This window comes from Dysgonomonas sp. 25 (assembly GCF_010501075.1).
Taxonomy (GTDB): Bacteria; Bacteroidota; Bacteroidia; order Bacteroidales; family Dysgonomonadaceae; genus Dysgonomonas.
The window spans coordinates 1-57671 of the sequence record NZ_QVMN01000009.1 but is presented as its reverse complement, the minus strand read 5'-3'; the positions used below and the strand labels follow the sequence as shown (position 1 = coordinate 57671).

Sequence of the window (57671 nt, the reverse complement as noted above, 5' to 3'; positions counted from 1 at the left end):
GATAGATAAAAGGAACGTAAGGTTGTTCACAGACTTCGAAGCCGCAATCATCCAATCCTTCCAGATGGGCTTCGTGGTAATAGTCTCCATGTCTGGTGGTCAAACGGATAATATCCCCGTTCCTGGGATGCTTGCTCGAACGGCTACCTTCAATAAGACTGACATATCGATTGGCTTTATCCACATCGTATTGCCTTACACCATGCTTTAAATGATAAGAGCCATTCAAGGGGATAAGGTTCGCTATATTATATTTGTCCTGATGGATATTATTATTACCTATAAAATTTTTATTCTTCGGATAAGGTCTTTTAAAACCATGCGGATAATCTCCATGCTGGCATTCATTCCGATAAGCAATTCGTTGACGTTTTTTGACTTTAGGTAAGTCTTTTATACGTAACACTACCCGGCTATTAAAATCCTTTTCGCAATTATAGCACCGGAATGGGTTCTTTTTTTGCATCGATTTGCATACCGGACGCCCGCACATAGGGCAAAATCGTCGTGTTTTCATTTTTATAGGGATTTTGATTGGGTTGTTTCTAAATAGTGCATGAAATCCATTGAATGGCAGATATGATGTTTTTCTTGATTCCGGTAGCTTAAATCCCCGGCACTGATCAGGTAACCATGAGCATTCAGGTATAGATAATCGGAAACTTCATCCTCATATAAGGATATATCATTCTTTATCGGTTCATATCCTATCTGGCTGCGCCCCTGCTTTATTAATGGAACTCCTTCCGGGTTGTTTACCCTATACCTGTTGGAAAAAAAAGGGTATCTGGATAGTTTATCATAAACTGTTTTTCGATGGGTATCATCATGGTAACAATCATTGCTCATTTCCAACATACAGTCCAATTCTGCCGGATTCGAGTCTTCGTCCTGATAGTCATATAGCTTTGAACATATTGCTATGAAATCATCACTCATAGATGTCTTTGAACCGTTAGTTATAATCTGAAATTCCCGCACAGGGATTTTTCTGCGTTTTAATTGCAACAGGATAAATTTGATAGTTTCTATATTCATAGACGGTTCTCCGCCGGTCAGGTTCAGATAGCCGATTTCTTTAACATACCGAAGAATATTAATGATATATTCCGGTTTTATGTCGATATTTTGAGCCGCACCTCTCATACAATGGCGACAGCTCATATTGCACCGGCGTGTGATCTCTATCGACATCCGGGGTATTTTTACATTTTTCATAGCTTAATATTGTATTTAGCGAATACGCTTAATATCTGCTTCTTTGTGGAATTCTTCTTTAACTTGGAGAGATCTTCATAAAGGTTCAATGCATCTTGCATTTTCTGCACATTCTTATTTCCAAATATTGTTGCAATTTCATCATTCCAGGGTTTATCAGGACATGTGTCCCTGATTATGCCAAATCCGGAAGTATTATGTCCCGGTTTCTGCTTTTCTTCATAGATATAGCGTTGTCCCATAATTATTATATTTGTTATCTGTTTATAAAAGCTTGTCTCCAATCGTCATCCGAAAGGTTATCTTCATAGCCGAAGGATTCCACATCGGTACAGCCTTCTTTAAGCATCTTGATTTCCTTGTCTGTAATAATAGTAGCCTGATGGTCTACCCAAACAAAGGATTCTATGGTAGCATGAGGCTCATCATCGGAACTTCTGATATCATAGGTATAAAGATTTCCAGGGATACTTTGCCTGTCGACTCGCATCGGTGTATATAATGCTTTTAAACCATTGATTGTAACAGCTTCGAAATCTTCTACTTCATCAAATTTTATTGGTTTCATAATGTTCTTTTTTTAAAGAAAAATCCGGACTATAAAGCCCGGATAAATGATTTTTTGGTCTATACTAATTAAAGACCGTAGATTTTACTAATCAATTCGTGTATTTCTAAATCTACAGTCTTTTCCCATGAGAATGGATAGCGCTTCTCACTTCGGTACTCTCCGTCTATTTTTTCTTGTTGTTCGGTTATAATAACTTTCCCATTTTCATCGACAACCTGAATAAGCATATCTGTACGTAAAGGACAATTTGGTTCTTCCCAATCAGGGGTTACTGTAAGCCATTCTACTCTATCGTCACTCCTCGATTCCATACGGCAGTACTTATGTTCACCATTAATAGCTTTATAAATATCCCGGCAATAGCCGGAATTGTCGTAAATAAAGCGGACTCTCACTGTTAAAGTAAGTTGCTCTTTGGGAATCATAATTTTATTTCTAATAGCATCTGCTTTCAGCTCTTTACTCTGATCCGGATATTTTTCATCTATCCAATCATATTCCGACAAGGGGAAGTATGCAAACTCATGGTCTCCGGCTACCTTGTAGTCGACAGCTGTTCCTTTAGGAACTTCCAATATACCATAATGTATGAATTCAAACTTGTAATCTTCTTTTAATACTCTGTATAACATAATGTGTATTTTAAAATAGTTATCACTTTATTAATCACTTAGCTCCAGAAAAGGAATTCTCCGCCTAACTCCTCTATGCGGTTATTTATCTCTTCAATTTCCTTCATTAGCAGGCGGCAGTCAAATTCTTTTTTTTCTCTGTTGTATTCATTGATGAGCCGGATGACAGTTTCATCTTCACAAGGGATGACAAATGAATATTGGAAATTGTAGATAAGCTGGCCCTCATATTCTACCAGCTTAATATCCGGATTTCGTCTGTCAATATCATAATGATTTATATTCCCTAAATAGCATTTTCCGTTTACTTCCTTAAATTTCTCGATCTTTGCCCTCGAAATATCATTTATGGAAGTGTCGAACTCTGAACTTCCCCCTAAATCACGATGACGCTTGATGTATTCAATTGTGAGAGAATCTAATTCCTCCAGTGTCTTTTCTTTATAGTTCATATCTTTGATTTTTAGAATTCTAATAGTAGGTTTATATTAGAAAATACGTTCCTTTATTCATCTTTTATCACTTTGTTTGCAATTTCCAATAATACTTCATTAACTGCTGATTGATAGGCCTGTTTGATTTCATTCCTGCCCCAGCCGGTCTTGTCTTCCAATTTTTGATGGAAAGTCTCCTCTATTTTCTTTAATAAATCTGATGTTTTCATTGCTTTATATTTTGTTATAATTAATAATTTGTATTTCCTCTGTCATACATGATAAATACCCAACGGTAAATTAGTCTTTTACTTTCTGTATGCATATACCTGTAATATTGCTGTAAAAAATGACATGCTTCTTCTGTCGTGAAGACTACGACTCTTTCGTCTTTGGAATAAGCGGCAACTTCAATCTTAAGATTTTCAAACCGATTAGTTAATTTCGTTTCAAATAATTTTTTAAGCTCGGTTACATCCATCTTTGAAAATAAAACAGGCTTCAGTACAGGGTAAGATTGGGTGACGGAAGCGGATGAATTCTCATATTTGGCATAGTATTCTATACTATGGATTGCATCCTGCGATAGTTTTTTATCATAATAAGTTATCTTTCTATTGTAACCTATATGCGCCACCATCATATAATCGTTATGTTCCTCGCGGTTTCTGTCAGCAACACTGATACCATTACCCAAACCGCAAAACATTAAATCTTCTTTCATAGTCCTTGATATTATATTATAATGGTGGTTAATACGATTACAAACAGTATTATTTTTAAAGAAAGCGACAGTACATCAAGTGCCAGTCTGATGGCTTTTTTAATAATACCCAAACCGAGTATAGCTAGCACAATATATACCGGTATTCCTTGCAACTGTCCTTGTATAATAAAATACACGAGAGCAATCAATCCTAATGGGATCATCCCTGATAATAAGAATCTTTTCATAATGCTGTCATTTTATAATTTCAGTAGCCGGAAAATGATGTGTCGCGGAAAAACAAGGTTTTTGGGTAAAATACAACCCTTTAGGGTGGAGATTTTATCCAAAACAATGCCTGACCTTGTTGCATCCGTCAAGGACACATCATAGTTTCGCTAAATGAAATAAAATGACGGGATTATGAATCTTTCTTATAAAGTATTTTATAAGTTATCCATGAAATGTTTGTGTGAATAGAGTATGTATCACCGGTGGATTAAGCGATACATTTTATAAAAAAAGATGATTTGCCCTGTTATTTTTTGTCTATAGTAAAAGCTTTCGATGCTTTGAAAGCAGGGATATCGTGGGCAGGGATAATAATAGTCGTATTTTTACTAATATTACGCGCAGGCTTTTCAGCTCTATGCTTGACGACAAAGCTTCCGAAACCTCTAAGGTACACATTCTTATTGCGAGCAAGAGAATCTTTAATTGTCAACATAAGTGTTTCTACAATTTTTGTCACTGCATTTTTATCTATTCCTGTATTCCCGGAGATTTTACTAATAATATCAGCTTTTGTCATATGTACTTATATATTTTCAGACAAAAATAGCAGATTTCTTTATCATTGAATCTTCTTTTATTGATTTTCTAAATTCTTCTTCCAAATCAAAAAGAGATTTTCCAGATTGCCGACGATATGGACGGTTAGTTTTTGATTGTAGTTCTTTCAGCTGCTGCCAATAGGTTGGCAGATACCGATAGATATTAAATAACTCTTTGAGATTTTTGTTCCCACAGCACCAACAACTCACTCTATCCAATATATCGTACAACCGGATTCCGTTTTCCTCCCAGAAAAATCCCTTATTATAACAATATTGGAGAGCCTCGGCTTCGGATATTCCCCACTCGACAAGCGGAAGTATACGATTGGCTCGCGTCTCTTTCCCGAAACGATGGGTTTCATCGGCTGCAATACCAACATAATCCCAATTATGACCGATATGCTTCTTTAATGCTCTGAGTTTCTCTCCAGTTCCCCATCGGCATGGACCTCCACACCATGAATATCCATATTTATGAATAAGGCCTGTATCCCTGCTTCTTATTGGCTTCTCCAGCATTAGCCACAGAAAAGGTTTATCTGGATGTAGCTCTGTAAACTTGATTCCTCTTTCTTTAAAAAAAGGTATTAACCTGTCCCGGGTGGAATAGATAGCTTCAAAATCCATCCCCGTATTATAAAATACCACCTCATCCAATGGATAGCCTTTCTCAATCAGCATAAATAACATGCATAAGCTATCTTTTCCGAATGAAATGCTGGCACAGAAGCGTTTTGAAGCTATCACAACTGAAAGATTTATTCACATTGCTTCAATTCCAACTCTATTGATTTTATCACCTCCTCGGGTATATTCGTGTTATAGATTGTTTGATTATTTGACAACGCTTCTTTTATAACTTCTGCCAAAAGCTTTTTACCCTCATCATTTTGCAGCATTTCTGTAATCGGGATCTTCTTTTTTGTACCTGAAAAATACCAATATCGCAGCATGGGATTAGTCTTATCCGAGCCCAAAACAACACATCTATTTTGGTATTTCTTTAGAACTTTATTTTCAAACAGGTAATCATTCATCAGCTGTCCGATCAGAAGTTCTAAATCCATTTCTAACTTAAAATGTTGATCTATAACAGGAGGCAATGATTTAGCGTATTCTTCTATTTGACGCAGCTCTTCTTCACACCCTTTATAGGGTGATATCCTGGTCATTCCTCCATGTCCGCCATCAGAACAGGATGCTATTTTTTTACCGTCTGCAAATAAATCCGCAGAAAAACAATGGCTATCTTCCGATAACCTCTCATTGTAGCTTACATTTCTTAATTCAATTTTCATAATACTCTTTTTATAGTTAATACTAAATGATTTCAATCGAAAACTTTCTTCTATAAAAGCCTTCAAATGCTTTTACCAGAGGCTTGCAATCCAATCTATATTCTATCGAATCATCTTTTACAATATGTGATATAATCTTTTCGACCGTCCACTCTTTATTTATGAAATAAGACCATATCCAATAGCGTTTAATCGGATTCTTTATCTTCATCTCATGCCATTCTAAATCTGTAGCCGGACGTTTATATATTATTGTATACCAGTGTGACTCTGCCATCCTTGCTCTCTCCTGCCAGGGCATTGTATCAATTATTACTGCAATTTCATTTTTCTTAATCCATTTATGTTTTTTTCGAATCCCATACATCACTATCGGACGATCCCAGTCAGGATGACTACAACGATATTCGATTGTTTTTTTGGCTTTCAGTAGAATTTCAGGAAGATTCATCTTCTCCAAAAATTCCTCCAGTAGCCTCTCTTTGCTCTTGTAGTAATAATTATTACTGTGGGATGTTGTCATAATGCCCCTCGATGAAAAACTGCCAATATCTTTTGAAATATTGACAGTATTGAATTTAATTTCTTAATTGCCCTGTTATTCAAAGCAATATATATTCGTAACAATAAATCTCTCACGGCTTTTTCCGCAAAGCTTTTTCAAAGCATTGACATTCTCACAGAAAGGGAAATAATTTTTATGGCCGTTTTCATCTGCTGAAATTTTTATCAAAACTTCTTCTGTTCCGTTTCTAGGACTACAATAGGTTATTTCACAACGTGCAGCATAAGGTTCTTTTTTTGATAGTTTTTTGTAGGCATAATATTCTTTGTCTATCCGCTCCCTTATTTTATCACAATCTGTAAGGATTGCAGAGTCATCACAACACATACAATAACCATAGTTGAAACTATCATCCGAAAAATGATCGAATGCTTTTTCTGTCTCCCTCTCGTTCGGGTTAATCCATGCTTCACACAAGACCTGCATGCTTCCACATTTGGTACATATTACTTTCATAGTCATTACCTTTTAATTATTAGAAACTGTTTCTTTCATTATTATCCAATTATTGACATTATCAACCAAAAGGTTATCGTTAATATCTTTCATAAAATTGGGAAGGGTATATTTAATAATTTCATCATCTACCCATAGCTTTTCCAGTTCCTCAAATGAAAGGTTCATTGATTCTTCAAAGGAAAAATTACTGACAGGTAAGATGAAAATGAATATATTGTTTGATATCATAAAGTCTTTTTTTAATTACAATTCATCGAAAAACTCTATTTGATGCTGTGGTGAATCATAACACCAAACATTATCACTCATCTCATCATTTTCAAGTGACCACAACCATGTTTTCATGTCTTCAAAGCCGTTGAAATACATATAAATTTTATCATCTTCTCCCTCTTTTATATCTAAAGAAAGCTTAAGCGTTTCTCTCCATGGCTGATTATCATAACTCTTATTCTCTAAGCATACAGAAACGTAAAGAGGGGGGCGACCATATTGTTTTACAAAGTCATTATACCGGCTCTCGATTTCTAAACGAAGTTTCGGCAATTCAAAATACTCCTCCGACACACGGTCTACCGCTTCCCAAAGCGAATCGATAGTAATTATCTCTGTCACTTTTCCGGCAAACTCACGCATCTGCTCCGTAGTCAGAGTATGTGGACTAAAACCCTGATTGCGGATATCATCTTTACCGATTGTCTGAACACTATATAATCCTGTCAGTGTTTCATAATAGTCTGCTATTTCTCTTAATGCGACAATAAGAATTTCATCCGGCTCATTTACATGATATAATGCTTTTGCCAATTTTTCGGCAATATCTTTTCTCTCCTCTCTTATCGGATCAGAGGACTCCAATTTATATTGTTTCATAATTCTTTTTTGTTTTTTCTTGTTATTCCACTTAGATAGGTAAGATCTCCAGTGTGCTGATTAATTCGTCAAAGTCTTCCGATTCGCCTATTATCTCAGCCAAAGAGAAAATTACATAGACGTTTACACCATAATCATCGGCTAATGATTGCAGATAGTCATTGCGGTCTTCAAAACCGTTTTGCCGGTATATTGTTTGTTTCACCATAATAATCTATTGGGAATATTCTGTTATAAACGTGCAAATACATTCACCGTCTACAGGATTGGATATCTCAACTAATGAGAGCAAGTGTTCTTCATTAATTATCTCACATACACTTTCTATATCCTGGTGGCTATATCCATCTCCGCCGTCAGAATAAAAAAGCGAGATAAATAATCCCGCTTGCCACTGAGGTACCCTCAACTTCTTAGTTTTGACTTTTCTTTTTTTCATTTCATCCTATAAATTTAGAATCACTCATAATGAAAGAATTAAGTGTGAATTTGCCATCCCCTCGTCGAATCGAACGTAACTGCATGGGATTGGTCGGGGGTGCCATGATAGAGTACACCTCCGTTCATTACACGGTTATTGTTCCGGTCGTACATCTCAAAGTAGAATGAGAATGGGGCGAAATCTTTACATAGAAATATTTCACAATCTTGGTTTGTTTCCCACTGTTTAAGGCGTTCAATACAATCATGTAATGTTTTATCTCCTGTCTTTGCAGCATGTTCTAACGCTTCTCTATATCTTTCTTCGCATTTGATTATCATAGTTCCAATTTTTATTCGATGATTGACATTTCACTATATCTACTAGGGGTTGACATTTATTTTCTTCAATAGTCTCCAAAAGAGATGTATACAAGCCATTTTTGTATTTTCATAAAATATAGCTGTAAAATCGTCTTCATATCCGAAACGTTTGAATGTAATTTCTAAATAGAAGTTATCTCCATAAGAATTCTTATCACAATCGATTTGCGAAATATCAATAACTTCCCCATCATCTGCTAATGTTTTTAAATCTATATTTACAATATCCTTTTTAGTTATATATATTCCATTTTCAAGATTACATACAGGGTCGCTTGTCTGATATTTTTCTAATTCTTTCTTACTCATCTTTCGAACATATTTTGTCGAATCATATGTGAACCAACCGTATCCCGAAGCATGACGGTTATTATTCTCACTTCTTTGGTTGATACGTTCCAGCGATACATCATCAGGATACAAACCGACTACAACATATTCTATATCCGGATTATTTCCGAATGTGAATACCATTCCTAACTCTATTTCTTCTTTTTTCATTTGAAATCCCTCATTTTAAATATTAATCTCACATAATCACCCACAGTCCCTTTTATCGGTTGGAAATAATCAGACATTTTGAGGGCTGTTTTCATGTTAAATACTGTTTTCATTTCACTCATTAGTAATTTTTGAACTTCCGGACTTATTTCTCGTTGAATCTCAATGCGTATACCATCAGAATTAATTTCCGGCTGGGCGTATCTTTCCAATCGTTTCAGAGCATTATAAACTCTCTGGGACGATACGCCGTCTGTATAACTAATTAAAATACAGGTATAATTACCTTCTTTCTTCGTTTCAGTTCGAAATGAAGTTTGGGGAAAATAAACATTCAGGATACTGTTTGCTTCACCCAATTCCCTGCTTACAGTGCTTTTTCTTGTCGTTATTTCCATTTCTTTTAGATTAATTAATTACTAAGGACACCAACATAGTATCCCGTTATTTACAGGCTACACACGTGTAGTGTCCTGTGGATGCAAGGTTTTAAGAAGAAATACAACCCGATGTGACAACGATGGGTGGAGATTTCTTCTTAAATGTCCGTCAGGCGTACCTTGCAATCACGAAAAGACACTACATATCTTTGCCGGGGAAATAACCGGATATTAAACAACTTCAATGATTTCTTCTTCGATTTTACTGCTAATTGTTTCAGAATTACCTATTTCCCCCAAATCATTTTTTATTTTTCGTTCCAAAGCGGCTAATTGAATTTTCATATCCTTCAACTGAGATTCTTTGCGCCATGGAGTATCTATGATCTCTTGCATTTTTGCAATATCTACTTCTTTCTCCCTGTTATCAGTCTCGTATTTTTCTATCAGCCGCGGTATACGTCCAAGTGCCCGAATAAAGTTGGATGCAGCCAATCCGGGAGTATCGGCCAAATGTCCGCTGTTGTAAGAGTATTTACATGCCCCCTCAATAAAGAAGCGGTTGAATGAATAATTATCCAACTTTTCAGTCTTGACCAATATTTCGAAATGGAGCAATGAACCGATAGTCTCGTAATATCCATGCGTATTTTTATATTTGTTTATTTCAATAAGTCGTTCTCCAATTGCTTGCAAATCATCATTATAATTGAAGTTATTCAATCTGATCGGATTAGGACGGATACCTTCATCATTCATAGGTAACTTCTCTTCAATAATCCGCCAGTCTTCCTTAATCCCAACCAAACGCTCTTTATCTCTGTTTAGCTCTCTCGTAATGTAATTCAACCTTGAAGCTGTCATATCAAGTTGCTTATTATAGCTCCGATGCTCACTTTCCAATGCCATTACCTTTCTTTCTAACTTAGCTTTTTCCAGTAAATCATTATTTCCTGACAGGATAGCAACAAATTCGGAATAGTTCATATTTCCATCCGAATCCATTGCTCCTTCATCAATGATACGTGTACCCAATGAGTTGGTCTTAAGCTGTGTAATAAATGTTTGCTTATTCTGTAAAAGATTAAACATATAGGTATCCAGACTGCCTTCTGCCGCATACATAAAGTTATCGACCACATTATTCGCATATAAACGAGCTATTTCATTACCTTTCCGCGCTCCTCGACCTCCTCGCTGATCCAGGTCTTTGGGTGTCCATGGCATGCTTATATTATGTATGGCAACACATTTGTGAGGAGCATCGACTCCTGTACCTAAACTCTCCGTATGACCTATCAACACCCGTATCTTACCGATGCGAAAATCTGCAATCATTTTCTCCCGCTGTCTTGTAGTGACTGCTTCCTGAATAAAACGGATTTCATTGGCCGGCAGGTGGTATTCTTCTACCAGTATCTTCTTGAGTTCACTGTACACATTCCATTTATCAGGTTTATATGTGCCGATATCCGAGAATACGAATTGGGTTCCCTTATACTCGTCATACTTATAATAGTATTCAGTGATTTTTTTCGCGGCTTCCGGTATTTTACTACCTCTATAGTCTTTATATTTTTCAGGATCGATAAGCCGCATATCAATGGCAGCCTTACGTGCCAGATCGGTAACGACAAGCATTTTTCCGGAACGGGCCTTGGAATAATCCATTCCCGGTCGTCCGATTAATTCTCCGTCACCTGTCTTGGCAAACTCAATCAGATCCTGCTGAAATAGGGCTTGCTCGGGTGTTTGCTTTACGGCATGGAGAATAATATTATTCTTTGGGCGGACAATATTCACATCTTCTGCCCTGCGGTAATCGGTGATTTCATTATAAAACTTGGCAAGTTCAGGTACATTCTTAAAAAAGCGGAAACGTTCTTTGGATTTGATTTCTCCGGTTACCGTAAATTCATAATCGGAGGTCTTCTTAGCATATACAGCTGCCCAGGCATCGAAAGTACGGATACCTTGCGCCTCCATCGCTCTTGGACGCAGGTATTTGAATATCAGGTAAAGTTCTACAAGTGAATTACTGATGGTGGTTCCACTTAAGAACGTTGTACATAAATCTCGGTCAAACTTATCCTGTATTGTCCGAATGGCATAGAGCAGATTTAACGCACGTTGGCTGCCTTTAGGGTCACCCAATCCGGCTACATTCCTATAGCGGGTATCAAAACGAAGATTCTTAAAGACATGGCTCTCATCGATAAAGATATGGTCTATACCCATTGTCTTAAAATCGACTACTTCATCACGACGTGCCTCCATCTTTTCAAATAGCAGGCTCAAGGCTGCTTTCAGATTTTCTTGCCTTTTTTGCAGACCTTTCAACATAGCCGTAGATGCATTTTTTCCGGAAAGTCTTTCGGCGACCTTCAGATTCTCTTCTACGGAATCCAATTCTTTTTGCAGAATTTGAAATTGCATATCCAACGATTGCGGGATCTTAAAGAACTGGTCGTGTGTCATAATGATGACATCCCAATTATTGTTCTTGATTTTGGTAAATAACTGTTTCCGGTTTTTCTTCTCAAAATCTTTTTCCGACGGATATAGAATCCTGTCATTGGGATAAACGGTTGCATAGGTCTTGGCTATCTCAAAAATGTTTCCTTTCTTACCGATTATAAGCGGCTTATCAACCATTTTTAAACGTTTCATCTCATGGGCAGCCATACAGATAGTCAGCGTTTTACCGCTTCCCACCTCGTGATCTACGATTCCTCCCATATTCGATTTGAGCATCCAGACTGTATCATATTGGCTGTCATATGGTTTGGGTATTTTCAATGACTCCAACTGCAAACCGGGAAATGTCTGAAACTTTCCATCGTATTTAGGAATAACACGGGAGTTAAACTTACGGTTATATAGCGCAGCTAATTCTTCCTTTTTATTAACCGGTAAGTCGAGTAACCAATCGACAAAGCAAGCACGTATTTCATCGATCTTGGTATTAGCCTGCTGGATGGCTTCGGTATCGGCGACACGTATCTCCTTACCATTAATATCGGACTGGCCTGTTCCTTTAGTTATTTTGGGAATTGTATTCAACAAGGCATGTGACAGTAATTTCAGGCCGTCCAATTTATCGCTGTCTACCGGTGTGACTGCATATTTTTCGGTAACTTCAATGGTATCCCGGTTATCGGAGATAATATTGAAATTATCCAGATCGACGAAATAGTTTATTTGTATTTTCGTGGCCAACAATCCGGAGCAGAAATCATTATAATATTTTTCAGGTATCCACCGCTCCCCGAAGTTAAAATCCAAATCGGCAAAAGGGATAGCTTCGGGAATAGCGTCTTTCAATACCTGTAATGACTCCCTGCTTTCTTCTATATCCGGTGCATCGGGATTTTCATTGATATATTCATCTATTGCTTCGGACTTCACTAATACATTTCCCGATATTAAATGAGTGGATAGCTCATATCGGAATAGAAGAGGATTGTAATACAAGACACCTTTCAGTTCACTTAATAACTCTTCCTGCGTTTTTTCCGAAACAGATATCATATGTTGAAAATGCGGATAACCATACAGGTTTAACGAAGATGCTAATGCTTCGTCTGCCCTTAGAGCTTTTATTTCATTATCCCGTCGAAACGATACGGGTTCTGTAAAAATATCCGCGAGTTTCTTATGTCCGTTCTCAAAAGACTCAAGAGCCAGGACGTCCAGCCCCAGTGCATCAAGAGTGATCAGCCGGTAATTCTCCTTACTATTCAGATTACCCCGCTTGCTTACAAATTCTTCATATTGTGTGTTTAATACCTTGCGTAGATGGGGACTTTCATATTTTTGTTCATATTCGTAATTAAACAGTTTGTAATAAGCATCACGAAGAAGGATATAATCCTTTATACGTAAAGACTGTTCATGAGTGACCTCAATGGGATTGAACATATTGGTCTTTATTTCTTCCCCTTTCCTGATCTCGGTTTGAATACTAAGGATTCCGGTTTGTCCCTTATATTGAATCAAGGTTCCTTTGTCATAAAATTCCTCCATCATTCCTTTATAGATACAAGGATTTTTACTTGTCCGGATCGTTTTCAGGGGATCTTCCATAGTAGTTATCGAGATGTCGGATTCTTCTACACACAGATCGACAGATCTGTTTTTTTGTTTTACTTTGATTTGACTTCGGTCTTCTTCCGAAATACCGAAAAGGTCATAGAGGTTTATCTCAACAGCATTATCTGTATCATCGTCCTCTGCTTCTTCCATTTCTTCCACCGGAACTGATGCATGTAAATTATTATTATAAAGATCTGTATCAATAAAAGCAAGGCAATCATTCTGTAGTTTAAAAAATAAATCTTCGGCAAGATTCTCGATACTGTCTTCGTAATAAAAGTTGAATCCGGGTTTTCCATATCCGTCTGTATCGACTATAAGCTTTGTATGTACAACACGGCTGAAACCTTTGTAGTAATTATTTATCGTACAGCCGTTACTTAATGTGCGTGTATCGAGGAAAGCAATTTCTCTGTTACCGAGCTTAGTCTTTGCTGTATTTTTTTGCAGGATTATCAAATCGCTTCCGACTTCTGTATCGATAAACAAGTTATTGGGCAGGCGGATGGCTGATATCAAATTATAACGATTCATCAGCCACTCACGGATAGGTTTATTTTCCTGCGAGTTCATTACCCCCTGTGAAGTAATGAATGCAATAATACCGCCTTCACGAACGCTATCTGTAGCTTTAAGAAAGAAATAGTTATGTATCTTATTACATGACTTTTGCTTTGTCTCATCCCTACTAAACAGGGGATCATAGACTTTGTAATTACCGAAAGGGATATTGGATGCCACTATGTCGAAGTAATTATTAAAATGCGGCTTTATTGTTTCATAACCCTCGGAATAGATACAAGCATATGGATTCAGATATGTCGCGATTCTTGCTGTTATCAAATCCTTTTCAAAGCATATATACTCTTTGGCGTATTCCTCGAAAGCCCTGGAAAAAACCCCGGTTCCACAACACGGGTCGAGAAACCGGCTGACTTGCAGCCCGCATATATCAAATACTTTAGCTATTACCTTTGTTATTTCCGGCGGTGTATAGAATGCCGATAGGATTGAACTCTTCAAGCTGCTCACATTGTTTTTATATTCCTCTTCATCAGTGGAATATCTATGGATTTGACGGTATAGTTCTACTGTATCATCGAACAGATACTGCTCGCTTTTCGTCCACGTTTGCTTATCTTCCGGCTTTTCGCAAGGTTTCAATATACAATTCAAGCCCCCGAAACCTGAATATTTTTCCAAAGTGGAGAGCTGTTCTTCGGTAGGCTCTAACTTTGTTGCCCGTAACTCACATAATACTTTTATTGCAAGTATATTATCCTGCAAATGTTTCTTTTTGTTATATCCCATAGCATAGTCCTTTTATTTCATAGGCATACCAAACGGGCGTTACCGGATTTCACAAGGTTTTTTCGGAAAATACAACCCGATGTGAAGGCGAGGGTGGAGATTTTTCGGAAAATGAAGCTTGACCTTGTGATAATCGTTGTAAACGCCTGTAGCTTTGCCGGGTGAAATAAAAGAAGGAGATACACCTCATTTTGTATATCTCCTTTAATTACAAGTTTTAATTAACTATTATTTCTTATTAGCTTTTTCCTTGGGAATAAATTTAAATGTAGGTTTCCCCGTTTCATCAATAAATATCGAAGCATCGAATGAATTACCTTTTTTACTCTTGAACCCTTTGATAACGGGAGATTCTCCGTTTTTAAATAACTCGGTCAGCTGCTTTTCATTAAGAACTTTACCGCAGATCTTACGACTCATCGTGAAACGGCATTTCGAATTATTACATTTAATTGACTGTGAATAGAAGCTGATTTTACCCAGTTTACATTTCGGGCAAATATAAGGCGTCTCAAAGTCAGCTTTGTTGATACTTAATACCTCCAGTATTTCTTTTGTTGTTTGTTCGGTAAATACCAAGATACCACTGATAAAGGAATGATAGAATTCCGGATCTTTCTCTATTTTAGCCATCGCAGACTCCCATGCACCGGTCATCTCTACATCAGCTATATTCAGGGTGCGAAGGGATTTGTATAAATCCAATCCTCTTTTTGTCGGAATAATCGTTTTCTTCAGTCGGAGAATATATTCCCGACTGAAGAGGGTTTCAATGATAGCGGCCCTTGTAGCAGGTGTACCGATACCGCATTCTTTCATCGCCTTGCGTTTTTCTTCATCTTCAATTTCCTTGCCGGCAGTCTCCATAGCTGACAGAAGGCTTGCTTCGGTATAAAGAGGCTTAGGTTTGGTACTCTTTTGTAAAAGGTTATAACTATCGACATTAAAATACTCCCCTTCCTGTAAAAGAGGTAACAGATGACTATCCTCATCCATATCTTCATTCAGGACTCCACGCCAGCCCATTTGCTTAACTTGAGAGCCTTTCAATCCAAATTCGAGCTCGTCACAAATAAAACTATACTCAGTCACATCTTTCTTACAAGCTTTAGAAAAAGCTTCGAGCATACGCCCTGTGATAAGGGAATAAACCTTCTCCTCGTCTTCTTTCAGTTTATCCGGAATATTCCCGGTGATCAACAGCGCATGGTGGTCGGTTATTTTCTTGTCGTTAACTGATTGTCGGTTCAACTTTGATTTCGATAATTGCCCTACAACGGATGCATAAAGAGGATTTGCTATCAGACCGGCCATTAAAGAAGGGATTTGCAAGAAAACATCTTCCGGAATATAACGACTGCCTGTACGAGGGTAAGATATAAGTTTACCTTCATATAGCTTCTGAGCTATATTTAGTGTCTTTTCCGCCGAAAAGCCGAATTTAACATTCGCTTCTTTTTGTAAAGAAGTCAGGTCATGAAGCAAAGGCGGGTTCTGTACCACTTCTTTAGTTTCAACCTTGGATAGTTTGGTTGTGGGACATTGAGTTAGTCGTTTATAAACAGTATTGGCTTCTTGTTCATTCTCATATTTTTGAGTTCCCGTTAAGGCATACATCTTATCCCCGATAGTTATTTTGATTTCAGGTTGAAAATATGGCTGGCTGATAAAAGTTTTGTGTTCCATGTAACGATTACAGATCATCGCCAAAGTAGGCGTCTGTACGCGCCCCAATGAGTTATTCCACTCTCCTGTCATTTTGCAAAGAGCACGGCTGGCATTAATTCCGATCAACCAGTCAGAAATGCTTCTTGCTTTAGCCGCCAGATATAGACTGTCGAATGCAGAACCATCAACAAGGTTGTTAAAGCCATCTTTAATTGCCGAATCGGTAAGGGAACTGATCCATAGTCGTTGAAAAGGTTTTTTGCATTTGAGGTATTCATAAATAAAACGAAATATAAGCTCCCCTTCACGACCTGCATCTGTCGCGACAATAATAGATTTGCATTGACTAAAAACCTTGTCTATTACTTTAAGTTGTTTTACAGCGCCGCTATCGGTTTGCACTCCTTTGGCACTGCGCCTGGGAGTAAGGACAAATTCTTTAGGGATTATGGGAAGGTTATTTATTTCGAACCGGTTGATTCCGTAATCTTCCGGATAAGCGAGGCCGACTAAATGCCCATAAGCCCAGGTTATCATATATCCGTTTCCTTCCAGATAACCGTCTTTTTTGTTCGTTACTCCCAATACACGGGCGATATCACGTCCTACACTGGGTTTCTCTGTTAATATAGCGATCATATAGTTATTGTTTTGTGAGTTAATTGATGGGCTTCCAATTTAAACTATTGGAAGCCCTGATTGATTATTCATATTCTTCTAAGGAGTCATCAGCTTTGAGGCCAATAATATCGACAATAGGTTTACCATCGACTTCCAAAATTCTTAAAGTTGCATCCATTTCAACAAAAATGCCATATAGCATCAAATGTAAATGAACGGGACCCGCTTGTTTGCCGTGAAGCAATTCTTCCAGAATACCGGTTGTCTCCATTTCTTCCCTATCGATACCGATAACAGAAAGTTCATTCCAATTTAAATCCTCCGGATTATAGATTCGTCCTTTTTGATTAACATTCATCTAAATGGGTATTATAGGGTTATTGTACGGAACGACTTTTTTGTTTCTTGTTATTGGCAGCCGTTTGGGATTGATTTTGCGAATGAACCATTGTTTGGGCATTTTTCTTTTCCGGATTCTCGTTGTAATAATTCAGACGCCCGGTATTTTTATTCATCTGCACAAATGTTGGAACGGGCTTACCATCATAGCCGGTAGCTTTTTTGATCTCAACTACCTTACCATCCTGGATCTCGGCACGTTGTTTTGCCGAAATTTTCACGTTGCGGATCGTATCCGGTATCTGCATCTTGACCTCATCAGAGAATCCATCCTGATGCTGGCTGCGTTGCACAACGCCTGTACCGGGTTGAAGACGAACAAATGAACTGAATTCTTCTCCTTTCTGGGTAAGCTGGTTTTCAACAAAGATTATTTTGCCCTCTGCCAACTCTTTCCGGTCTTCAGGAGTTAATTCGACCTGCCCGACATATTTAGGGATGATTATCTCACGGTTTTCTTCGGGAGAATCGGGATTATAACTGTAATATTGTAATCTACCGCTATCGTCACCTTTAACAAAGGAATCCCGCAGCTCTCCATTTTGCTTCATATTCTCAACCAGAATAGCTTTACCAGCTATAAGGTCCTGTTTCTGCTGCGGACTTAAATCCACACCTCCAATCTTTTGAATACGGTCGAGTCCCTGGTCAAAGCGATAAACGATACGACGCTCCACCGCATCGACTCTAAGGTAAGCATCAAACTCACGTCCTCCTTTCGATATCATGCCCTCCAGGTGGATTTCTTTACCATTTTTAAGTTGGTCTTTTTCCCAATCGTTTAGCTTGACTCCACTCATTTCATTGGGAATAGAGACACTTGATGCTCGGATTGCAGAAATTTCATTGGTTATCGGGTCAATACTCACAAAAGAAGGGATAAGATTATTGGTTTTGGCGTCCCGTAAATCTACGAGTTTATCCAAATGACCTGTGGTTTTTAAAATTTCTTTTTCTTCTACCGAAAAGATATGCCCATAGAAAGGATTGTCCAATGGGGGCTCCTGTTTTATACCGTGAATATTCAATTTTACCGACCCGTCATCGTTATTACGCAACGAAAGTTTAGCTTCTGCGGTAATAGATGCTGTATCGCCAATCCTAATATTTACCGGAATAGCTTTGGATGTTTTATTACCCCTAAGAAGCTGGTCGAGCATTCCTGTTCTTTCAAGGTAATCCTTATGAATACCCATCTTACTTAATTCTGCCCAGTTGATCAGAGAGGGTTGGAAGCGATATTGCCTATCCGTATTGTTTTCAGGGATTTCCTGATTCGAGGTTTGTTGATTTTGTTTCGCCATTTTATTGGAGTTTTTTTGATTTTGTTGTGCAGATCGAAGAGTAGTAGGGTCAATCTTATGCTCGTCTGCCAGAGCCTTCAATTCCGGATTAGTATTTCCAAATAGCCTGCGTAAAGCTTCTAGGCCTTTATGCAACACATTTTTTGGGAAAGCGAAGAATTCAAAACGTGTCGGGTCCTTCGCCTGACTATAAAAATTCTTGATTGCGGTAATCAAGACATCCCATGCATCGCTATTGATACCGATGTGTAAAAATTCATTCTGATGTGCTTTAGTCGCATCCTGTGTCCTGATTGTACCATCATCTTCAATATCAGTGACAGCCTCGACAGTTTGTTCTTGGTTGTCTTTAACCAATACAACTGATTCTTCCCGTGAAACTAATTCCGGAGAATCCGTTTCATCTCTGGTGCGTTGATTTTGTTTTGCCATAACCACGTTACTTTTTATGTTATAAAAGGTTTACGGCTCAAAAATAAGCACCAAATCAACATAACAGACTGATTTTTAAATAATTGGATATATAAGTCCGGGATTGACGTTATAAGTCGCGTTTTTCTTATGAAAAAAGCTAATCAAATATTTTTGCACATCAATTTTTACCGTCAATTAACAATGACAATAAGAGGTTGGAATACAAAGTATCATAATCCGAATTCCTGATTACGATCTGAAGTTATACTCTCTACATCTGTTACCTTCGGGCTAAATGCATTGTGCTCTCAGCATTCTTATTTTGCATTATAACATTTATTTGTTAATTTTACAAAACAAAACTATTTGAAAGTAAAACTTTAAACAAACAGAGCATGAAGCTTAAACAATTAATGTTCATCGGGTTATTCTACTTTGCGACAAATATGGCTTTCTCTCAGTACCGCATTTCGCGCATTGAAGAACAACGGAACGATAAACTCTACACTACTAGTTTTCAATACGCAGGCGATCAGCTTATTTCTTATGTCGAAGAATCGCCCGAGACTAAATCAACTCATGCCAGAAGAGACGTCTATAATCTGAAATATGATAAAAATAAAGTAACTATTCTGGAGAATAATAAAAAGAAATCTGAACTAAAGTTTGAAAAAGATGGTACACTCAAAGAAACAGAGTACATCAAACTGATTTATAAGAAAGGTGAACTAAAAGAATTTGAAGAAAAAGATAAGGTCAACAAATATTCTTATCGCTATAAAATGCTAAACAATGAGTTGGGGCACTTATCCGTAATAACAGGCTCAAAGACTTCCAGCTTATACGACTCTTACCTGATTTATAACAACGAAGAAGGTCAGTGCATCCGCTTTCTAAACATAACTTCCTCTGCTTTCACTGACCCGACACACACACATCGCGAAGACGCTATCGTGGAATGGGAGAATGGACGAATCACTCGTATATCCGGTCTCTATAGAAATCATAGTTCGGAAATTGCACTTCATGAATTCTTCTATGATAAACACGGTCTGCTGTGTGAAGAAAAAGTATACTCGCAACGCCAAGATGGCACAAACGAGTTGGAACGGCATATCAAAATAACCTACGAACCGGGCATGGGCAATGCCGATAAAGTATATATGCCATGTTCAAATTGGTTGATCAATGTCCTTCTCGGACAGCAGACTTTCTGCTACTTAATTCCCTCATTCTATTAATATTCACCATTGAAACTTTTCAGATAAATGAAATACATATATATCCTGTTAATGTTCTCTTTTCTGTGTACTCCATTAACCACAGTTGCACAATTTATCTCCTATAAAGATATTGAACCGACTATTTCTGTCTATAAATTCCCACTCATCCCATTAGGCGACGATTACAAGACATGTGATGTCAGAATCGACATGGATGGGTTGTCAAAAGAAGATATGGAAGATATGAAAAAGGGATTAAAAATCAGGGGATTTGAGTTCCCGAAAAAAGGCGAGCAGCCCGATTTAACAGTATACGCAAAAGTAACACCCGTCTATTTTTCGAATATCAATATTATGTCCATTGAAAAGAAAAATTTCAAAGGGGATAGTTATACTGCTTACAATACATTTGCTAATGTGAAATATGAGTATTATCTGCTAATCATCGATAAGCGAAATAACGACAAAGTACTGTTGGAGCGTAAAGAAACAATAAACGACGATTGGGTGCGAAACGAAGAAGGGGAAACATGGATGAAGTTCTTTACCCACCCGGCAGCAACGCTTCAAGGCGCATTACTTCCTTTATATTTACCCCGCCTCAAAGGGATTATCATAAATGAAGCTGATACTAAATTTGCTACAACGAGCTACCATGACGGGGCACGTTTGTATCTCATGAATGATATGGATTACTACCAAAGTTACTTTCATCAGTTTGAAACAGAAACCTTAGCAGGAACATTCAAGATGGAATGGTTGGCAGATAAAGATCCTCGCTATCAGAAAGCCCGCCTCCGGTACGAAAAATATTGTGAAGACCTTATTGAGTGGTATAAAAAACATAAACCGGAGTACGTGTCTAATGTCTCTTCACATTGCTATTATAACTTAGCATCCATTGCCAATCTCGAAGACGATCTGGAGAAAGTAAAACATTATCTGAGTTTGATTACTTATACTCCCCTAAAACCTGAAGCAGACGCTTTATTGGAAGAGGCTATCGACAACGACAAGCGACTGAAAGCCAATAACAAAACAAGTCGAATTTACAAATGGAACTTTACTCCGAAATAATAATTATGCGTATTTTCGATCTTTAATTAGAAGTTGAAAAAGTAAATGTAGGGGAATTATTTCACAAGGGTATCGCATTAGTATTCATCAAAGCAAGGTTCTTATATAAGCCTGCTTTGTTTGTTGAACCATTTTTTAAGAGCTGCCAGAGAAGATCGCATCCGTCCTGTGCCAGAGAGGAATTAATAAATAAGTCCTGGCTGTTCAGCGCTTCGGCCACGGAGCATGATGGTCCGGAATCTTTTTCATCTATTTTTTTTACATCATATCGTTCAATAAATGTCGGTAACGAGTCTATTATATCCCATTCTTTCGATTTAGGATGTTTGATTTTTTGTACTGTTCCCAGTATGACCTGCCCTGTTTCCCTTCCGTTACCGAAATCCATCCAATAGTAAGCTGTTTTATAAGGATATGCTGTCTGATTGTATTTGGACTGCTGTTTTAATATCTTCGCTATTTCTTTTCTGGATTTAAGGTTATCGACGCATGAAATAGTAATATTACAGCTTCGCGCATTCTCCTCATTAAATTTTTCGGCAATGGCATCCCATGCCGTACCCCAGAATGCATTCATGCGTGAAACCATCACAAAAGCTTTGTTTAATCCTAAATCAGCTTTACAAAATAATTGCCTGCCGATATTGGCAGGTGTAACAATATCCGGGTCGTATACTGTTATATATAAACCGGGTTTATTCAATGCTTTCAGACAATGATCTATCCGCCCTAACGCTGATAGAACTTGTGTTCCTGTCCCTCCGCAACCAATCAGGTTAACTGTAATCGGATGGGTGGGACTTAAAAAGTAAGGTGGTGCAATATGTATTTTCATTTTAAAAGATATTCTAATGTTAAACCTATAGGCAGCAATTCTTCATAGTCAAATGCTTCCTCTGATTTTTTTGTTACGGTTACCAGATTATTTTTAGTAGGATTGCGACTACCTCCTAAATGGGAAAATTCTGTCAGCCAAAACTTCTTCTCCCAATAATCAATTATATCCTGATAGGATGGATTATCGGGATAATCTATTTTAGCACTTCCAAGACAAACCGCCCCATCAGTGGTGTTAAAAAAGGGAGCCTTGAATAATTCCGTCTCCGGTTCTTTTCCTTTAAATGCATAGAGATTCAGGCTATTTCCTTTGGCAACATAAATAATACCCGGTACATGGTAATAAGCGTTCGGGATATTCAAACCTTTGGAAAAATACATCATTCTTTTTTGAGGCGGGTTATACCAAATATACTTATCATGACCAAGCCTGTTATCGGCATATAGCATATTTGAAGGAATAGCTCCGTGAGGACTAATCGTGTGATTCTGTGTGAAATTGGCGGCAATGGCCGAAATACATTCCATAGACAAAGGAACGCCGGCCTTCAACCTTCCTTGGGCGTCAATATCGTGCGATTCCAGATAATATTCATTATCTATATCGCTTTCATAAAGGATTACTGCCAGTTGAGGAACATATTTCTGATCGGCTTTCTCTAAAATATCATGTGTCATCATCGTAATACGTTTATAAATCTGACTAACCAATCCAAATAGGACTTCAAAAACTCATTTTCACGAAATATACGTTTGGATTGAGGGGAGAGAATAAAATGTTCGGAACTCAGATAGTTATACCATTGTTCTCCGGCTTCATTATTTGTCCATTCTATCATATTCTCCGTAAACCAATCGTCCGTATCATAGACTATTTGTATCAGGCGGTTCATCTCCACCGGATAATATTCTGCATAAAACTCTTCATCTGTATAAGGTTCTGCTTCAAAGCTCAATATCTTTCCTTTGGAGAATAGACCCAATCCCTCTGCCATTAATTCCAATAGTCTCTTATACTTACGGGAATTTGTCTTATAGTCGGCAATTCTATTTTTCAATTCTTTTAATGTATACTTGGACTTTTCTTTAATCAAATCCAGTCGTTTCTTTTTCCGGCCTTTGAAGTAACACCGCAGTTCTTTTATCCAATCCCTGTCACATGCACCGGGTGCCTCAAAGTCATGTCTCCAATAGCCGAGTATCGGATTATTTTCCAGCGGCTCCAGATTTTGACAGGATTGGAAAATCGAAAAAAAAGAAATTATGATATCTCTTAACTCCCCTTTTACCTTATCGATTACCTTACAGGGTATAAAATAAATCAGGCAACTTGCCTGATCATCCGAAATCATAAATTTTAGTTTCCCATCTTTCTTTATTATATCCAGTTGCTGGCGTTCTTTCAGTAGGTTATCCCGAACCGTTTCAAAGAGCCTTGAATAATTTACCTCTTGGCAATCAACGGGTAACTCTTTTCCCGATAGTTTAGCATACCTTTTCGCCGATCTGAGAAGATAATCATAGCTTTCTTCTGAATAATGCGTACCTCCTATCTCGTGTATGGCAATAGGCCTAAAAACCGAAGTCAGAAAACCATTACCTGGCTCTCTGACTTCTTGCAGACTCTTTCTACTTTGCTGACTCCCCGGTCGATGTTCTTGCCATTCTTCTCCCTCAACAGGATATTTCCAAGTTCCTGATGAAACTCCTCTATTTGCCGTTTGCTTTTTTTTCTCATTCATTATCCCTTCGTTCCTATTACCGATTTAAACGTAAAAACAAAACTCTCCCCATCAAATACTTTCTCCATAGTTGCCGTTGTTAGCTGTGGATAAGTAACGGAATAGAATTGTTGCACCTGTTCTTCTGTCATGGCTGGATTTGGGTCTGGTAACTCCAAACCTGTTTCCTGAATTTTAAATTTTCGTCCTATTTGTTTTACTTCCATAATTTTAATTTTTAAGAATGAATACAGAATAACAACTATTGGACAGGAACGGCTTCCTGTTGTTTTTGAAATTGCATGAATGCTTGAAATTGTGCCCACTCATTTGCATTGACATTCTGAGGCGAAGTTGCCGTTGTTTGAGGTTTTATTTCTTCCTTAACATTGCTGTCTTCCTTTTTCTGTCCATTTTTAATAAAGAGTTCGAATTCATCCTCTTCCTCTTTTGCAGGTTCTATTGGAACAGTATTAGATCGAGAGAACTGTTGCGGTTGCTTGTCTGCTTGCACAGGGGATATTACTGATGTTTCTTCAATATTCTCACCTTCATCTTCTGTCGCATCCAAATGATCCGAGAACATACTTGTCTGCGACAGTTTACTGCTTAATTCGTTAATCTTAGCCTTTATTTTCTCGTTGTTCTTATCTACAGCCAATCCTTTCCTGTACAGAGCCAAAGCATCCGGTATTTGATTATTTTTTTCCAGACGCTCTGCATCTTTGATAAATTTGTCAGCTTTGGAAGCTTTCTCTTTCTCAGGTTTAGATTCTGCTTCGGCTTTCTTGGCAGATCTTTCAAATGCAGCCAGATTACTCAATAATCCGCTAACCTGTTTTATTGGACTGGTAATTTCGGTTAGGTAACGAGCATCCAATTCTTGTGGTGTCCCCGTTAGAATCAATGGTTGAATCTTGCCTTTTGCATCATCTTGTACTCCTTTAGCAACAGGCATAGTAGCGACAGTCAAGCGGTCACCAACTTTCATAATAGACAGCTGTAAGCTCTGTCCATCAGCAACTAATTGAAAAATTTCCGTAAACATAATTTCTTAATTTAAAGTTATTAAACACTAATATGTCCCTTTAGGGGCAATATTCATTGACTAATTTTTACGGCAATAAAGGGCGTGATTATAACAGGCAAGTTTTGGTGGGAAAATACAACCCGTAGGGTGGAGATTTTCTCTCCAAAGAGTTATCTCGGAACTTGTCTGTTAAAGAATCCACGCAATACCTTTGCCGACAAAAGTTAGTCAATGTTATGTTGCTTTCTCTTTTCCTCTTCTATCGATTTAAAGCCAATAATAAAGGAGAAGTATGATAGGATATAAATTAATTGATTAATGTAAGATAACTATATGCAGAGGAAGAGCGGAGCAGCTTTTGTCCCCTTCCCCTAAAAAGCTATCGGTAACGACTACATTCCCGCCCTCTTATTTATATGCGTCGGAAGTGGCCTCGCATGCTATGTCCCTTTTGCTATGTAATGCAGTGACGGGAATGACAAATTTTTAGCAAAAAATACAACCCGAAGCTTGAGACGAGGGTGGAGATTTTTTGATAAACCCGCCAAGGGCAAGGGCCTGAATTTGTCCGGCACCGACACAAATATAAATTTGCAAAAGGGATAATAGCGCAGGGGACTTCCGGATTTTAATTGAGAAGTAGCTGATTCAATCCTACCACGACCAAATTATGTTAAAAATTTATTATATTCGTGTTTGATTTCGGACAGACCAAATTACAGTTAATCAGATGATAAATATTGCTTAACTATTGTATGTTTTTATAACAGAAACCTTTACTCTAAACATGCTGACAGAAAAAGAAGCAAAAACAGACCTATCCCGTAAATGGATCGATTATTATGCAGCCAGTCTGACAGATGGCGATGTATATGATATACAACCCAAAGAATATTCAAACGGCTGTATTGTCAACGATATAAATGTACTTACAACTGATTATCTGCAAGTCATTTACAAAGATTTTTATGAAAAGACTCAAAAGAAAAAAGAAAAAGCTGATAATACTGACGAAAATTTATATCCGGATATAGACATTTTTCTATCTCCTTTTCTAATGTCCAAAGAAATAGAAAGAGGCAAAAGTACTAACAAGAATGATTTTTTTCCATTTTGGATACCTGCAAAATTGACTGAAAAAGGGGTATTATTGGCACCGGGTGAAAATGCAGTACCCTGGTTTTTAAGGAAAATTTTAGAACCAAATGCCGTCAACTATCTTGACATGCCCTGTATTGCACATATTACAGATGTTTTAAATCAAATAAATACATTTAATTTCAATACAGATACATGGGAAACTTATTTTGCAGATTGTGAAGCCTTATTTGAAAAAATAACAGGGTATACGTTTAAAAAATTTAAAATTGGTAATGCCGTTATTGTTCAACAGGTATGTCTGATTCCGGCAAAAACTAAAATAAAAGCAAATTCTATTCAGGAAGTATATACATACTTAAAATCGACAAAACGCATTCCGGGGTTATTACATCTGATACTAAATGGTCAGGATGTTGACCAAAACGATTTGCCGCCGGAAGATGTCCTGTTTACGACCAAGGGGCATTATGGGCAGTATAATAATAAATTCTCGTTAAGCTATTCGCAACGACAATCCTTATTGGCATTTGTCAAAGATAAAACCGAATGCAAGTCCAGTGTATCAGCGGTAAATGGACCTCCGGGAACAGGAAAAACAACATTGCTTCAAAGCATTATAGCCAATGAAGTCGTAAATGCCGTTTTAGTTGGAAAGGACGCTCCTTTGATTGCTGCCACATCAGCCAACAATCAAGCAATAACCAATATTCTTGACTCGTTTGGGAATACGAAAAATTTACACCGATGGTTACCGGGTATTTCGTCTTTAGGGACTTATCTTGTTCCGGCCTCAGAAGACAAACAGGAGGCAGCATCTAAAAAAGGCTATCAAACTCTAACATCCGGAATTAAAGGTTTAGAAGGATATTATTTCAACAGTTTGGAGAATTTGGATGTTCCGATAGAGGATCTCGAAAGGTTTTATGTCGATAATTTTAAAAAAGCAAATAAAATCACACTTCCTTACAGCGTTTCGGAAGTAGTAGATACACTAAGATGCGAAATAAAGGATCTAACGGAAGAGATAGACTACATTTTAAATACTGCTGACTTTGTAAAAAAAGCTGAAATCAAATATCTCCCCTTATCACAAATGGAGAACCTTCAAAACGAAATCTCGGAATTGAAGCAAGAATTGGACGAAAGGACAGCTAAGGAAAAAGAATTCTTCGTATTCAAAAAAGAGTTCGATACTTTTTTCAGGGAAAACAGGTTATCGATAATCAAAAAGCTTTTCTCATCAAAAAAGCAAGCATATGCAAATAAAGTTAAGTTATTTTTGTCAACTGCCCGATATTCAGAACTGAAAGAATTATCAACACAAGAAGAGGCTGAGATTATATTATTAAAAATAATTGAAAAAATACATAATAGTATTGATACTATAAAGAAACCGCTACAAGAGAAAAAAAATATTTACCAAAAACTATCAGAGATAAAAATAGAGTATGATAAAATAAACGAACTGACCGATAGTCTATGGACCGATTTTTTAAAAACGATAAAATCTGCAGAAGATCTTGACAGATATAAATCCGGTATAAGATCGGTAAGCTATATCGAAAAAATCAATATAATACTGGACTTAACATTGCGATACAGCTGTTTTATATCTGCGTTGCATTACTGGGAAGGAAGATGGTTGATTTTACGACAAGAATCGGATTTAAAGAATGGCAGAGGAAAGGATAGCCGCAAAGATGTCTTCAGAAGAATTAGCTATCTGACTCCTTTATTCGTATCGACTCTTCATACATTGCCTACCTTTTGTTCATATAGAAAAAAAGAAGATGAATGGTTGAATAAGCCAATCCTCGAAATGTTCGATATTCTTATTGTTGACGAGGCCGGGCAGGTTACTCCTGAAATAGGAATTGCATCTATGGGATTTGCCAAAAGAGCCGTAATCGTAGGAGACATACACCAAATCGAACCTATTTGGAATATCGACTATCCCAGAGTCGATAAAGGAAATTTAATTGAAGCCGGCTTACTGAGAAATCAGACTTTTGAAGAATTAAGTGATCGGGGGATGCTATGTACTTGTGGCAGTTTGATGCATTTATCTCGAAACTCGTCACGATACAGAGTAAATCGTGATATGGGTGGAACAATTCTTACGGAGCATCGTAGATGTGTCGATAAATTGGTAGCCTTCAGCAATGAATATGTATATAAAGGGTTGTTAAAACCATTGACCGGAGACATAGAATATAATATTTTCAAAGATGGCAATGAAAAACTCCTTGTACGTCCTTTAAGTTATATTAATGTCAGAGGTCATTCAATGACCGGATCCGGAAGTACTTACAATATTGAGGAGGCTGAAGCCATTGCCAAATGGATAAATAAATACGAAAAATATATTCTGAATTTTTATCGAGAGAAGGAGAAAAAGAAAGAATTGTCGCTGAAAGATTGTATTGCCATCGTCACCCCTTTTTCCGAACAAAAACGCGAAATATACAGGGCATTCCGTCGGTATAATATTGATCCCGATATTACGGTAGGAACAGTTCATGCCTTACAGGGAGCCGAAATACCAATCGTAATATTCTCACCGGCCTATGGAATTAACCATGAAGGAAAGCCTTTGTTTTTTGATAATGGTTATAATATGTTGAATGTGGCCCTAACCAGAGCAAAAGAGCATTTTATAGTTATCGGTAATATGAAATTATTTAACCCTTTGGCAGTTAATAAACCATCCGGAGGCTTGGGTAAATATTTGTTTGAACAGGAGGCCAACGAACTTCCATCTGCATATTTGCTGGAAGATGTCAACACAGAATCGAGTCAACGGGTTGATACATTAGAGAAACATCAGAAATGCTTGGTGCGTGCTTTCGAAAAAGCAAACAGAAGAATTGTTATCGTATCGCCTTTCATATCTGCCCACGCATTAATGGCCGATGATTTATTAACCCAAATAAAGAAATGCGTATCAAGAAATGTTGAAGTCATTATTTATACAGACAATAATCTGGACAAGGTTAACGGTAAATTGAAGGATAGCAGCAAGAAAGGCAGACAATTATTGTTAGAAGCCGGTGCTATTCTTAAAATACTAAATGGCATTCACAATAAAGCACTTGCCATTGATGAGGACATTTTAATAGAAGGTTCTTTTAATTGGCTATCGGCTGTCAGAGATAAGAATAATCCACACTTCAGGTTAGAAGTATCTCAAATTATATTGAAAGAAGAGGCAAAACAACAAATAGTACAGCTACTTAAAGAGTTGGACAGAAATTCTCAATAAATTCAATTTTTGTCGTTTCTACAGAAATATTAAAAATGACTCCTATTTTTTACTGCATGAATTAATTCCGAATTCAAGAATGTTCATCAGAATTTCAAAAGTAATATCCCTATAGTGAACCAGGGCTCTTGCTTCATCACCCGATATATTTTTATACCTTTTCAGATAATCGATAAAAGGTACTCCGGCAAAAGAGAGGTCTATCAATAACTCCGTATCTAAATATCCTTTCTCCTGCACCTGATTTAATATCGTTTCAACATCAACTTCCATTTCAATACGCGATAAATCATCGTCTTCGCTCAATAAAACTGAAAGCTTTTTTGATAAATCTTCTATAATCATTTATCCTTATTTTATAATTGCCAGCCAAATTAATAATTATAGATAAACAACCAAAATTAGCATACATAAAAATAACATAACATATGAAAGCACTGTACTATTGTTGCGGCATAAGATGCTGAAGCTCCGGATCATTCGCTATACGATGTAGTTCATCTTCAATGATCTGCTTGACTTCAATTTTTATCTTATCATAATTCATTTTGATTTGTTCTTCCATATGATCCTTACCATCAGCATCAACAAAATTTACAATCTCCGGTATCGATTGGTATTTTTTTGTTTCTTCTCTTACAGCATCATTATCAATAACTATCTGTGAATGGAAAATCTTTTGTTCAATCCGTTCATCAAAGTTATCGGATACAGCCCCGACAAACATTCCTTGCGTTAGGTTCGATATTTTTGATGCGGGTATCAAAGAATCCAATTGGGTATTGATAGTTGTCGATGTCTCCTGACGGTTGATAGTCATCGATTGGCGTTTCTGAACAATTTTACCGAATCTCTCAGACAAGTTCTTGGCTGTCTCTCCTACTACCTGCCCGGAGAAAATATTACCGACTGTGTTCTGGATTACTTTTGCTTCTTTATCTCCATAGTCGCGGATAAGCTGGCTGTAATCCTGAAAGCCTAAACATACAGCTACTTTATTGGAACGTGCAGTAGCTATTAGGTTATCCAAGCCACGAAAATAAATAGTAGGTAACTCATCAATAATGACCGAGGATTTGAGTTGCCCCTTTTTGTTAATCAGCTTTACTATACGACTATTATACAAACCTAGTGCCGCAGAATAAATATTTTGACGATCAGGATTGTTACCCACACAGAGTATCTTCGGTTCTTTCGGGTTATTTATATCTAAGGAAAAATCATCTCCTGTCATAACCCAATATAACTGTGGACTTATCATTCTCGAAAGAGGTATTTTAGCCGATGCTATTTGCCCTTGTAACTGATCTTGCGCTCCTCCGCGCCAAGCATCCATAAACGGACTTAGGTAATTTTCCAAATCAGGATAAGATGTTAGAATTGTAAAGATATTGACATATTCTTTATTTAAAAATTCAATGGCATGAGGAAATGTACAGTATTTACCATTTTCGTAGATCTTCAAATACCAGATTATAGCGGCCAATAATATTATAGGTGATTCAACAAAGAAATCACCCTGCTTTTGAATCCAAGTGCGGTTTAGATTTAACATGATAGTGTAAGCAGCTTCGTATGCATCACTGATGTCGGTCATAAATTCAGGATTGATAGGGTTACAACGGTGAGATTTTCGTGGATTATCGAAATTGATGACATAAAACTTAGGTTGAATTTCATATTTATCCAAGTTCTTCAACAATGTATTATAAGCTATAACACTCAGGTCATCAAACTTATAATCATATATGTACATTGAAAAACCTTTCTGTATCTGTTGCTTGATATAATTATTTACCACAGCATACGATTTACCACTTCCGGGAGTACCCAGTACAATCGTAGCACGAAATGGATTGACAACATTTATCCATCCGTCATTCCATTGTTTATTGTAAAAGAATCTGGTAGGTAGATTAACCGAATATTCATTTTCCATAAAGCGGGTTTCCTGCATGAAAGACTCATTTTCATTATTGAAAACATCATCAGTCAGAGGACTTTTTAATAAGCGACTAATCCATAATCCAGCCATCAGGAGATATACATAGCCTGTTACAAGAGTAAATATGTAAAGTACCACGTTTATTTGTTTATCTACTGGTAAATCCAGCATCCACCAGTTTAGAAAGAAAAGAATAATTCCAATGATTATATATACACGAATTTTTGACCATTTGATTTTTTCATCCTTAACTCCATGAGTTCCCAAGCATGAAAGAGCAAGAAAAACGACACAGAATAATTTTGTCCACAAAAGACTGGAAAAAAGTCCCGCCGTCTGCTGGAAATTTAAAAGAATACGGTCTACAATACTAAATGTTATATTCCAATGGACAAAGACATTATAGCAATACCAGTATATATGGATTATAATAAACAGGATACTGATGCCCCGCATAAAATTCATGACTTTAGCAAGTCCTTGTAAATCATCTTCTTGTTGCATAATTTATTGTTTTTCGATTAATAATTACGTTGCAAAAAAAGATGACTGTAGGATATACTAGTAAAAGGTATGTATATAAGTCCGGGGTTGGCGATATAAGTCCGTCTATAGTTTTGGCTTTCGCTGATTTTTCTTCTTGTGTTTCATTCTTTTGGTAAAAGCATCCTCTTGTGCATCCTCTGAATGATAGTTCAGATGGAATGTTCCGAAAATCTCATCGACTAATACAGGTTTATGAAATGAATCGACTGTTATATCGCTAACATTATTAGCAACAGGCTGGCTACTGCCGTCATTATTTATAAGAGCAGATTGCATGTGTATATCTGCCTGAGCCGGAATATTTTGGTTAAATAACAAATTTATGCTATTGGCGGAGAATTCTTTGCCTATCCGAGAACCATTAAATACTATTTTATTTATATGATCGACAAAAGTCACTCCATAAATTCGTCCATCCTCATTCTCCCGAAGTACTAAATCAATATTATGCTTCTGTAAATTATCTCTGAATTCATATTTATTAGATGAAACAGACAATGCTTGTGCAATAAAATTTTTCGCTTGGTATGGGATATACTGCTTTTTTATCTTCTCTTTATTCTTCTTTATAATCTTTTCAATAGAATCATAGCCGACCAACTGTCCTATTTTGGAGGCTTTTATCGGATTGGTAGCAAGCTCTCCGAATTCTGTTGTGGCTGCATAGATAATTCCTTTATATGGGTTTGCTTCATTTCCTTTTACAAACTCTGAGTGTATATTGAATCGGGATAAAAGCGCATTATATTCCCCAATGCTCTGAAACCGGTATTGCTGTAGCAGGGTCTTAATTGTATTAGAAATTTGCCTTTTTACATCTCCCTTACTATAATCGACTCTTGCTGCATAATAAATTCTCTCTTCCTCCTGTTGGTTGGTTATTGGATGCAGATTATATTTCATCTCAAGTTCTCGACAGATATTCATTGAACGGATGTTCTCAAAATTAGAGTCTATTTTCTTACCGTTTTCATCCACTCTTACCGAGACAATATGCATATGTGTACGGTCTATATCTGTATGCTTATAAACAATAAAAGGTTGCTCCCCATATCCCATTCGTTGCAAATAGTCTTCAGAAATTATCGTTAACTGTTCATCAGTTAAACGATCATTTGGATGCGGATTTAGAGAAATATGAATAACAGGTTTCTCTGTTTTTTGATTAGCGATAAGGTAAGGATGAAAAGAAAATAAAGTATTGCGAAATGAAATAATAGTATCTGTATCTCCGTCTTGCGGCATTTTATTTACCATAAGAATTTTCGCTTTTTCTTCTTTTACCTTATCATTGTTATAGGACAAAGCTCCATAAATAGAACTTCCACCTGTTATTTTTGCAACCATTTTTCATTCATTTCTTGTGTTAATTCGAATATTTGTTTGCTTAAAACAACGAGTTTAAACGTCATCTTCTCCAGTTGAAGTAACAATGCTTTTGTTCTTTTTTCCGTTGCATTAGAATTGATTTGTTTGACAACCTGATTATAATTAATTCCTATTTTTCGATATTGATGATGCAAATCGGTCAGCCGGGTATAATAATCAAATATTGATTTATTAAAAGTTATAACCGTTATTTCTTTTTCCAAAAGCATTGTTTTTACAAAATCAGCTTTTCTTTTTTTGCCGGATTTCAGATATAAAGACATAAATTTTTCATTCTCAATAGAGTTCAATCTAACAACATATCGATAGATAGCAGGATCATCACTTGGCTTTCTTCCGCTTTTAGTTTTATTATTTTTCATAGATATCTCTTGTTGTTTTTATATCCACCCTATGATTTTCGACTTTGGAGAAAATCATCACCCCAACCGGTAGGTTGGGCAAGTTTATTTTGAGTGCCCGAATTTATTTCGGGTGCCTCAAAATACAACTTGCTACCTGCAAGGGCAGGTAAACTTTCTTCCATATAGATATTGCACTTTACTAGAATAATTACCCTGTTTTTTTCATATCTGAACTGGGCAGATATCCATAAAAGTAAAATTGTTCTCATAAGCTTCTCTATTTTTAATTAGTCTGTGGTATTTCTAAAGTATGACACAAAGATACCAAGCTAACATACTGGATAAAAGAGAAGTACATGCGACTTACGACGTCAACTCCAGACTTATATATCCACTATCATAAGAAGGCTAGTAAAATACAAGATATTCGCATCCAAATATCGGATAATTGGATAGTTGGATAACTGGATAATCGGATAACTGGATAACTGGATAACTGGATAATCGGATAACTGGATAATCGGATAATCGGATAACTGGATAACTGGATAATTGGATAATCGGATAATCGGATAACTGGATAACTGGATAATTGGATAATCGGATAATCGGATAATCGGATAATCGGATAACTGGATAATTGGATAATCGGATAATCGGATAATCGGATAATCGGATAACTGGATAACTGGATAACTGGATAATTGGATAATCGGATAATCGGATAATCGGATAACTGGATAACTGGATAATTGGATAATCGGATAACTGGATAACTGGATAATTGGATAATCGGATAACTGGATATAAATAAAAATATGTTTAACTCTAAAAATTAATAATTATGGAACAAGAAACAGTATTTATTGCTTTTGCAAATCAAAAAGGAGGCGTAGGCAAGTCCGCTATCACAACTCTATTTGCTAGCTACTTACATCACATCAAGAGAAAAAATGTTGCAATAATAGATTGTGACTTTCCGCAAAACTCTATTTACAACATGAGAGAAGATGACATGAAATCGATAAGAGAGTCTGTCGAATTACGATCAGCCTTAAGTATTCAGTTTGACCAGAACAAAAAGAAAGCATATCCGGTCATCAAAGCCCAACCGGAAAAAGCTCTCAAGAGTGCTAATGAATTGATAGAAACAACTGAAGAGAAATTAGATATCATTCTTTTTGACTTGCCCGGGACAGTGAATAGCACGGGAATATTGAATCTTATTTTCAATATCAATTATATTTTTATTCCTATCATTGCTGATAAGAGAGCATTACAAAGCAGCCTTAATTTTTTTATGACAACTATGCGATATACAGATGCTATTCAAGGTAAAATAGCTTTGAAAAGTTTGTATATGTTCTGGAACAAAGTTGACAAACGGGAAAACACCGAGCTCTATGACATTTTTAATGAAATAATGATAGAGGAGAATATACCCGCATTAAAAACATCACTCCCTGACCAGAAAAAATTCAACAAAGAATTATCACTTAACAGAGATGTTGTCTTTCGTTCTACTATGTTTCCCCCTGACCGAAAATTATTACGTTTCAGCAATATAGATATGCTGGCTCAGGAAATATGTTCAATCATAAATATTTCTTGCGATGAGTAAAAAAAGACCGATTGTAAAGGTAGATGAAGAAAAGATAAAGATGATTATGGGAGGAGAACTACCTATGGAAGCTGTCGATCCGGAAAAGGATATTGTATTCTTACAGAGTGAAGAAGAAAAATCCACGAGCAACGAAAACAGCAATAATAATGTTTCAGCCTCAACTCTGCCTAAAAGTGGGAAAAAGAAAAAAGCCATAAAAGAATACTCAGCACGTTTTTTATCAAAAAAAGCATTTGGCGGTAATAAAAAACAATCGACCATCTTATTATCTGAGGAGAATTTCAATCGAATGGCAAGCCTTCTTAAGTTTACAACTAACAATTTTTCCGTTTCAAATTTTCTCGACAATATACTTGATCGTCATTTCGAAGAATATGAGGAAGAGATACGGGAATTGAAACGCAATGCTATGCAGGAAAATATGGATTTTGATATTTAAATTGATATGAAAGGATTATATATAATATTCAACCTTTGCATTCAGGCTCTAAAATATCTTCTTTGGCCAGTTATAAAATTAGCAGAGAGTGTAATCAAATTTAGGGATAGTAGTAATCGACTTCGACGTAAGCTTCATCTTTTATATGGAAAAAAAACAGGGTTCAAAACTAATTTAAAAAAAAGTGTGTCCCCTGCGAATGAAAATATTCCAATGCATCTCAAAATAACGGGAGATAATGCGGTTGTCGGCTCTACTAAATCGGTATTTATTACTGAATTACCCCAGCTTAAAACACATCCGCCTGTAGAACCATATAAGAGTGAACCTCTGGAGCCAATGCCGCCTCCGGAAAATGAACCGCCGATAAATCCCGATGACATCATTATAGAAACCGGTGCTGCTATTGATCCCGATGATATCGATGAAATTGATATTATTAATCCGGACGATAGTTTTGATGATGATTTCAATTACGGAGATGGTGTTTCTATTGATGACTTGGAAGATGCTTACTCTAATATGCGGAAAAGTAAGACTTTGAATGAGGCAAATGAAAAAACAATAGAAAAATTACAAGGAACTGATTTGGAAGCATTTTTCGCATTAAATGATAAAATGGAAGGCAAAAGCAGAGACTTGTTAAATAATAAGCTAGGCTCTTACGCAAACGAATAGAGTAAGATTATTCTCTGTAAAACAATTATAGTATTTAATATTTCAAAATAATAGTAGAAGTAATGGAAAAAAAATATCCGAACTAATAATGATATAGCCCCATTTTTGAAATGGGCGGGAGGAAAAAGGCAATTAATCCCGGAAATTGTAAAGCATCTACCTGAAAATATAATGGATATAAATTATTGTGAACCATTTATTGGCGGAGGTGCTTTATTCTTTTACCTAAGGCCTTCCAATGCGATAATAAGCGATAATAATAAAGAACTTATAAATGTATACCAGGTTATAAAATATAATATCAATGAGCTGATTGAAGCACTCAAAGAACATGAAGCTACTCCCGAATATTTTCATGAGCTACGTGCTTCGGACCGAAGTCCTTCCTATAATGAATTATCCGACGTGAAAAAAGCATCCCGAATAATTTTTTTAAACAAAACTTGTTACAATGGACTCTATAGAGTTAATCGTTTAGGACAATTTAACACCTCTTTTGGCTGGTATAAAAATCCGGTAATATTGGATGAGAAAAGGTTGAATGCTATCAACTATTATTTGAATAACAATAATATTGAGATTCTAAGCTATGACTATACTTTGATTCTAGAAAAAATAGATAACAATACATTTGTATATCTCGACCCTCCATATCACCCGATTTCAAAAACTTCGAATTTCACAGCATATACCGGTGAAGGCTGGGGTGAGGATGAACAAATTAAACTAAAAGAGGAATGTGACCTTTTAACGAAAAGGGGGATTAAATTCTTATTGTCCAATTCTGGCAGTAGATTCATTTATGAACTATATAAAGGCTATAATATTCATACGGTAAAAGCCCGGAGGGCTATTAATTCTAATAGCAAGAAAAGAGGAGAAGTTGTTGAATTATTAATTAACAATTACGATAAATAGTTTTTTTACAACACCATCTATACAGGATAGCTGCTTTCGTAGCTATCCTGTTGTTGTTTCTTCTCTAAAAAGGGACAACCGATAGTATCAAATAATCCTTTAATGCGACTTATAACGTCAACTCCGGACTTATCTACATACTTTTAATAAACAGCTGTTTATCACTAATATTTTTGACATCGCAGTTCATTTTTTGTTTAACTAATTTTTACCAGCGATGAAGAAAACAGTGTTTTTTATCTCATTTTTAATCTCTACAATCGGTGCATACGCACAAGGGAATGGCTTGCAGGGAATAAATGATGCAGCCAACATGGTTACCTCTTATTTTGACCCCGCGACCAAATTGATTTACGCAATTGGGGCTGTTGTAGGACTGATTGGTGGCGTAAAAGTCTATTCCAAGTTCTCATCAGGTGATCCCGATACAAGCAAAACCGCAGCGAGCTGGTTCGGAGCTTGTATCTTCCTTATCGTTGCCGCGACCATCCTTCGTTCATTTTTCCTTTAAAACTGGATATATGGCAGAATATTCTATTAATAAAGGAATCGGGAAGCCTGCTGAATTTCAAGGATTGAAAGCGCAATACCTCTTCATTTTTGCCGGAGGGTTATTAGCTGTATTCATTGTATTTGTGGTAATGTACATGATCGGTATAGGTCAATGGATATGTATCGGTTTCGGTCTTATTGCAGCATCCATTCTCATCCGGTTGACATTCTCCCTAAATAAGCGTTACGGCGAGTATGGCCTGATGAAAACCTTTGCCCGAAAAAAGCATCCCTTTTATGTTATCAACAGGAAACGGATAAACAAATTATTCCTCAACCAAAAAAACGAAACGGTATGAGAAATATATTGAAAGCGACAACCCTTGAAAACAAGTTCCCTCTCTTGGCCGTCGAGCACAATTGTATTATCAGCAAGGATGCAGATATAACCATAGCATTTCGTGTCGAGTTACCGGAGCTCTTTACCGTAACATCTTCTGAATATGAGGCTATACATGCGACTTGGCTCAAAGCAATAAAAGTTCTTCCCAATTATTCGGTACTATTGAAACAGGATTGGTTTATTAAAGAGGATTACACACCGGATATACAGAAAGATGACCTTAGTTTTCTCAGCCGGTCATTCGAACGTCACTTTAATGAACGCCCATATCTGAACCACACCTGCTATCTATTCTTAACCAAAACGACAAAAGAACGTATGAGGCAACAAAGTAATTTCAATACCTTATGTCGGGGATTTATCGTACCCAAGGAAATGCAGGACAGAGAAACAGCTGCCAGGTTTATCGAGGCGGTAGGACAATTTGAACGTATTATCAATGACAGTGGTTTTATTTCCCTTACCCGGTTAATGGCTGATGATATTATCGGAACTGAGGGTAAGGCGGGAATTGTAGAAAAATACTTTTCATTATCTCAAAGCGATAACACCCACTTATCCGATATTGAACTGGGGGCAGGGGAAATGAAAATAGGAGACAATTATTTGTGCCTCCATACACTTTCTGACCTCGATGACCTGCCCAATACTGTAAGTACAGATAAACGCTATGAACGGTTGTCAACAGACAGAAGTGACTGCCAATTATCTTTTGCTGCTCCGATGGGAATTCTCTTATCATGTAATCACATCTACAATCAGTTTGTTTTTATCGATGATCATGGAGAAAACCTTAAAAGGTTTGAAAAGCAAGCGCGCAATATGCATTCTCTTTCCAAGTACAGTCGCAGCAACCAAATCAATAAGGAATGGGCTGAATTGTATTTAAATGAAGCTCATAGCTACGGCTTGATATCGGTAAGATGTCATTGTAATATTATCTCATGGAGTGATGATCTTGGCGAGTTGAGACAAATAAAAAATGACGTCGGTTCACAACTCGCTTTCATCGAATGTGTACCTCGTCATAATACGGTAGACCTGCCTGCATTGTTTTGGGCAGGAATCCCGGGAAATCAGGCGGATTTTCCTGCAGAAGAAAGCTTTTATACATTTCTGAATCATGCCATCTGCTTTTTCTCGGAAGAAACGAATTACAAAAGCTCTCTTTCTCCTTTTGGTATCAGAATGGTAGACAGGCTGACCGGAAGACCTATACATCTGGATATTTCCGATTTACCCATGCGTAAAGGTATTATTACCAATCGCAACAAATTTATTCTCGGTCCCTCCGGCAGCGGAAAATCTTTCTTCACGAACCATATGATACGGCAATATTATGAGCAAGGTACACATGTACTGCTTGTGGATACAGGTAATTCTTATCAGGGATTATGCGAATTGATCCACCGGAAGACTGGCGGGAAAGATGGCGTGTATTTTACATATACCGAAGATAACCCGATTTCATTTAATCCTTTCTATACCGAAGACGGCATCTTCGATATAGAAAAGCGCGAATCAATAAAGACGCTGATCCTGACCCTTTGGAAGCGAGACGGAGAACGGACAAGCGGGGCAGAAGACGTTGCCTTGTCAAATGCGGTTACACTTTTTATCAATAAGATTAAAAGCGATAAATCTATTATACCATCATTTAATAGCTTCTATGAATTTATCAAAAACGATTTCCGTGAAATCCTCGATAAGAAAAACAACCGCGAAAAAGATTTTGACATCGAAAACTTCCTGTTTGTCCTAGAACCGTATTATAAAGGTGGTGAGTACGACTTTTTATTAAATTCCGACAAACAGTTAGACCTTCTATCCAAACGCTTCATCGTCTTTGAACTGGATAATATCAAAGACCACAAGATTTTATTTCCTGTGGTTACTATTATCATCATGGAAGCTTTTATAAACAAGATGAGACGCCTAAAAGGTATCCGAAAGGTCATATTGATAGAGGAAGCCTGGAAAGCAATTGCTAAAGAAGGGATGGCGGAATACCTCAAATATTTATTTAAAACTGTCCGTAAATTTTTTGGTGAAGCAGTTGTCGTAACACAAGAGATCGAAGACATTATTTCGTCTCCTATTGTCAAGGAAACCATTATCAACAACTCGGATTGTAAGATACTGCTTGACCAGCGGAAATTCATGAATAAGTTTGATGCCATCCAATCCCTGCTTGGACTGACGGAGAAGGAAAAAGCCCAGGTGCTCTCCATCAATATGTCCAATAATCCCAACCGTAAATATAAGGAAGTCTGGATCGGACTGGGAGGGGTACAATCTGCCGTGTATGCTACCGAGGTTTCGCTGGAAGAGTATCTGACATACTCAACCGAAGAAACCGAAAAACTGGAATTATTCCGTCTGGTTGAAAAGCTGGGAGGAAATATAGAGTTGGCTATAAAACAATTAGCCGAAGAGAAAAGAAATTCATATTAACTAAAACCTAATTTTTTATGAAACGAATATTTTTTGTTGCATTAGTTATTTTTTTTGGTACGAACATTAGCGCTAAGGCTCAATGGGCAGTAATAGATCCAAGCAATCTGGCACAAGGGATAATAAATACCACACGCAATGTGGCAGAGACATCTACTACAGCCAACAATATGATTAAAAATTTTGAACAGACTGTCAAAATCTATGAACAGGGAAAGCAGTATTACGATGGCTTAAAGTCCGTCAATAATCTTGTCCGTGATGCAAAGAAAGTACAACTGACAATATTGATGATAGGAGAAATTTCTGATATCTATGTCGGGAATTTTCAAAAAATGCTTCGTGATCCCAACTATTCCGTGGATGAACTCAATGCAATAGCCTACGGCTACTCGGTATTGCTGGAAGAGGGCAATACTGTACTGGGAGAATTGAAAAATGTTATTAACATCTCTACTCTCTCTATGACCGATAAGGACAGAATGGATGTAGTCAACAATTCTTATGAATCGATGCGGGAGTACCTGAATCTAACCAAGTATTACACCAAAAAGAATATCAGTATTTCGTATCTAAGGGCAAAGAAAAAAGGGGATACTGACAGGGTGATAGCTCTCTATGGTGGTACTAACGAAAAATACTGGTAGACAATGGACGTAGAAAACATTCATCAGATTCTAAGAAGCCTCTACGGGGAAATGATGCCTTTATGCGGGAACATGGCCGGGGTTGCAAAAGGAATAGCCGGACTCGGGGCTCTTTTCTATGTCGCATACCGTGTATGGCAATCTCTCTCCCGTGCAGAACCTATAGACGTGTTTCCATTGCTGCGTCCTATCATCATTGGCATCTGCATCATGTTTTTTCCAACCATTGTATTGGAGACTATCAATAGTGTGCTCAGCCCGGTTGTACAGGGTACAAATAATATGCTTCAAACCCAGACATTCGATATGAACAAATATCGTGAACAAAAAGACAGGCTGGAATATGAAGCGCTGAAGAACAATCCGGAAAAAGCATACCTGGTAGATGACGATATATTCGAAGCACGCCTTAAAGAATTGGGCGTTACGGATGTTGCCGATAAACTGGGACTATATGTGCAAAGAGGATTATATAATGCAGAAAAAGGTATACAGGAAGCTATGAGAAACTTATTGGAAATTCTCTTTCAGGCGGCTGCCCTTGTTATCGATGTGATCCGCACATTTTTCCTTATCGTCTTGGCTATACTTGGACCTGTCGCATTTGGACTTTCCGTATGGGATGGCTTTCAGTCAACCCTCAGTCAGTGGCTGGTGCGTTACATCAGTGTATATCTGTGGTTACCTGTTTCCGATATTTTCAGCTGTATCCTTGCCAAATTGCAAATATTGATGCTGCAAAATGATATCATAGAGATGACACAAAATCCTTCTTATGCAATCGACGCATCGAATGTAGTATACATCATTTTTATGATTATTGGGATTATCGGCTATTTCACGGTACCTACAGTAGCAGGATGGATTGTACAAGCCGGAGGTGGCGGTGCATTCTCTAAGAACCTGAATAGTGCAGCCACAAAAGCTGGTGCATATGTAGCCGGAGGGCTTGGAGCTAGTGCTGGAAATATAGCGGGTAAACTTTTCAATCAAGGTAAATAAAAAATCATTCCAAAAAATCATCTATGCAATTTAAATCATTGATAAATATTGAAAGCAGTTTCCGGATGATCCGCTTTTCATGCATCATTTTTCTATGCCTGTGTGCTTTAGTTGCAGGGTATTCAGTTTACTGTGCCTATAGCTTTGCGGAGAAACAGCGTGAAAAAATATATGTCCTAGACCAAGGTAAATCTCTGATACTTGCCCTATCTCAAGACATATCCCAAAATCGGCCTGTGGAAGCCAGAGAGCATGTAAAGCGGTTCCATGAACTGTTCTTTACGCTATCGCCGGAAAAGAGTGCAATTGAAAGTAATATAAAAAGAGCTTTGTTGCTTTCGGACAAAAGTGCATTCAACTATTACAAGGACTTATCCGAGAAAGGGTATTATAACAGGATTATCTCCGGCAATATTATTCAGAACACTCAGGTTGATAGTATATCCTGCAATTTTGAAACATATCCCTATCTGATGACTACTTATGCCAGGCAGATAATCATAAGGGAAAGTAATGTTACAGAACGCAGCCTCATTACCCATTGTCGCCTGCATAATTCAACGCGTTCGGATAATAACCCTCACGGATTCACTATCGAAGGCTTCGAAATCAAAGAAAACAGGGATATACGAACTCTAAAACGTTAAAACGATGCGAATAAAAAAGTATATAGAAAAGAGTAAACTGAATATTGAAGACCGCATCAGAAAATGGTGCGGCGAACTAACCCCCGATAAACGATTTATAATCGTTGCCTCCATCCTCGTAGTATTTGCTTCTCTTAATATTTATTTCACGTTCACCTCTATCTATAATCTGGGTAAAGAGAATAAAAATGACCGGATTGAGATACGGCACATAAGCCCATCTGAACTGGTGGATAAGAAAAGAAGCAATCAAATAAACACCATCCATCATAATTTAAAACTTAATCAAGATCAAGATTCAATTTATGAGCCAACACAAAGTAAATAAGATTGATATAATCATTTTATTAATTGTAGTCCTTCTCTTTATTGCGATACTTCTTGCATTCGCTTTTACAGGGAAAAAGCAAAAAGACACGCCGCAATCTATAGAAATGGAAATCGATCAAGAAGACAATTCTGATTATAATATGGAGGTCTATGAACCTGACACTATCTGGAATGAATTTTATGAACTATTGGAACGTAATGACACCTCTCAAGACTAGCTTTTTATGAAGATCAGAAAAAGGAAAAGACTTTTTGTACATCTGTTTCAAATTATTTTCATCGCTTCTATTTTGGCTGGTATTATATGCTTTATCAAAATGTTACAAAATGAGAAAGTCAGAGAAAAAATAGAATGGAAGCTCAATTTTAAAGAGCTGATTAATAAAAAAAGAAATCCCGGTAATAAGCTGCAATGTCCGGATATAAACTACGAGCATTTGCCACCCTTAAGAAACAGATTCTTAAAACAGAAAAAAGATTCTGTGTACGATTCTATAAATATTAAACCTATTCTAAAATACAAGGAATATGAGCGATTCAAAAAACAACTTTTCTATTTCCCAAAAGCATAAGTTATATATACTCTATGCTCTCGCCGGGATTATCGCTGTAGTAATTATTTGGTTTATATTCTCTCCGTCTGCTGATACGGAAAAGAAAGATACAAATGCCTATAACGTAGATATTCCCCAACCTAGTGATGCAGAGATTATCGCAGATAAGAAGAATGCGTATGAGATGGCTTCCATGGAAGATAAGCACAAAGAACAATTGATGTCACTCGATGACTATAATATGCTCTTTAACGCAAGTGATGACAGAGATACACTTCTTGAGATGGAGGAGATAACGGATAATACTTATCTGGAGGATTTACCTACAGAAAGCTCACCTATTCAGTCTTCCATATCTTCTTACCGGAATGTAAACCGTAATATTGGAACGTTCTATACTCAGCCTTATAATGACAGGGAAAAAGAAAGGCTTGAGAAGCAAATCGAGGATTTGCAAAACCAACTAAACAGACAAAACAGCACCCCCAAAAGCTCAATGGATGAGCAGGTCGCCCTGATGGAAAAATCTTATGAACTGGCTGCTAAATATATGCCCACAAACAGTCCGACTCAGATTTATAACAATACAGATCCTTCCGCAACAAGTGCTCAGGCAGTAAAGACTAAAATCACAAAAAAAAGTGGGGACAAAGTTGCTGTAAAACCGGTAAAGCAAGTACAGGAACAGGTAGTATCTGCTTTGAAACAAGATATCTCGGACGAGGAACTCTTTAGGCAGATGGACCAGTCACGCAATTTCGGATTTCATACAGTTACCGATATCCAGGATAAAAGGGATAAAAATACCATCAGAGCATGTATACATGGCGAGCAAACAGTTATGAATGGACAAACGGTAGTATTAAGATTGCTGGAGCCTGTGTCGATTGATGGTGGTATCATCCCCAAAAACACCATTATATCCGGACAGGCAACTCTACAAGGAGAACGGTTGGAGATTATGATTTCCTCTATCGAATACGAAGGCTCGATTTATTCGGTAAGGCTGGCTTCTTATGATCTGGATGGGACAAAAGGGATATATGTACCCGGATCGATGGAGCTGGATGCCACCAAAGAAGTAGCTGCTAATATGGGAACAAATATGGGTTCGGGAATCAGCATCAATCAAAGTGCAGGCTCCCAGATTGCATCCGATATCACAAAAGGGGTTATACAAGGAGCATCCCAACTTTTTTCTAAGAAAGTAAAAATGGTAAAGGTAAATCTCAAAGCCGGGCATAATATATTACTACTGCCTCAATAAATCAACTAACTAAAAAAATATAACAATGAAAAAATATATATTAATCCTAATTCTTTTACAATGTTCTATTTCCGGATTTGGTCAAAATACGGATGAAAATGCGGTTAAAGGAAACAGACCGCTAAGCGAGTTCGACAAAGATAATTCTCAGGATTATTTAGATATGAGCAGCAGGATAATATTTGACCGTATTATCCCACCCCATAAGCTTGAGGTAACGTATGATAAGACTACACACCTGATCTTTCCGGCACCTATTACCTATGTAGACCTGGGCTCTTCCAATATTATTGCAGGAAAAGCCGATGGGATAAATAATGTATTGCGAGTAAAAGCTGCTGTCAGAAATTTTACTTCCGACACTAATTTTTCCATCATAACGAATGATGGAAGCTTTTACAGTTTTAATGTGAATTATGCGGAAATTCCTCAAAAGCTGAATATTGAAATTAAGGACTTCACTTACCATGAGGAGGATTTTAGCCGTCCGAACAATTATCTGGATATCTATTTAAAGGAATTGGGAAAAGAATCCCCGAAACTGGTCAGGTTGGTAATGGAATCGATATACAATAAGGATGAAAGAAAAATCAAGCATATCGGGTCGAATAAATTTGCAATACAATTCCTACTTAAAGGAATATATACCTTCGATGGGCTTCTCTACTTACATACACAAATCAAAAACTCTTCGAACGTACCTTTTGATGTGGATTTTATTCGCATGAAAATAATCGACAAAAAAGTTATGAAACGCACAGCCATTCAGGAAACCCTTGTCGTTCCTCTCCGTGCATTCAATAATGTGGCTACTATCGGTGGAAAGAAAACCCAGCGTATCGTATTTGCGCTCGATAAGATTACCATCCCCGATGATAAAGTACTCATTATTGATCTATTGGAAAAAAACGGTGGACGCCACCAATCATTCATGGTTGAGAATGAAGATATTGTATGTGCTGCTAAAGTAACCTCTTTAAATTTGAAATAATATGAAAAAGTTATTCTTGATGACGGTTTTATTGCTGCTGGTTACTGTTTCTTCTTTCGCCCAACGTTACATACCGGGACAAAAAGCTATCCAGCTTACCCTTGGTGCTGTAGATGGTTTTAAATTGAAACAACAAGACGGGCAGGCTTTTTCTATAGGTATTGCAATATCAAAATATACAAAAGGTACTAACCGGTGGGTATACGGCGGTGAATTCTTGCAAAAATATTTTGGATACAAAAACATCTATATCCCTTTAAACCAGTTTACGGCCGAGGCCGGATATTATCACAAGTTATTGGCTGATCCGAGCAAAACATTCTTCTTCTCTATTGGTGGTAGCCTTTTAGCAGGATATGAAACTATCAACTGGGGAGATAAACAATTAAGAGACGGGGCTTCAATAGAGAATAAAGACGCCTTTTTATTCGGTGCATCTCTGGGACTTGAAACCGAATGTTTCATATCCGACAGGTATGTATTGTTATTGGGAATAAAGGAACATTACCTACCCACTTCTTCAGTCAGCGATTTTCATTTCCAGCTATCGCTCGGCATAAAAATAATAATCAACTGATAACCAATTCTTTTTTATTAATTAAATAATTAAAATATAACTGAACATATGAAAAATAGAATGATATACTTTTTCGCGATTTTTCTGTTAATAACTATCTCTTGTAGCACAGATAAGGATTTGCCCGATGATTATTACGGTGCTTACACGATAACCCAATCTCCGGTTAAAGCTTCGATTGCAGCAGGCGAAACTGTTGCTGTTACATTTCAGATAAATCGCCCGAAAAATTATAAAGACAAATTTTATCTGTTATATAATCAAGATAGCGATGCTGGTGTCGGTAAGCTTGTCTACAACAATATAACGCTAAATAAGGCAACTACCTACGAAATCAAACAGGATCAGGTAACCGTATACTATAGTGCCGTAAGTGAAAATTATCATCGTCTTACACTCTCTGTTATAGATGGAAACGGAGTACAGGAAACAATAGATGTGGTTTTCAATGACGATAAAAAGGGAATTGACGATAAACTATTCAGTATAGAAAAACTACCTAATCAATTGCTTATCGCCGAGAATGAATCAGCCGAAATAAAATACCATCTCAAAAGAAGTAAAATATATGAGGGTAAATATTATATCAGATATAATCAATATAATGGAAACGGCTCCGGTATACTCAGATACAATGGAAGCTTAATGATACCGGGATACCCTATAGAGATTAAAAACGATTCCATACAGCTATTATATACTGCTATTACCTTGAATTATCATAGGCTCGATTTTACCTTTTTTGATGAACAGGGTATTGAACTCGATTCATATGCAGTTTTCAATGAAGAAAAAAAGGGAATCGATGACTATTTGCCTGTAATAAAAGGATATACAGATAAAAGCATACTGGATAAAGGTGAAACAGCAACTATTACATTAAATGTAGATAGAAGCAGGTTATACGATGGAAACTATTACATAAAGTATAAACAATCCCAGTATGGTACAGGAGTATTAAAACTTGGAGGTACTGAATTCGAGCAAGAAAGCATATCCTTGATAACTAATGGAAATCTGACACTCACATATACCGCAACGAATAAACTATGTCATTTACTTGAATTTGTTGTTATTGATGAGACCGGTAGAGAAGTAATATGTCCGATATATATCAACAAGGACAAAAAAGATAGGATGGACGGGTTCGATATAATTGACAATTCGCCCTCAAAAGCTGTCAATCCAGGCACATCCTGTCTGATCTTATTAGATCTTGACAGATGGAATAACCAAACATATTCTGGAAAATATTATTTCTCATATAAACTTCTAAAAGGTGATGGTATGATGGCTAATCCCGTAGAGGCAAGCCAACCACAAGATACCAAAGTAGAAATAAGGTATACAAAAGGAGGCTTCCAAATTCAGTTATTTTTCCGAGCAACAAATATTCCGGAAAAAATTTATCATCAAATCCTTCTTAGTATATATGATGATACAGGATGTAAGCAAGACATGATTCTAACATTTAACGATTCTCTAAAGAACTAACCTAAAATTAAAACTAACATGAATAAAATAATGACATATATTACACTAATAATCTTCCTATTAGGATTTCTTTCTTGTAGTGACAGTAAGCATTCATTGGAAGACAATACGCTTTTCTCCATTATTGAATCGACATATAATGATAATATTAATTCTGGCGAAACAGCCTCATTTTCGTTCAAAATTAAACGACCGGAAGGATATGACGGGAAATATTTTATTTCTTATTTACAGAATACGGATTCAGGAGACGGCTTAGGCAAACTTGTACTCAATAATGCAACTCTTAAGCAATCCACAAACTATGCTTTGACCGGCGATAATATTACGTTGTATTATACGCCCATATCGGAGAATTACCATCAACTGAATTTATCGGTAAGCAATTCTTTCGGTAATCAAGTGGATTTCTCGATAATATTTAACAAGAGCAAAAAAGGCACGGATGATAAAGAATTTGAAGTCATTCTGCTTCCTTATAAGGATTCTATAAAGATAGACGAAACCCGTGAAGTAAAATTCGTACTAAAACCCAGTAAAGTCTATTTAGGTAAATATTATTTCAAGTATAATCAACTAGAGAACCAAGGGCTGGGAATACTACAATATTTTGATGAATATCTTCAACAAAATAAGCCTATGCAGGTTATAGAAGACACGATATGTTTGAAATATTCAGCTAACACCACTAATTACCACCAATTGAATTTTACCTTTTTTGATGAACAGCAAGATAGGGAATTAAAAAAAGAGATTGTATTTAACAAGGATAAAAAAGGAGAAGATGATAAGGTGTTTTCGCTGATCAAAGAGCAAAGCAAAGATATTATACATAGTGGTGAAAGTTGTGATTTCAGGATTATCATCCAGCCAAGCCCTCTTTATAGTGGAAGATACTATCTATCATATAAGCAAAAAGCAGGTAGTGGTAAAGGGGAAATTTCCTATAATAACACAATCTTAGCACAGGACGTACCTGTCGAACTTATTTCTACAAATATTAAATTGAACTATAAAGCAATCTCTGAAAATTATCACCAGATTGATTTTACCCTCAAAGACGAGTTGAATCATTCGGTAGATATACCAATAATTTTCAATGAGGATAAAAAAGGGATTGACGACAATCTTTTTTCGGCGGCAATCACTCCTGACAAAACGGTAATTAATAAGGACGAGACAATCGGAATTAATTTAAAGCTAACCCCAAGCAAAGTATACTCCGGTAAATATTTTCTGAAATATGCACAAGCTGACGGCAATGGATTAGGAAAACTGAAATACAATGGTAATTATCTTCAAGCGGGTAAACCCCTTGAGATTGACAACGATAATTTACAATTGTACTATACCGCTTCTACGCCCAATTACCATCAGATGGACTTTATCGTATATGATGAACTGGGACAACAGAAGCATTTTCAGGTAATATTGAATGAAGATAAAAAAGATGCAGATGACAAGGATTTTTCTATTTCTGTTTCAAATCCCAAGATAACGATAAAAGAAAATGAAACCAATGAAATAGATTTCAAACTTATCAGAAGCGGTGTATACAATGGAAAATATTTTATCCGCTATTATCAATATGACGGGAATGGGCTGGGAAAAATTAAATATAACGGAAATATTATCCAGCCAGGGCAACCTGTAGAAATTACCTCAAGTATCATAAACTTATTGTATACGGCAGTAACCATAAATTACCATCAGCTAAATTTCAAAATTTATGACGAGATCGGGCATCTGAAAAAACTACAAGTGTTTTTTAATGAGGACAAAAAAGGAATTGATGACCATTTGTGCATTGTCAAAACTTCTGTACCCCAATCGAATCTGACCTTGAATGAAACGGTAAACTTCCAGTTACAAATAGAAAGAAGTAAAATTTATTCAGGAAGATATTATATCAGGTATAATCAAAGTAGCCAGTATGGGCAGGGAAGGTTATTTTATGGAAATACCTTCATGCAGCCAGACAACCAATATTTAATTACCGATGACAAAGTAAGCCTTTTCTATACAGCTGATAACAGCTTATGTCATCAATTAGATTTTTCAATTATTGATGAAGATAACAGGAAAGTATATTCTTCTGTTAGCTTTAATGAAGATAAAAGAGGGCTTACGGGTGGCTTTGAATTCAAAAATGTAGAATACGACAAGTACTTTGCACAGGTAGCATATCATGTATTGCTGATTAACCTGAATCGCCTTGATAATAAGCAATATGATGGGTTGTATTATTTAAAATGGAGAATGATAAAGGGTACAGGTCATATAGGGTATCCTGGCGGAATATATCCCGAGAATACAAAGGTTCAAATAATACGCAGGGATATTTACAACAAAGACAATAGAATCAATTTATTCCATATGATTGGGGCAGCAACAAATTACCAACTTCAACAGGAAGTCGAAATTACCCTCTATGATGATACCGGATATAGTGTATCTAAAATATTTAAGTATTCTCAAAAATAAAACACATCAAACTATAATAAATATGAACAGGTATTTTCTAATAATATTTATTCTGGCTTTCTCTTTGATTGCATGTTCCGACAATCACCTGGAGATAAATAATAGTTATGGATTCTCTGTATCGCATCTACCCGTTGTAAGCAAACTGAAAAAAGGCGAAACAGCTGAGATAAGATGCCAGATCGTTTGTGAGGGGAAAATTAATACGTCTTATTACCTGTATTATTTCCAACCCAATGGAAATGGTGAATTAAAGCTGGAAGATGGGACTATACTGACTCAAAACGATACATACGCGTTAAACAAGGAAACTTTCAGGTTGTATTATACATCTAAATCGCAAGTACAGCAGGTTATCGACATCGTATTTTTTGACTCTGCGGGAAATGAATTTCCGCTTTCTTTTACTTTTAATCATGACTCAAATTCTTAATAATAGAGATCTATGAAGACAATATCAATATTACTCTTCGTGTACTTGATATATTGTATATTGCTTATAACTTCTTTATATTCCACTAGGACTGATGTTCAGTTGTGGGGGAAAGAAATTGATTAGGAGCATTTATTAACCTGCCCTGATGGAGTCTACCTCTTTCAGGGCACATTTTTTTCAAATATGATAAATGAGAAGGATTTAAATAGGGATTATTATTTTATTGCTTTAGATATACCACCTGCTTCGACATTGGAGGTATTGGATAATTTGGGATTGGATCAGGATAACGAAGAAAAGAGATGGTTAAACGAAGAATACCTAAGTAATCAGACAGAAGAATCCAGGTTATTAGTGTATAAAGGTATTATTTATGAAACAGAGGATGTACACGATGAACGACTATCTCATCTTTTTAATATAGATGAAGACATAAGGGATATTCCTATATACAAAATTTCGGAATTGGAACAATATGCCTATTCCCGGGAAGAATCGTACTTAATCGAACTCGATATAAGTAATCCGATTAATGCATTTATTAATATACAATCTTTGGGTCTTAAACCGCTCTTTCTTATCGAAGATTTGATGTTATTAAGTGACGACGGAAATAAAAAGGATACATTTCTTGTCCATGGTAACAAAGTATTGGGATGGCGTAAACACGATTCGGAAATTCTTATGAATGCGGTTTCTCTCGGTGCTCTTATTGAAATGTACCAAATTCCGACGGATAAACCGCTGAATGTATTCAATATCGAATTATTGATGGAATACCAAAAGAAGGATTTGGAAGCAATCAACGAACTTTCGTTAAGGGAAATACCTTCTTTCAGGAAAACGGCCATAGTTTGTAAAGCAGCAGTCAGTGATAATCCCATAAATATAAAATACGTACCGGCTTCCAAATTGACAAAAGAAATAATTATCGACGCCGTTTCGAAAGACTATACAACAATGCAATATATCTCTCAAAAAGAATTCAATGAGGATATATATTTAAGAATCGTTGAAAAGAACCCGTATGCATATTTTCAAATCCCAAGCGATGAAAGGTCGAAAGAGATACAGGAAAAAACCCTGATTAGCGCAACGAAGGAATACGATCCATCAATAGTATATAATTTAATAAGCGAAATTAACAACAGGAATGTTCTCTGTGATTTTATTTCCCGATCCGGTCTTTCCTATGATTTTGAATATTTGGCAAAAAATATAAATGACAAAGTGTATGACAAAAAAATAGTCCAAACACTTCTTTCAATGGAGCCGGGTTGTATAATACATATACCTGAAAGGTTCTTGACAATGAGGATGTGTCTGGACTACATGAGAGACCATATGAATGAAAACTACAATTTTGAAAGATTAATTCAACGCGTACCCTATAACGTAAGGCAATCCGAAAATTTTATTTATCACATAAGCCAATTTACGTCTACCTTAAAAATAAGGATGCCGGAGAATTATATCTTAAAAACCGATACTACAAATGATTTACATGAGGCAATGAAGCAATTCAATTCTTTGGGACTAACCGATAATTACAAGCTGCTCTCCGGTTATCTGGAGGATTTGAAGGATTCTTTGGCACCCCTGATTGTCGTTAACGGCAAAATACTGGGACAATATAATGATATTTCCAACGATTTATTGATTTTGCAGTACGATTGCTCGCCCAAAGAAGATTTGCAACGGGTTCAACTGAGTGACTTATTGAAAGTCAGGGAAGAAGACCTCCGGCTTATCAGGGAGGAAGGACTCGGTGCAATACCGCTTGAACGCAGGGATAAAAAATTATGTCTTGAAGCCATAAAAAATAATGCTTATGATATTAAATACATTCCCGAAGATATACTAACAAAGAAAATGATATATAAGGCGTTAAAACAGGATGGTGATTTATTAAAGTATATTCCTTCGGATAGAATTAAGCCTCAAATGTGTGAAGTTGCTGTTAATAATAAGTTTATAGCTTTAAAGCATGTACCCGAAAAATTCAGAAACGGCCATGTCTCCGATATTGCTGTTAGAAGGGCAATGTTGGAATTCAACTTTTTTATGGACCATAAACAGATCCAAACACTTAAGTATATAAGAAATCCCGAAGCGAGCTTGTATTTGGCAGAAAAACTGATCGCTGAAGATGTGAATCCCGTATCAGTAGCTACAGCGATTAAAATAAGTGGAATGATGTCAGAACAAATGTGTTCGGAACTTTTTGCATTAGACTATAGGACTTATCAATGTTTCCCTGATAAATTCAAGACCAGGGAAATGGCAAGTCTGGTTGTAAACAAAGATGGAGAGCATATCGCCTGTATCCCTCCTGAACACCAAACATCCGAAATACAGATTCAAGCCGTAAAAAACAATCCGGAGGCTATCCGCTATATAAGTGAAAGCTCCAGGACTCCCGAAATGTACTTAAGAGCGACTTTAGCCGGAATAGAAGAGAAAATCCCTGCGTCGATGATCTCAACAGATAATGTGATGGGATTTTATAATACAATTAAAGATAAAATAGTAGATAAGATAGACTATGGACAGGTCGAATCTTTATTTAAGGGAGAGACAATAGATGTGAAGAAATTCAAATCACTAACGGAAAATAAAATCTATAGGGATCAAACCATAAGATTTAATAGGGCCTCGAATTGTCTGGAATTTAAACCCAAAGAAATACAATTGGGTAAAAACCATTTATCAGCTATTAAGAGTCTAAATATCAAAAATCGATTGAAATTATAATGTTTTATTTGTATATAAATTATTGTATTATATCTTTGTAACAGCATTAAAGGTATAGCATTACACATATTCTCTTTTAGACATTAATCTACTTCTTTATTAAAAAAATCATAAGCCTTCTTATCGTTTAATTGATATTTCCAAAATTGTACGAGCAATATATACGTTATTTCGATTCATAAGAAGGCTTATTCTTTAGATGCCCGTAAAAGCGTCATCCTGATGCTAAAATTAACATTATTTACAAATCACTTTCTAATTTTAAGAAAATTATACTATTTTTCTATAGCTTATAATGTTAATTTTGAATTTGATAACATTTAGGCCTTAAATAAATCATTAACTATTGTAGTCATATCATGTTTGCCTAATAATTACATGGTTTGCTTTAATAAATAGACTTGCCATCTAAGTTTATTAATGCAAATCTATTTTAATGGACTTGATAGATATTAAAAGCTCGTACAATTTTGGAAATATCAATTAAACAAAACTTCACGGCACAGAAAACAAAAACACGTACAACCGCAACAATCTAACAATTAGAGAAAGTGAAAGGAACCTATTAAAGACTACCAAAAAAGAGATATAATAATTGATTATACCTCTTTTTTGTCTTATCTATTTGAGAGCTAAGGAACTCCCTTTATTACCATAAATTTGAAATAATAAAATATAAAATAGTGTATCATAAAGGTGGCTCTGTTCCTTTCGAGTGAATTGTAAGTTAAATTTTTCCATCCTGAAATTATTTTATATTATTTCTCACGATTGCCAATATATATCTGCTCTTCACGACCTACTTCATATCTGGATTCAGATTCAAAAAGGGGCTCTTTGTCATCATATTTGTATAAACTGAATTTACCGGCTCTTTCCTTAATCTTTAAACGGATATGATAGTGGGGATGCTGATAGACAGTTTTTTTCCTTATCGTAATCTTTACAATATTCTGCTCTGCTATTGGAACACCTTCAAAACCTCTCTTATCTTTCAGAAGGATAGCTTGTGGCACCTCTCCTGTAGTTCGTCTTATGTAGCCGATGGTATCATATCTCTTGCAGAAATCTCGTCCGGTTCGGCGGTCACCATAAAAAATCCGCACTCTTTGGCCGGAATCAATCAGTTCATTGAGCAAATCGGCAATCTTTTCATCGGTTTCTTTTTTAAAATAGGTCTCACCGACCTTTTTGTATGATTTATTTATATCTTCCTGTTCTGCGATTTTCATAACCTACATTTTCAGTTGTTATACTTATCGGTTTATTTAGATTACTGATAATCGGAAATTCCTTATCGGCATCATAGATATTAAGTGTTGCTCTATTTATTGTTTCTCCGGGAGTCAAAGAAATAATAGTACCCATTTCTAATTCAGAATTTTCAATATGAATACGTTCATCATAGCAATCATGAATATTCTCTCTCTCAAATGATTCTAATATGCTTATAGCTTCTTCCTTGCTATTTGCTGCAATTGTAAAATAAGTCCTGCTGATTATTAACTGCTCTTCATCCTGACGGAAGAGAAATTTGTTTGGTTCTTGCTTTTCCATAACTTATCATTTTTATTAATACTTCTCCGCCTTTGGCAGAGTTATTCTTTATCGGAAGCTTTTTATAAAACGGGCTATGAAAAGCAAGTTTTTGCCGGTAAAATACAACCCGAAGTGAAACAAGGTGTGGAGATTTTGGGGCAAAGCTTCCAAAGGAAGCTTAACTTGCTTTTCAAGAAAGCCCGTTTTTAAATTTGCGGCAGGTAAATAATAACAGTTACAGAGAATTGAGGTATAGAATCCATATAAAATGGAGTTTCTTAAATAAAATTTATCGAAAAGATATTCTTATATCGGATTTGAGGTATATATTTGCGTCTTCAATTTAAAAGTTAGAATATGAAAAATTTAGTAGACAATTTAAATCAACTATTCACAGATTTTGCAAAAGATGCAGCTCTTCAGGTAGAAAACGGAAATAAAGCTGCGGGAACTCGTGCCAGAAAGACTTCTTTGGCTATTGAGAAAGCATTAAAAGATTTTCGTAAAATATCTATTGCTGAGTCTAAATAATGAGAGCACGAGGAGTTTAAACACTCCTCGTGCTTTTTATTGTATAGGTAATATTATTACGCGACTTCCAACTCTTCGATCCTTTCTTTGGTTATTACCGGTAACCCTTTCATTATTTCTTCGATTTCTATAGTTACCTTTTCATTAAGTATTTTAGCATAAATTTGTGTAGTCTGGATATCGGAATGCCCCAACATTTTGGATACACTTTCTATAGACATGCCTTTTGTGAGCATCAGGGTAGCGCAAGTATGACGAGCTGTGTGAAAAGAGATATTCTTACTAATTCCACAGATATTGGCAATCTCCTTCAAATAACGGTTAATACATTGTCCGGATGGAACAGAGAATAGTTTATTGTCAGGATATTTCTTCTGTTTATATTTTTCAATTATCTGCTTGGCAGCTGGAACAAGTGGTACAAAATATTCATTACCGGTTTTAATGCGATTTTTATCGATGAATTCTCTATCTGTGGAATCTGTTATTATATCAGTTTTTTTGAGATTTTGTATATCGATGTAGGCCAAAGCCGTAAAGCAGGCAAAAACAAAAATATCACGGATGGTATCCAATACTTCGCTCCGAAGATCAGTTTCGATAATTTTTGTAAGTTCTCCTTCTGTCAGATATCTTGGATTAGTCCTCTTAGAAGATAGAACAATCCCATAGAAAGGATCATCAGTGATATATTTGCATTTCATGGAATAGGAGAGCACTTGCTTCAGGTAGCGCATATGGCGTACCATGGTATTATGCCCGCAGCCACCATCAGATAAAAGGTAAATTTCATAGTTATGAATAAATTCATAGTCGACTTTCTTTATATTTATGTCTACCGTATTACCAGTATTTGAAGTTTTATAAATCAAATCCTCTTTTGTATAATAGTATTCTATAAATTGTCCGACTTTCTTTTTACTGCATTCATACTTGCCTACAGTATGCTCGGTTATAGTAGTCTTGGATAAAGCTTTCTTCTGCTTAATGATTTTATCGAATTGGTCTAAAAGGGTATATTCCTTCAAGTCTTTGCCATGAAATGAATCACTCACCATTTTTACAGTCACATATGGATTATCTTTATAAAGGGATGAATAAATATTATCCAACTTCTTTTCTATAATAGAGAGTGAATCATTTATTTCAATTGCTTCTGTGCGTTTTGTTCTCATCCGTCTTAGCGTGGAATCCCACAACTCAATTGCTTGTATGGAAAGCCCCGTACTGAATTCTAACGATTTGCCGGAGATTGTAATCTTTACGATAATGGTTGCTGATCCATCCTTATTTAGTTTTGATTTACGGATGAAAAAAAATTGTGACATTCGATGTTTCATAAGTGCATTTTTTTGAGTTAATAATAAATGTTTAATTTTTGCTTACTGCAAAAATAAGTGGCTCGTTAAAAAAATGCACTAGACAACTAATGACTGACATAGACATAGGTAGTCATCTGAAAGTCTTAGAATTACAAGTTTAGTATGGGTATTTAATTACATATTTTCATCCCCATGGTTTTACCCACAGTCCGATGTCGTAACGGGACATCGTTTGGCGTAAATTGTCAATTGATACATAAAAACAAAGGCAGCAAATCTTCTGATTTACTGCCTTTTGTCCTATCTTGTCCTTAGCTTTCGCTTTTTCTGGTAGTCCCAGGCAGATTTGAACTGCCGACCTCTACATTATCAGTGTAGCGCTCTAACCAACTGAGCTATAGGACTGGCTTTTGTCTCTGCCGGATGACTCCAGCTTGTCTTTTTTATTGTAATTCATATTAGTTAAAGAAATAGTTGATTTAAGCAAGTGTGTAGTACTCAAGTATCTCGACCAGAGTCATCTC

The 57671-nt window shown here is 36.5% G+C and carries 61 protein-coding genes and 1 tRNA gene (1 of these 62 running past the window's edge); 24 read left to right on the top strand and 38 right to left on the bottom strand.

Annotated elements, in window-relative coordinates; all coding sequences use genetic code 11:
- From D0T66_RS13745 to D0T66_RS13630, 24 genes are all read right to left on the bottom strand, one after another.
- Positions 1-517: the 5' end (the start) of a DUF4121 family protein gene (locus D0T66_RS13745; RefSeq protein WP_163357882.1), read on the bottom strand. Its footprint begins 536 nt before the window's first position; 517 of the gene's 1053 nt are visible here — the first part of the coding sequence; it begins with the start codon at positions 515-517; the stop codon falls past the left edge of the window.
- 2 nt (positions 518-519) lie between these two features.
- Positions 520-1194, bottom strand: a complete 675-nt coding sequence (locus tag D0T66_RS13740; RefSeq protein WP_221412229.1) for a radical SAM protein — start codon at positions 1192-1194, stop codon at positions 520-522.
- Between the two features lie 20 nt (positions 1195-1214).
- A complete protein-coding gene (locus D0T66_RS13735) occupies positions 1215-1460 on the bottom strand; it encodes a hypothetical protein (protein WP_163357880.1) in 246 nt (81 codons plus the stop codon).
- Between the two features lie 14 nt (positions 1461-1474).
- The gene (locus D0T66_RS13730) at positions 1475-1786 is read right to left on the bottom strand and encodes an LPD28 domain-containing protein (protein WP_163357879.1); all 312 of its coding nucleotides are present in this window, start codon (positions 1784-1786) and stop codon (positions 1475-1477) included.
- Positions 1787-1854: 68 nt separating this feature from the next.
- The gene (locus D0T66_RS13725) at positions 1855-2421 is read right to left on the bottom strand and encodes a hypothetical protein (RefSeq protein WP_163357878.1); all 567 of its coding nucleotides are present in this window, start codon (positions 2419-2421) and stop codon (positions 1855-1857) included.
- A 38-nt stretch (positions 2422-2459) separates the two neighbouring features.
- On the bottom strand, positions 2460-2873 hold the full coding sequence (locus D0T66_RS13720) for a hypothetical protein (RefSeq protein WP_163357877.1): 414 nt from the start codon (positions 2871-2873) through the stop codon (positions 2460-2462).
- A 53-nt stretch (positions 2874-2926) separates the two neighbouring features.
- On the bottom strand, positions 2927-3085 hold the full coding sequence (locus D0T66_RS13715; protein WP_163357876.1) for a hypothetical protein: 159 nt from the start codon (positions 3083-3085) through the stop codon (positions 2927-2929).
- Between the two features lie 20 nt (positions 3086-3105).
- Positions 3106-3579, bottom strand: a complete 474-nt coding sequence (locus tag D0T66_RS16215) for a hypothetical protein (protein ID WP_185154846.1) — start codon at positions 3577-3579, stop codon at positions 3106-3108.
- 11 nt (positions 3580-3590) lie between these two features.
- Positions 3591-3809, bottom strand: coding sequence for a hypothetical protein (locus D0T66_RS13705; protein WP_163357875.1), 219 nt, complete (start codon positions 3807-3809; stop codon positions 3591-3593).
- 290 nt (positions 3810-4099) lie between these two features.
- Positions 4100-4372, bottom strand: coding sequence for an HU family DNA-binding protein (locus D0T66_RS13700; RefSeq protein ID WP_163357874.1), 273 nt, complete (start codon positions 4370-4372; stop codon positions 4100-4102).
- Positions 4373-4388: 16 nt separating this feature from the next.
- Positions 4389-5144: a phosphoadenosine phosphosulfate reductase family protein gene (locus D0T66_RS13695; RefSeq protein ID WP_370520812.1), complete on the bottom strand. Its 756-nt coding sequence runs from the start codon at positions 5142-5144 to the stop codon at positions 4389-4391.
- 11 nt (positions 5145-5155) lie between these two features.
- Complete coding sequence (locus D0T66_RS13690) at positions 5156-5695, bottom strand: hypothetical protein (protein ID WP_163357873.1); 540 nt, start codon at positions 5693-5695, stop codon at positions 5156-5158.
- 22 nt (positions 5696-5717) lie between these two features.
- Positions 5718-6218, bottom strand: coding sequence for a hypothetical protein (locus tag D0T66_RS13685; RefSeq protein WP_163357872.1), 501 nt, complete (start codon positions 6216-6218; stop codon positions 5718-5720).
- 75 nt (positions 6219-6293) lie between these two features.
- On the bottom strand, positions 6294-6716 hold the full coding sequence (locus D0T66_RS13680) for a hypothetical protein (protein WP_163357871.1): 423 nt from the start codon (positions 6714-6716) through the stop codon (positions 6294-6296).
- Between the two features lie 12 nt (positions 6717-6728).
- The gene (locus D0T66_RS13675) at positions 6729-6947 is read right to left on the bottom strand and encodes a hypothetical protein (protein WP_163357870.1); all 219 of its coding nucleotides are present in this window, start codon (positions 6945-6947) and stop codon (positions 6729-6731) included.
- A gap of 15 nt (positions 6948-6962) precedes the next feature.
- Positions 6963-7592 carry a hypothetical protein gene (locus tag D0T66_RS13670; RefSeq protein ID WP_163357869.1) on the bottom strand — a complete coding sequence of 210 codons (630 nt, stop codon included), beginning with the start codon at positions 7590-7592 and terminating at the stop codon, positions 6963-6965.
- Positions 7593-7623: 31 nt separating this feature from the next.
- Positions 7624-7800, bottom strand: coding sequence for an RNA polymerase (locus D0T66_RS13665; protein ID WP_163357868.1), 177 nt, complete (start codon positions 7798-7800; stop codon positions 7624-7626).
- Between the two features lie 269 nt (positions 7801-8069).
- Entirely contained in the window at positions 8070-8354 is a 285-nt protein-coding gene (locus D0T66_RS13660; protein ID WP_163357867.1) for a DUF4120 family protein, read from the bottom strand.
- 42 nt (positions 8355-8396) lie between these two features.
- Positions 8397-8897, bottom strand: a complete 501-nt coding sequence (locus D0T66_RS13655) for a hypothetical protein (RefSeq protein ID WP_163357866.1) — start codon at positions 8895-8897, stop codon at positions 8397-8399.
- Positions 8894-9295 (bottom strand): hypothetical protein, encoded by a 402-nt coding sequence (locus D0T66_RS13650; RefSeq protein WP_163357865.1) that lies wholly within the window; start codon positions 9293-9295, stop codon positions 8894-8896. The genes D0T66_RS13655 and D0T66_RS13650 overlap by 4 nt, the downstream gene beginning before the upstream one ends.
- Before the next feature lie 213 nt (positions 9296-9508).
- The gene (locus D0T66_RS13645; RefSeq protein WP_163357864.1) at positions 9509-14683 is read right to left on the bottom strand and encodes an N-6 DNA methylase; all 5175 of its coding nucleotides are present in this window, start codon (positions 14681-14683) and stop codon (positions 9509-9511) included.
- A gap of 228 nt (positions 14684-14911) precedes the next feature.
- Positions 14912-16990 (bottom strand): type IA DNA topoisomerase, encoded by a 2079-nt coding sequence (locus tag D0T66_RS13640; protein ID WP_163357863.1) that lies wholly within the window; start codon positions 16988-16990, stop codon positions 14912-14914.
- Positions 16991-17054: 64 nt separating this feature from the next.
- Positions 17055-17330, bottom strand: coding sequence for a DUF4099 domain-containing protein (locus D0T66_RS13635; protein ID WP_163357862.1), 276 nt, complete (start codon positions 17328-17330; stop codon positions 17055-17057).
- Positions 17331-17349: 19 nt separating this feature from the next.
- The gene (locus D0T66_RS13630; RefSeq protein ID WP_163357861.1) at positions 17350-19107 is read right to left on the bottom strand and encodes a DUF3945 domain-containing protein; all 1758 of its coding nucleotides are present in this window, start codon (positions 19105-19107) and stop codon (positions 17350-17352) included.
- A 377-nt stretch (positions 19108-19484) separates the two neighbouring features.
- Here D0T66_RS13630 and D0T66_RS13625 point away from each other — a divergent pair, with 377 nt between their 5' ends.
- Together D0T66_RS13625 and D0T66_RS13620 are read left to right on the top strand one after the other, a co-directional pair.
- Positions 19485-20330 (top strand): hypothetical protein, encoded by an 846-nt coding sequence (locus D0T66_RS13625; RefSeq protein WP_163357860.1) that lies wholly within the window; start codon positions 19485-19487, stop codon positions 20328-20330.
- Between the two features lie 27 nt (positions 20331-20357).
- Positions 20358-21389 carry a hypothetical protein gene (locus tag D0T66_RS13620; protein WP_163357859.1) on the top strand — a complete coding sequence of 344 codons (1032 nt, stop codon included), beginning with the start codon at positions 20358-20360 and terminating at the stop codon, positions 21387-21389.
- 61 nt (positions 21390-21450) lie between these two features.
- Here D0T66_RS13620 and D0T66_RS13615 read toward each other — a convergent pair whose 3' ends face one another.
- From D0T66_RS13615 to D0T66_RS13595, 5 genes are read right to left on the bottom strand one after another with little or no spacing between them, the layout of a single operon-like run.
- Positions 21451-22224 (bottom strand): PRTRC system ThiF family protein, encoded by a 774-nt coding sequence (locus D0T66_RS13615; protein WP_163357858.1) that lies wholly within the window; start codon positions 22222-22224, stop codon positions 21451-21453.
- Positions 22221-22907, bottom strand: a complete 687-nt coding sequence (locus D0T66_RS13610) for a PRTRC system protein B (RefSeq protein WP_163357857.1) — start codon at positions 22905-22907, stop codon at positions 22221-22223. The genes D0T66_RS13615 and D0T66_RS13610 overlap by 4 nt, the downstream gene beginning before the upstream one ends.
- Positions 22904-23968, bottom strand: coding sequence for a hypothetical protein (locus D0T66_RS13605; RefSeq protein WP_163357856.1), 1065 nt, complete (start codon positions 23966-23968; stop codon positions 22904-22906). Before D0T66_RS13605 ends, D0T66_RS13610 begins: the two co-directional genes overlap by 4 nt.
- Positions 23968-24174, bottom strand: a complete 207-nt coding sequence (locus D0T66_RS13600) for a PRTRC system protein C (RefSeq protein ID WP_163357855.1) — start codon at positions 24172-24174, stop codon at positions 23968-23970. The genes D0T66_RS13605 and D0T66_RS13600 overlap by 1 nt, the downstream gene beginning before the upstream one ends.
- 35 nt (positions 24175-24209) lie before the next feature.
- Entirely contained in the window at positions 24210-24995 is a 786-nt protein-coding gene (locus D0T66_RS13595; protein ID WP_163357854.1) for a PRTRC system protein E, read from the bottom strand.
- Between the two features lie 769 nt (positions 24996-25764).
- Between D0T66_RS13595 and D0T66_RS13590 the strand changes: the two genes are divergently transcribed.
- Positions 25765-29340 carry an AAA domain-containing protein gene (locus D0T66_RS13590; protein ID WP_163357853.1) on the top strand — a complete coding sequence of 1192 codons (3576 nt, stop codon included), beginning with the start codon at positions 25765-25767 and terminating at the stop codon, positions 29338-29340.
- Positions 29341-29382: 42 nt separating this feature from the next.
- On the opposite strand, the gene D0T66_RS13585 is transcribed toward D0T66_RS13590, so the two are convergent.
- The 5 genes from D0T66_RS13585 to D0T66_RS13565 all read right to left on the bottom strand — a co-directional run bounded on the left by D0T66_RS13585 (position 29383) and on the right by D0T66_RS13565 (position 33833).
- Positions 29383-29685, bottom strand: a complete 303-nt coding sequence (locus D0T66_RS13585; protein WP_163357852.1) for a hypothetical protein — start codon at positions 29683-29685, stop codon at positions 29383-29385.
- Positions 29686-29782: 97 nt separating this feature from the next.
- Complete coding sequence (gene mobC, locus D0T66_RS13580) at positions 29783-31789, bottom strand: conjugal transfer protein MobC (protein ID WP_163357851.1); 2007 nt, start codon at positions 31787-31789, stop codon at positions 29783-29785.
- A 105-nt stretch (positions 31790-31894) separates the two neighbouring features.
- Positions 31895-33178, bottom strand: a complete 1284-nt coding sequence (mobB, locus tag D0T66_RS13575; protein ID WP_163357850.1) for a conjugal transfer protein MobB — start codon at positions 33176-33178, stop codon at positions 31895-31897.
- Entirely contained in the window at positions 33163-33582 is a 420-nt protein-coding gene (gene mobA, locus D0T66_RS13570) for a conjugal transfer protein MobA (protein WP_163357849.1), read from the bottom strand. The genes mobB and mobA overlap by 16 nt, the downstream gene beginning before the upstream one ends.
- Before the next feature lie 29 nt (positions 33583-33611).
- Positions 33612-33833, bottom strand: coding sequence for a hypothetical protein (locus D0T66_RS13565; protein ID WP_163357848.1), 222 nt, complete (start codon positions 33831-33833; stop codon positions 33612-33614).
- 575 nt (positions 33834-34408) lie between these two features.
- Here D0T66_RS13565 and D0T66_RS13560 point away from each other — a divergent pair.
- From D0T66_RS13560 to D0T66_RS13465, 20 genes are all read left to right on the top strand, one after another.
- Positions 34409-35185 carry a ParA family protein gene (locus D0T66_RS13560; protein WP_163357847.1) on the top strand — a complete coding sequence of 259 codons (777 nt, stop codon included), beginning with the start codon at positions 34409-34411 and terminating at the stop codon, positions 35183-35185.
- Positions 35178-35627 (top strand): DUF3408 domain-containing protein, encoded by a 450-nt coding sequence (locus D0T66_RS13555; protein WP_163357846.1) that lies wholly within the window; start codon positions 35178-35180, stop codon positions 35625-35627. The genes D0T66_RS13560 and D0T66_RS13555 overlap by 8 nt, the downstream gene beginning before the upstream one ends.
- A gap of 6 nt (positions 35628-35633) precedes the next feature.
- The gene (locus tag D0T66_RS13550) at positions 35634-36305 is read left to right on the top strand and encodes a hypothetical protein (protein ID WP_163357845.1); all 672 of its coding nucleotides are present in this window, start codon (positions 35634-35636) and stop codon (positions 36303-36305) included.
- Positions 36306-36410: 105 nt separating this feature from the next.
- Complete coding sequence (locus D0T66_RS13545; RefSeq protein WP_221412228.1) at positions 36411-37223, top strand: DNA adenine methylase; 813 nt, start codon at positions 36411-36413, stop codon at positions 37221-37223.
- Between the two features lie 217 nt (positions 37224-37440).
- Entirely contained in the window at positions 37441-37734 is a 294-nt protein-coding gene (locus D0T66_RS13540) for a DUF4134 domain-containing protein (RefSeq protein ID WP_163357844.1), read from the top strand.
- A gap of 10 nt (positions 37735-37744) precedes the next feature.
- Entirely contained in the window at positions 37745-38074 is a 330-nt protein-coding gene (locus D0T66_RS13535; RefSeq protein WP_163357843.1) for a DUF4133 domain-containing protein, read from the top strand.
- Complete coding sequence (locus D0T66_RS13530) at positions 38071-40572, top strand: TraG family conjugative transposon ATPase (protein WP_163357842.1); 2502 nt, start codon at positions 38071-38073, stop codon at positions 40570-40572. The genes D0T66_RS13535 and D0T66_RS13530 overlap by 4 nt, the downstream gene beginning before the upstream one ends.
- Before the next feature lie 17 nt (positions 40573-40589).
- Complete coding sequence (locus D0T66_RS13525) at positions 40590-41219, top strand: DUF4141 domain-containing protein (protein WP_163357841.1); 630 nt, start codon at positions 40590-40592, stop codon at positions 41217-41219.
- A gap of 3 nt (positions 41220-41222) precedes the next feature.
- On the top strand, positions 41223-42221 hold the full coding sequence (gene traJ, locus D0T66_RS13520) for a conjugative transposon protein TraJ (RefSeq protein ID WP_163357840.1): 999 nt from the start codon (positions 41223-41225) through the stop codon (positions 42219-42221).
- 23 nt (positions 42222-42244) lie between these two features.
- Entirely contained in the window at positions 42245-42868 is a 624-nt protein-coding gene (gene traK, locus D0T66_RS13515) for a conjugative transposon protein TraK (protein WP_163357839.1), read from the top strand.
- 4 nt (positions 42869-42872) lie between these two features.
- Positions 42873-43196 carry a TraL conjugative transposon family protein gene (locus tag D0T66_RS16465; protein ID WP_163357838.1) on the top strand — a complete coding sequence of 108 codons (324 nt, stop codon included), beginning with the start codon at positions 42873-42875 and terminating at the stop codon, positions 43194-43196.
- The gene (locus D0T66_RS13505) at positions 43174-43416 is read left to right on the top strand and encodes a hypothetical protein (RefSeq protein ID WP_163357837.1); all 243 of its coding nucleotides are present in this window, start codon (positions 43174-43176) and stop codon (positions 43414-43416) included. Before D0T66_RS16465 ends, D0T66_RS13505 begins: the two co-directional genes overlap by 23 nt.
- Positions 43417-43422: 6 nt before the next feature.
- Positions 43423-43770, top strand: coding sequence for a hypothetical protein (locus D0T66_RS13500; RefSeq protein WP_163357836.1), 348 nt, complete (start codon positions 43423-43425; stop codon positions 43768-43770).
- Entirely contained in the window at positions 43727-45019 is a 1293-nt protein-coding gene (gene traM / locus D0T66_RS13495; RefSeq protein WP_163357835.1) for a conjugative transposon protein TraM, read from the top strand. Before D0T66_RS13500 ends, traM begins: the two co-directional genes overlap by 44 nt.
- 25 nt (positions 45020-45044) lie before the next feature.
- Entirely contained in the window at positions 45045-46010 is a 966-nt protein-coding gene (gene traN / locus D0T66_RS13490) for a conjugative transposon protein TraN (RefSeq protein ID WP_163357834.1), read from the top strand.
- A gap of 1 nt (position 46011) precedes the next feature.
- A complete protein-coding gene (locus tag D0T66_RS13485; RefSeq protein WP_163357833.1) occupies positions 46012-46587 on the top strand; it encodes a conjugal transfer protein TraO in 576 nt (191 codons plus the stop codon).
- 48 nt (positions 46588-46635) lie between these two features.
- On the top strand, positions 46636-48081 hold the full coding sequence (locus D0T66_RS13480; protein ID WP_163357832.1) for a TraQ conjugal transfer family protein: 1446 nt from the start codon (positions 46636-46638) through the stop codon (positions 48079-48081).
- A gap of 18 nt (positions 48082-48099) precedes the next feature.
- Positions 48100-50565: a TraQ conjugal transfer family protein gene (locus tag D0T66_RS13475; RefSeq protein WP_163357831.1), complete on the top strand. Its 2466-nt coding sequence runs from the start codon at positions 48100-48102 to the stop codon at positions 50563-50565.
- Positions 50566-50587: 22 nt separating this feature from the next.
- Positions 50588-50998 (top strand): TraQ conjugal transfer family protein, encoded by a 411-nt coding sequence (locus D0T66_RS13470; protein WP_163357830.1) that lies wholly within the window; start codon positions 50588-50590, stop codon positions 50996-50998.
- A gap of 186 nt (positions 50999-51184) precedes the next feature.
- On the top strand, positions 51185-53755 hold the full coding sequence (locus D0T66_RS13465; RefSeq protein ID WP_163357829.1) for a DUF4116 domain-containing protein: 2571 nt from the start codon (positions 51185-51187) through the stop codon (positions 53753-53755).
- A gap of 758 nt (positions 53756-54513) precedes the next feature.
- Here the strand turns inward: D0T66_RS13465 and D0T66_RS13460 are convergent.
- Positions 54514-54987 carry a hypothetical protein gene (locus D0T66_RS13460; RefSeq protein WP_163357828.1) on the bottom strand — a complete coding sequence of 158 codons (474 nt, stop codon included), beginning with the start codon at positions 54985-54987 and terminating at the stop codon, positions 54514-54516.
- Positions 54956-55312 carry a hypothetical protein gene (locus tag D0T66_RS13455; RefSeq protein ID WP_163357827.1) on the bottom strand — a complete coding sequence of 119 codons (357 nt, stop codon included), beginning with the start codon at positions 55310-55312 and terminating at the stop codon, positions 54956-54958. Before D0T66_RS13455 ends, D0T66_RS13460 begins: the two co-directional genes overlap by 32 nt.
- A gap of 339 nt (positions 55313-55651) precedes the next feature.
- Here D0T66_RS13455 and D0T66_RS13450 point away from each other — a divergent pair, with 339 nt between their 5' ends.
- A complete protein-coding gene (locus D0T66_RS13450) occupies positions 55652-55825 on the top strand; it encodes a histone H1 (RefSeq protein WP_163357826.1) in 174 nt (57 codons plus the stop codon).
- 56 nt (positions 55826-55881) lie between these two features.
- On the opposite strand, the gene D0T66_RS13445 is transcribed toward D0T66_RS13450, so the two are convergent.
- Both D0T66_RS13445 and D0T66_RS13440 read right to left on the bottom strand, forming a co-directional pair.
- Entirely contained in the window at positions 55882-57165 is a 1284-nt protein-coding gene (locus D0T66_RS13445) for a site-specific integrase (protein WP_163357825.1), read from the bottom strand.
- 310 nt (positions 57166-57475) lie between these two features.
- Positions 57476-57552, bottom strand: a tRNA-Ile gene (locus D0T66_RS13440).
- Between the last annotated feature and the right edge of the window lie 119 nt (positions 57553-57671).

Excerpts from the sequence above, each read along its gene's own strand:
- D0T66_RS13740 (WP_221412229.1), bottom strand. The coding sequence starts at position 1,194 with ATGTCGATAGAGATCACACGCCGGTGCAATATGAGCTGTCGCCATTGT.
- D0T66_RS13735 (WP_163357880.1), bottom strand. The coding sequence starts at position 1,460 with ATGGGACAACGCTATATCTATGAAGAAAAGCAGAAACCGGGACATAAT.
- D0T66_RS13730 (WP_163357879.1), bottom strand. The coding sequence starts at position 1,786 with ATGAAACCAATAAAATTTGATGAAGTAGAAGATTTCGAAGCTGTTACA.
- D0T66_RS13725 (WP_163357878.1), bottom strand. The coding sequence starts at position 2,421 with ATGTTATACAGAGTATTAAAAGAAGATTACAAGTTTGAATTCATACAT.
- D0T66_RS13720 (WP_163357877.1), bottom strand. The coding sequence starts at position 2,873 with ATGAACTATAAAGAAAAGACACTGGAGGAATTAGATTCTCTCACAATT.
- D0T66_RS13715 (WP_163357876.1), bottom strand. The coding sequence starts at position 3,085 with ATGAAAACATCAGATTTATTAAAGAAAATAGAGGAGACTTTCCATCAA.
- D0T66_RS16215 (WP_185154846.1), bottom strand. The coding sequence starts at position 3,579 with ATGAAAGAAGATTTAATGTTTTGCGGTTTGGGTAATGGTATCAGTGTT.
- D0T66_RS13705 (WP_163357875.1), bottom strand. The coding sequence starts at position 3,809 with ATGAAAAGATTCTTATTATCAGGGATGATCCCATTAGGATTGATTGCT.
- D0T66_RS13700 (WP_163357874.1), bottom strand. The coding sequence starts at position 4,372 with ATGACAAAAGCTGATATTATTAGTAAAATCTCCGGGAATACAGGAATA.
- D0T66_RS13690 (WP_163357873.1), bottom strand. The coding sequence starts at position 5,695 with ATGAAAATTGAATTAAGAAATGTAAGCTACAATGAGAGGTTATCGGAA.
- D0T66_RS13685 (WP_163357872.1), bottom strand. The coding sequence starts at position 6,218 with ATGACAACATCCCACAGTAATAATTATTACTACAAGAGCAAAGAGAGG.
- D0T66_RS13680 (WP_163357871.1), bottom strand. The coding sequence starts at position 6,716 with ATGAAAGTAATATGTACCAAATGTGGAAGCATGCAGGTCTTGTGTGAA.
- D0T66_RS13675 (WP_163357870.1), bottom strand. The coding sequence starts at position 6,947 with ATGATATCAAACAATATATTCATTTTCATCTTACCTGTCAGTAATTTT.
- D0T66_RS13670 (WP_163357869.1), bottom strand. The coding sequence starts at position 7,592 with ATGAAACAATATAAATTGGAGTCCTCTGATCCGATAAGAGAGGAGAGA.
- D0T66_RS13665 (WP_163357868.1), bottom strand. The coding sequence starts at position 7,800 with ATGGTGAAACAAACAATATACCGGCAAAACGGTTTTGAAGACCGCAAT.
- D0T66_RS13660 (WP_163357867.1), bottom strand. The coding sequence starts at position 8,354 with ATGATAATCAAATGCGAAGAAAGATATAGAGAAGCGTTAGAACATGCT.
- D0T66_RS13655 (WP_163357866.1), bottom strand. The coding sequence starts at position 8,897 with ATGAAAAAAGAAGAAATAGAGTTAGGAATGGTATTCACATTCGGAAAT.
- D0T66_RS13650 (WP_163357865.1), bottom strand. The coding sequence starts at position 9,295 with ATGGAAATAACGACAAGAAAAAGCACTGTAAGCAGGGAATTGGGTGAA.
- D0T66_RS13645 (WP_163357864.1), bottom strand. The coding sequence starts at position 14,683 with ATGGGATATAACAAAAAGAAACATTTGCAGGATAATATACTTGCAATA.
- D0T66_RS13640 (WP_163357863.1), bottom strand. The coding sequence starts at position 16,990 with ATGATCGCTATATTAACAGAGAAACCCAGTGTAGGACGTGATATCGCC.
- D0T66_RS13635 (WP_163357862.1), bottom strand. The coding sequence starts at position 17,330 with ATGAATGTTAATCAAAAAGGACGAATCTATAATCCGGAGGATTTAAAT.
- D0T66_RS13630 (WP_163357861.1), bottom strand. The coding sequence starts at position 19,107 with ATGGCAAAACAAAATCAACGCACCAGAGATGAAACGGATTCTCCGGAA.
- D0T66_RS13625 (WP_163357860.1), top strand. The coding sequence starts at position 19,485 with ATGAAGCTTAAACAATTAATGTTCATCGGGTTATTCTACTTTGCGACA.
- D0T66_RS13620 (WP_163357859.1), top strand. The coding sequence starts at position 20,358 with ATGAAATACATATATATCCTGTTAATGTTCTCTTTTCTGTGTACTCCA.
- D0T66_RS13615 (WP_163357858.1), bottom strand. The coding sequence starts at position 22,224 with ATGAAAATACATATTGCACCACCTTACTTTTTAAGTCCCACCCATCCG.
- D0T66_RS13610 (WP_163357857.1), bottom strand. The coding sequence starts at position 22,907 with ATGATGACACATGATATTTTAGAGAAAGCCGATCAGAAATATGTTCCT.
- D0T66_RS13605 (WP_163357856.1), bottom strand. The coding sequence starts at position 23,968 with ATGAATGAGAAAAAAAAGCAAACGGCAAATAGAGGAGTTTCATCAGGA.
- D0T66_RS13600 (WP_163357855.1), bottom strand. The coding sequence starts at position 24,174 with ATGGAAGTAAAACAAATAGGACGAAAATTTAAAATTCAGGAAACAGGT.
- D0T66_RS13595 (WP_163357854.1), bottom strand. The coding sequence starts at position 24,995 with ATGTTTACGGAAATTTTTCAATTAGTTGCTGATGGACAGAGCTTACAG.
- D0T66_RS13590 (WP_163357853.1), top strand. The coding sequence starts at position 25,765 with ATGCTGACAGAAAAAGAAGCAAAAACAGACCTATCCCGTAAATGGATC.
- D0T66_RS13585 (WP_163357852.1), bottom strand. The coding sequence starts at position 29,685 with ATGATTATAGAAGATTTATCAAAAAAGCTTTCAGTTTTATTGAGCGAA.
- mobC (WP_163357851.1), bottom strand. The coding sequence starts at position 31,789 with ATGCAACAAGAAGATGATTTACAAGGACTTGCTAAAGTCATGAATTTT.
- mobB (WP_163357850.1), bottom strand. The coding sequence starts at position 33,178 with ATGGTTGCAAAAATAACAGGTGGAAGTTCTATTTATGGAGCTTTGTCC.
- mobA (WP_163357849.1), bottom strand. The coding sequence starts at position 33,582 with ATGAAAAATAATAAAACTAAAAGCGGAAGAAAGCCAAGTGATGATCCT.
- D0T66_RS13565 (WP_163357848.1), bottom strand. The coding sequence starts at position 33,833 with ATGAGAACAATTTTACTTTTATGGATATCTGCCCAGTTCAGATATGAA.
- D0T66_RS13560 (WP_163357847.1), top strand. The coding sequence starts at position 34,409 with ATGGAACAAGAAACAGTATTTATTGCTTTTGCAAATCAAAAAGGAGGC.
- D0T66_RS13555 (WP_163357846.1), top strand. The coding sequence starts at position 35,178 with ATGAGTAAAAAAAGACCGATTGTAAAGGTAGATGAAGAAAAGATAAAG.
- D0T66_RS13550 (WP_163357845.1), top strand. The coding sequence starts at position 35,634 with ATGAAAGGATTATATATAATATTCAACCTTTGCATTCAGGCTCTAAAA.
- D0T66_RS13540 (WP_163357844.1), top strand. The coding sequence starts at position 37,441 with ATGAAGAAAACAGTGTTTTTTATCTCATTTTTAATCTCTACAATCGGT.
- D0T66_RS13535 (WP_163357843.1), top strand. The coding sequence starts at position 37,745 with ATGGCAGAATATTCTATTAATAAAGGAATCGGGAAGCCTGCTGAATTT.
- D0T66_RS13530 (WP_163357842.1), top strand. The coding sequence starts at position 38,071 with ATGAGAAATATATTGAAAGCGACAACCCTTGAAAACAAGTTCCCTCTC.
- D0T66_RS13525 (WP_163357841.1), top strand. The coding sequence starts at position 40,590 with ATGAAACGAATATTTTTTGTTGCATTAGTTATTTTTTTTGGTACGAAC.
- traJ (WP_163357840.1), top strand. The coding sequence starts at position 41,223 with ATGGACGTAGAAAACATTCATCAGATTCTAAGAAGCCTCTACGGGGAA.
- traK (WP_163357839.1), top strand. The coding sequence starts at position 42,245 with ATGCAATTTAAATCATTGATAAATATTGAAAGCAGTTTCCGGATGATC.
- D0T66_RS16465 (WP_163357838.1), top strand. The coding sequence starts at position 42,873 with ATGCGAATAAAAAAGTATATAGAAAAGAGTAAACTGAATATTGAAGAC.
- D0T66_RS13505 (WP_163357837.1), top strand. The coding sequence starts at position 43,174 with ATGAGCCAACACAAAGTAAATAAGATTGATATAATCATTTTATTAATT.
- D0T66_RS13500 (WP_163357836.1), top strand. The coding sequence starts at position 43,423 with ATGAAGATCAGAAAAAGGAAAAGACTTTTTGTACATCTGTTTCAAATT.
- traM (WP_163357835.1), top strand. The coding sequence starts at position 43,727 with ATGAGCGATTCAAAAAACAACTTTTCTATTTCCCAAAAGCATAAGTTA.
- traN (WP_163357834.1), top strand. The coding sequence starts at position 45,045 with ATGAAAAAATATATATTAATCCTAATTCTTTTACAATGTTCTATTTCC.
- D0T66_RS13485 (WP_163357833.1), top strand. The coding sequence starts at position 46,012 with ATGAAAAAGTTATTCTTGATGACGGTTTTATTGCTGCTGGTTACTGTT.
- D0T66_RS13480 (WP_163357832.1), top strand. The coding sequence starts at position 46,636 with ATGAAAAATAGAATGATATACTTTTTCGCGATTTTTCTGTTAATAACT.
- D0T66_RS13475 (WP_163357831.1), top strand. The coding sequence starts at position 48,100 with ATGAATAAAATAATGACATATATTACACTAATAATCTTCCTATTAGGA.
- D0T66_RS13470 (WP_163357830.1), top strand. The coding sequence starts at position 50,588 with ATGAACAGGTATTTTCTAATAATATTTATTCTGGCTTTCTCTTTGATT.
- D0T66_RS13465 (WP_163357829.1), top strand. The coding sequence starts at position 51,185 with ATGATAAATGAGAAGGATTTAAATAGGGATTATTATTTTATTGCTTTA.
- D0T66_RS13460 (WP_163357828.1), bottom strand. The coding sequence starts at position 54,987 with ATGAAAATCGCAGAACAGGAAGATATAAATAAATCATACAAAAAGGTC.
- D0T66_RS13455 (WP_163357827.1), bottom strand. The coding sequence starts at position 55,312 with ATGGAAAAGCAAGAACCAAACAAATTTCTCTTCCGTCAGGATGAAGAG.
- D0T66_RS13450 (WP_163357826.1), top strand. The coding sequence starts at position 55,652 with ATGAAAAATTTAGTAGACAATTTAAATCAACTATTCACAGATTTTGCA.
- D0T66_RS13445 (WP_163357825.1), bottom strand. The coding sequence starts at position 57,165 with ATGAAACATCGAATGTCACAATTTTTTTTCATCCGTAAATCAAAACTA.